We start from the raw sequence: 57,671 nt of genomic DNA, 5'->3' as shown, positions 1-57,671 counted from the left end.
GGACGTGGCGGCCAGGCCGGGCATCAGGTCGACGCTCGCGGTCCAGGCGGGCGCGAAATCCTCGGCGGTGAAGTCGAGGACGCTCGGCATCGCCGCGCCGAGGTTGCCGAGATCGGCCGGCATGGGCCGGTGCCCGTAGTAGCCGATCCCGATCCGGTCGCCGTGTTCCCGGTAGTAGAGATCCTGGTCCTGGTGGCGGAGGATGGGCCTGCTCGCCTCCAGGACCAGGTCGTTCACGCCGGCCATGGTGGGGACGGGGCCGGTCTTGGCGTACTGATGGGCCAGCGGCAGCAGCGGGATGGTCAGGCCGGCCATCTCGCCGACCCGGGGGCCCCAGAAACCGGCCGCGCAGACGACCACGTCGGCCGGGATGACACCCTGGTCGGTCTCGACGCCGGTGACCCGGCCGCCCTGCTGGGCGACGCCGGTGACGGTGTGCCCGCCGAGGAACCGGGCGCCGCGCCCGATCGCCCGCCGGGCCTGGGCCTCGACGGCGCGGACCGCCTTGGCGAGCCCGTCGGTGGGGACGTGGAAGCCGCCGAGGATCTTCTCGGCGGAGAGGAGCGGGTGCAGGGCGGCGCACTCGGCGGGGTCGAGCAGGGCGCCCTCGACACCCCACGAGGTGGCCAGGCCGTGTTTGCGCCTGAGGTCGTGCAGACGGGCCTCGGTGGTGGCCACCTCGAGGCCGCCGACCTGCCGGAAACACCACTGTCCGTCGAGCGTGAGGCCGCTGAGCTTGGCGACCGTGTACGACGCCAGCTCGGTCATGGTCTTCGACGGGTTGGTCTGGAAGACCAGGCCGGGGGCGTGCGAGCTGGAGCCGCCGGGGGTGAAGAGCGGGCCCTGGTCGACCACGGTGACATCGGTCCAGCCGCGTTCGGTCAGCTCGTCCGCGAGGGCGCTGCCGACGACGCCGGCGCCGATGACGACTACACGAGGGTTCATGGCAGTCCTTGCGTTTCACAGAGCGCAACACCGCTTGGAATACGCAACAGCTTCGACGAACCGCGGGACCGGCGTCAAGGCGCCGATTGTTAAAGGTGCGTCGCCTGCCGCAGCGGGGGCACCCAGCCCATCCGCCCGCTCACCTCGTCGGCCGCGGCGATCACCCGCTTCGCGATCGCCGGGAAGGCGTCCCGGTCCAGGCGGTACGCCGGGCCGGAGACACTGATGGCCGCGATCACCGCACCGTCGGCACCCCGGATCGGCGCGGCCACCGCGTTGAGGCCCACCTCGTACTCCTCGGACGTGCAGGCCCAGCCCTCGGCGCGGGCCCGGTCGAGCTCGGCGGAGAGCTCGTCCTCCCCGGTGACGGTCGCGTCGGTGAACCGCTGCGGAGGCTCGGCGAACACCGCGGCCCGCACCTCCGACGGCGCGTGCGCGAGCAGGATCTTGCCGCTGGAGGTGGCGTGCAGCGGGGTCTGCCGGCCGACCCAGTTGTGGCTGGCGACCGAGGCGGCACCACGGCTCTGGGTGATGTTGACGGCGCGGTTGCTGTCGAGGATCGCGATGTTGACGGTCTCGCCCAGGTCGGCGGCGAGCCGGTCGCAGGCCTCGTGGCCCTGGCGGCTGAGGTCGAGCTGGGCGGTGACCGCGCCGGCGAGGCGGACCACGCCGAGACCGAGACGGTAGCTGCCGCGGTCCTGGGCCTGCTCCACGAAACCCCGCGCCTCCAGCGCCGCGAGCAGGCGGAACGCGGTGGATTTGTGCACGCCGAGCTCTTTGCCGATCTCGGTGACACCGGCCGCACGGCGCCGTGCCAAGATTTCGAGGATGTTCAATGCCCGGTCGACGGACTGGACGAGCGCCGGACCCGACTCGCGTTCGTTGCTCATAGCGCAACAATAAGTTACCAAGAGTCGCGTTCGGTGCTCATGGCGTATGAGACTCGTCTGCGATTTCCGGGAAGTTGCAAGACGTGACGGCTCGGTGTCGCACTCTTGACTATCGATCAAGGGGCCGGGCAGTCTGTTGCGGATCTCACGAGCTGTTTCGTTTTGCACAACGACGGGCGGTCGTCTGCGTGGATAAAGTGGCGATTGTCGGGGCGTCCCTGGCCGGTCTCGCAGCCGTCCGCGCCCTGCGTCGGCAGTCCTTCGCGGGCGAGATCGTCGTCGTCGGCGCGGAGCCCCACCTGCCCTATGATCGCCCGCCGCTCTCCAAGGACTTCCTGACCGGCGCGGTCACGGTCACCGACCTGGCGCTCACCCACGACGGCGAGGACCTCGGCGCCGACTGGCGGCTGGGCGTCACCGCGACCGGGTTCGACCCGCGGACCCGCGCCGTGCACCTCGACACCGGTGAGGTGATCCGGGCCGACGGCGTCGTCATCGCCACCGGCGCCCGGGCCCGCCCGATCGAGCACCTCGGCGTCCACACGCTGCGCACCCTGGACGACGCGCTCGCCCTGCGCGAAGCGCTGAAGCAGACCGGCCGGCTCGTCGTGATCGGCGCCGGTTTCATCGGCGCCGAGGTCGCGTCCAGCGCCCGTAAACTCGGCTGGGACGTCACCGTCGTCGAGTCCCTGCCCACTCCCCTGGCCGGCCAGCTCGGCACCGAGATGGGCGAGATCGTCTCCCGGCTGCACGGCGATCACGGCGTCCGGCTGCTGACCGGCCTGCCGGTGACCGGGCTGACCGGAACCGATCGGATCGAGGCGGTCGAACTGGCCGACGGCACCCGCCTTCCGGCCGACCTGGTGGTGGCCGGTATCGGCGCGATCCCCAACGTGGAGTGGCTGGAATCGGCGGGCGGGCTGGCCGCCGCAACGAGCGTCCCGGGAGTGGTGGCCACCGGCGACTGCACCGGCTCGCAGCACTGGACCTTCGCGCTGGAGCATCCCGCGACCGCGGTGGCGGAGCTGCTGGGCACCGATCCGCCCGTCACGAAACCGCCCTACTTCTGGTCCGACCAGTACGGCGTGATGATCCAGTTCGCCGGCCACCACGCGCCCGGCGACACGGTCCGGATCGTCGAGGGCGACCCGGAGCGGCGCAGTTTCCTGGCCGTTTACGAGCGCGACGGGCAGCCGTCCGCCGTCCTCGGCCTCAACCAGCCGAAACTGTTCACCCGGTGGCGCCGTCAGCTGCGCTCCGCGCCCCAGGAGGCCTGATGCTGCAACCCGTCTGCCCGCTCAGCGAGATACCACCGGGTGAGGCGTACCGGTGGGCGACCGAACCGGCGGTGGCGATCTTCCACACCGAGGACGGCGAGGTCTTCGCGATCGACGACACCTGCACCCACCAGGACGCGTCGCTCGCCGACGGCTGGCTGGAGGGCTGCGAGGTGGAGTGCCCGCTGCACGCCTCCCGCTTCGACCTGCGCACCGGTGCGGTCGACGCGCCCCCGGCGAAGAAACCGGTACGCACCCACCGGGTCGAGGTGACCGACGGCGTCGTCCACGTCGAACTCTCGAAGGAACCACCCAATCTGCCACCCGGAGCCAAGCCATGACCAAGTACGACTTCGTGATCGTCGGCGGCGGCTCGGCCGGCTCGGCGCTGGCCGCCCGGCTCTCCGCCGACCCGCTCAACAAGGTCCTGGTGCTGGAGGCGGGCCGTCCCGACTACCCGTGGGACGTGTTCATCCACATGCCGGCGGCGCTGACGTTCCCGATCGGCAGCCGCTTCTACGACTGGAAGTACGAGTCGGAGCCCGAGCCGCACATGCTCGGCCGGCGCATCTACCACGCCCGCGGCAAGGTCCTCGGCGGCTCCAGCAGCATCAACGGAATGATCTTTCAGCGCGGCAACCCGCTCGACTACGAGCGCTGGGCGGCCGACCCGGGCATGGCGGACTGGGACTACGCGCACTGCCTGCCGTACTTCAACCGGATGGAGAACTGCCTGGCCGCCGACCCGGACGATCCGTACCGGGGGCATGACGGGCCGCTGGTCCTGGAACGCGGGCCGGGCACCAATCCGCTCTTCCGGGCGATGCTGGCGGCGAGCGAGCAGGCCGGTTATCCGCCGACCGCCGACGTCAACGGGGAACGCCAGGAGGGCTTCGCCCTCTTCGACCGCAACATCCAGCGGGGCCGGCGTCTCTCCGCGGCAGGCGCCTACCTGCACCCGGCGATGAGCAGACCCAATCTGACGGTACGGACCAGAGCACTCGTCTCGCGGGTGCTCTTCGACGGGACCCGGGCGGTCGGCGTCGAGTACACGACCCGGCGGGGCGGCGCACCGCACCGCGTGTACGCGGGCGAGGTGATCCTCTGCGGTGGGGCGATCAACACCCCGCAGATCCTCCAGTTGTCCGGCATCGGTGACGCCGCCGAACTGTCCGCCCTCGGCATCACGCCGGTCCACCACCTGCCCGGGGTCGGCGAGAACCTTCAGGACCACCTGGAGGTGTACATCCAGTACGCGTCCACGCAGCCGGTGTCGATGCAGCCGTACCTGAAATGGCGGCACCGGCCGTGGATCGGCGCGCAGTGGCTGTTCCTGCGCAGCGGCCCGGCCGCCACCAACCACTTCGAGGCGGGCGGGTTCGTCCGCAGCAACGACCAGGTCGCGTACCCGAATCTGATGTTCCACTTCCTGCCGATCGCGGTCCGCTACGACGGCTCGTCCCCGGCCGGCGGGCACGGCTACCAGGTGCACGTCGGGCCGATGTACTCCGACGCCCGCGGCAGCGTGAAGATCCGGAGCCGGGATCCGCGGGAGCACCCGGCGCTGCGCTTCAACTACCTCTCCACCGATCAGGACCGCCGGGAGTGGGTGGAGGCGGTCCGGGTCGCCCGCACCATCCTCAATCAGCCCGCACTGGATCCGTTCAACGGGGGCGAGACGTCACCGGCCAGTGCGGTCGAGACCGACGAGGAGATCCTCGACTGGGTGCGGCGTGAGGGTGAGACCGCGCTGCATCCGTCGTGCACGGCCCGGATGGGTGCCGACGACATGTCGGTGGTCGATCCGGCGAGCATGCGGGTGCACGGCGTCCAGCGGCTCCGTGTCGTCGACGCCTCGGTGATGCCGTACGTCACGAACGGCAACATCTACGCCCCGGTGATGATGATCGCCGAGAAGGCCGCCGACCTGATCCTCGGCAACACCCCGCTCGCCCCGGTCGAGGTGCCGTTCTTCCGGCAGGGCATCGACCGGTGACCGGGAAACGGGAGATCCGCTGCCCGGCCGACGGCAGCCTCGTCACCACGGTGACCGACGGGTCCCGCGAGGACACGATCGCCGCCATCGCCACCGCCCGCCGGGCGTTCGACGCCGGCCCGTGGCCGCACACCCCGGCGGTCGAGCGGGGCGCGCTGCTGTTCCGGGTCGCCGACCTGATCGACCGGGACGCGGCGCAACTGGCCCGCGCCGAGGCCCTGGACACCGGAAAGCGGCTGGTCGAGGCCGAGTACGACATGCAGGACGTGGCGAAGGCGTTCCGCTACTACGCGGGAATCGCCGCGACCGACGCGGGCCGGGTCATCGAGACCGGCCGGGCCGACGCGATCAGCCGGATCACGCACGAGCCGGTCGGCGTGTGCGGCCTGATCACCCCGTGGAACTATCCGCTGCTCCAGACGTCGTGGAAGGTCGCCCCGGCCCTGGCCGCGGGCAACACGTTCGTTCTCAAGCCGAGCGAGCTGACGCCGTCGACGGCGATCATCCTGCTCCGGCTGCTGGCCGAGGCCGGGCTGCCGGACGGGGTCGCGAACCTGGTGCTCGGCGCCGGGCCGGAAGCCGGGGCGCCGCTGGCCGAGCACCCGGACGTCGATCTGGTCTCGTTCACCGGCAGCCTGCGGACCGGCCGGGCGCTGATGGCCGCGGCCGCCGCCACCGTGAAACGGGTGGCCCTGGAACTGGGCGGCAAGAACCCCAACGTGGTCTTCGCCGACGCCGACTTCGACACCGCCGTCGACTTCGCGCTGACCGCGGTGTTCCTGCACTCCGGCCAGGTCTGCTCGGCCGGCGCGCGGCTCGTCGTCGAGGAGTCCATCCACGACGACTTCGTGGACGCGGTCGTCGAGCGCGCGCGGCGGATCCGGCTGGGCGGCCCGTTCGACCCGGACGCCGAGACGGGGCCGCTGATCTCGGCGGCGCACCTGGCCAAGGTCGAGGAGTACGTGGCCGCGGGCCTGGCCGAGGGCGCGGTGCTGCGCTGCGGCGGGCGGCGGCCGGACGACCCGGCGCTGGCCGGCGGCTTCTACTACCTGCCGACCGTCCTGGACGGGTGCCGCTCCGGCATGACCGTCGTGCGTGACGAGTCGTTCGGGCCGGTGCTGACCGTGGAGACGTTCACCGGCGAGGACGAGGCGGTACGGATCGCCAACGACACCGACTACGGGCTCGCCGGGGCGGTGTGGACCAGCGACGCCGGCCGGGCTCAGCGGGTCGCGCAGCGGCTGCGGCACGGCACCGTCTGGATCAACGACTACCACCCGTACGTGCCGCAGGCCGAGTGGGGCGGTTTCAAGCAGTCCGGCATCGGCCGTGAGCTGGGCCCCAGCGGGCTCGACGAATATCGCGAGACCAAGCACGTCTGGCAGAACATCGACCCCCGCCCCCAGCACTGGTTCCGTCCCGAGACATTGGAGTCGTCATGAGCACCGAGACCGTGATCTCGGTCCGGGACCTGTGGAAGGTGTTCGGGCACAAGGCGGACCGGGTGCCGCGTTCGGACGAACTGAAGGCGCTGACCCGGCGTGAGCTGATCGAGAGGACCGGCTGCACGGCCGCGGTCCGCGAGGTGTCGTTCGACGTCGCGCCCGGCGAGGTCTTCGTGGTGATGGGCCTGTCCGGGTCCGGCAAGTCCACCCTGGTCCGCTGCCTCACCCGGCTGGTGGAGCCGACCGCCGGGCAGGTCGTCTTCGAGGGCGAGGACATCCTGGGCGCCGGCAAGCGGCGGCTGCGGGACCTGCGCCGCCACAAGTTCTCCATGGTGTTCCAGAACTTCGGGCTGCTGCCGTACCGGCAGGTGATCGACAACGTGGCGTACGGCCTGGAGATCCGCGGCGCGTCGAAGGCCGAGCGGCTGCGCCGGGCCCGCGAGGTGATCGACCTGGTCGGCCTCGAGGGGTACGAGCACAGCTACCCCGACCAGCTGTCCGGCGGCATGCAGCAGCGCGTCGGCCTGGCCCGGGCGCTGGCCGTGGACCCGGACGTCCTCTACTTCGACGAGCCGTTCTCCGCCCTCGACCCGCTGATCCGCCGCGACATGCAGAACGAGGTCATCCGCCTGCACCGCGAGGTCGGCAAGACGATGGTCTTCATCACCCACGACCTGAACGAGGCGCTGCGGCTCGGCGACCGGATCCTGATCATGCGGGACGGCCGGCAGGTGCAGTGCGGCACCGGCGACGAGCTGGTCGGCGCGCCGGCCGACGACTACGTGCGCGACTTCGTCCGGGACGTGCCGCGGGCCTCGGTGCTGACCCTGCGCTGGGTGATGCGGCAGCCGCGCCCGGACGACGTGCTGGACGGCCCGGAACTGGGTCCCGAGGTGGTCATCCGGGACGCGGTCCGGACCGTGCTGGCCGCCGACCGGCCGGTCAAGGTGGTACGGGACGGGACGCTGCTCGGGGTCGTCACCGCCGAGGAGATCCTCACCGTCGTGACCGACGTGGAAGCCGTCGCCTGATGGCCACCACGACGGTCGGCCTCCAGCGGACGTGGCGGCGGCCGGGCAAGCCGGTCCTGGTGGCCGCCGTCCTGCTGGCCTGGGTGCTGATCTGGGTGCCGGCACGTGGGGTGCACACGCTCGGGCTCTCCCCCGCCGACCTGACCCCGCTGCACCACTGGCTCAACGACGTCAACGACACGGTCGGCGCGAACCGCGACAGCAGCCCGTTCTTCCTGTACTTCTTCAACGAGATCCGGGCCGCCGTCGACAGCCTGGTCACGTTCCTCCAAGACCTGATCGCCCAGCCGTCGTACGGCCGGCCGGTGCCGGTGCTCGGCTGGCTCGGGGTGGTGGCCGTCGTCGCGTACGTCTCCTGGGTCTTCGCCGGGTGGAAGCCGGCCCTGCTCGCCGCCGCCGGTTTCGTCTTCTTCGGGTTGCAGGGTCTGTGGGAGGAGAGCATGGACACGCTCGCCCTCACCCTGGGCGCGGTGGTGATCTCGCTGCTCATCGGCATCCCGCTGGGCATCTGGGCCGGGCTGTCCGACCGCTTCCACAAGCTGGTCACGCCGGTCCTGGACTTCATGCAGACGATGCCGACCTTCGTCTACCTGGCCCCGCTGACCCTGCTGTTCCTGATCGGCCCCGCGTCGGCGACGATCGCCACGCTGATCTACGCGATGCCGCCGGCGATCCGGCTCACCGCGCACGGCATCCGCTCGGTGCCGCGCTCGGCGGTCGAGGCGTCCGAGTCGCTCGGTGCCACCGGCCGGCAGAAACTCACCGGGGTGCTGCTGCCGCTGTCCAAGGGCACCATCGTTCTCGGCGTCAACCAGACCATCATGGCGGCGCTGTCGATGGTCACCATCGCGGCCCTCATCGACGCCCCCGGCCTGGGCAAGACCGTGATCAAGGCGCTGCAGACGCTCGACGTGGGCACCGCGTTCAACGCCGGCCTGGCGATCGTCGTGATGGCCGTCGTGCTGGACCGGGTCACCACGGCGGCCGGGAACCGGGTGCGGCAGACCGGACGGGCCGCCCGGTTCCGCCGGCCCCTGCTCGCCGTGTTCGGTGTCGTCGCGGCGGTCTGCGCCTACCTGTCGCACACCTACTACTGGGCGGCCGAGTTCCCGGACGACGTCACGATCGGCGGCACGCTCGCCAAGAGCGCCGACTCGGTGGCCCTGTGGGCGCAGCAGGACCTGTCCACCGCCACCGAGGCGATCAAGAACGCGATCACGTACGCCCTGCTCAACCCGCTGGAAGCGCTGCTCGTCGAATCGCCGTGGTGGCTGGTCGGCGCGGTCGCCGTGCTGCTCGCCGCGCTGCTCGGCACCGTGCGGTCGGTGATCACCACGGCCGCGTGCGTGGCTCTGCTGATCGGCACCGGGCTGTGGCAGGACAGCATGACGACGCTGGCCATGACGATCGTCGCGACCGCGATGGTGATGCTCCTCGGGGTGGCCGTCGGCGTGTGGATGGGCCGCAACCGGTTCGCCGACCGGATCATCCGCCCGGTCCTGGACGCCGGCCAGACGATGCCGGCGTTCGTCTATCTGGTGCCGTTCCTGGCGCTCTTCTCGGCCACCCGCTTCACCGCGATCGTGGCCGCCGTGGTGTTCGCCGCCCCGGTCGCCATCAAGATCGTCGCGGACGGGGTGCGCGCCATCCCGGCCGCCACCGCCGAGTCCGCGACCGCCGCCGGGTCCAGCGCCTGGCAGATGATCACCAAGGTTCAGCTCCCCATGGCCCGGCCGTCGCTCACCCTCGCGGCGAACCAGGGCCTCATCTATGTCCTGTCCATGGTCGTGGTCGGCGGCCTGGTCGGAGCCGGTGCGCTCGGATACGACGTGGTCGCCGGCTTCTCCCAGGGACAGCTCTACGGCAAGGGCCTCGCGGCCGGCGCCGCCATCGTGCTGCTCGGGATCATGCTCGACCGCATCGCCCGGGCCTCTTCCCCCTCGAAAGGTAGTAACTGAACATGAAGCTATTGCGCCTCACGGCGACCGCCGCCGTCACGGCACTGGCGCTGACCGCCTGCGGCGGCGAGAAGATCGGCGAGACCCCGGTGGCCGGCTCGTCGTCGGGCGCGGCCGCCTGCGGCACCTTCAACCTGGCCGTCAACCCGTGGGTCGGGTACGAGGCGAACGCCGCGGTCATCGCGTACGTCGCGGAGAAGAACCTCGGTTGCACCGTCACCAAGAAGGACCTCAAGGAGGAGATCGCCTGGCAGGGCTTCGGCACCGGCGAGGTGGACGCGATCGTGGAGAACTGGGGCCACGACGATCTCAAGAAGAAGTACATCGACGAGCAGAAGACCGCGGTCGCGGCGGGCGAGACCGGCAACAAGGGCGTCATCGGCTGGTACGTACCGCCGTGGATGGCCGCCCAGTACCCGGACATCACCGACTGGAACAACCTCAACAAGTACGCCGCCCAGTTCAAGACGTCCGAGTCCGGTGACAAGGGCCAGCTCCTGGACGGCGACCCGTCGTTCGTCACCAACGACGAGGCGCTGGTCAAGAACCTGAAGCTGAACTACAAGGTGGTGTACGCCGGCAGTGAGGCCGCGCTGATCACCGCGTTCCGTCAGGCCGAGGCCAAGAAGACGCCGCTGATCGGCTACTTCTACGAGCCGCAGTGGTTCCTGGCCGAGCTGAAGCTGGTCAAGGTCAGCCTGCCGAAGTACGAGACCGGCTGTGACGCGGACGCCGCGAAGGTCGCCTGCGACTACCCCGAGTACGTGCTCGACAAGATCGTCAGCAAGAAGTTCGCCGACGCCAACGGTCCCGCCTACAAGCTGGTCAAGGCGTTCACGTGGACCAACGACGACCAGAACGTGGTGGCCAAGTACATCGCCGAGGACAAGCTGTCCGCCGATGACGCCGCCAAGAAGTGGGTCGAGGCGAACCCGGACAAGGTGAAGGCGTGGCTGGCCCAGTAGGGTCCCGCCCCGCCCCGGGCGGCGACCTGCCGGAGCACCCCGACCGGCTGTGGCGCAACCCGGAGCCCAAGGCCGCCTACGACGTCATCGTCGTAGGCGGCGGCGGGCACGGCCTCGCCACCGCCTACTACCTGGCCAGGAATCACGGCATCACGAACGTGGCGGTGCTGGAACGCGGCTGGCTCGCGGGCGGCAACATGGCCCGGAACACCACGATCATCCGCTCCAACTACCTGTGGGACGAGAGCGCCGGCATCTACGAGCACTCCCTCAAACTGTGGGAGAGCCTGGAAGAGGAACTCGGCTACCCGATCCTGTTCAGCCAGCGGGGCGTGCTCAACCTGGCGCACAGCCCGCAGGACGTGCGCGACAGCGTGCGACGGGTGCACGCCAACCGGCTCAACGGGGTCGACGCCGAATGGCTCGACCCGGCGCGGGTGCGGGAGGTCTGCCCGATCGTCAACATCTCCCCGGACGTGCGCTACCCGGTGCTCGGCGCGACCTACCAGCCGCGCGCGGGCATCGCCAAGCACGACTACGTGGCCTGGGGTTACGCCCGCGCCGCCGACGCCCTCGGAGTGGACCTGATCCAGAACTGCGAGGTGCGGGGCCTGCAGATCACCGGCGGGCGGGTCACCGGCGTGCACACGAACCTGGGCACCATCGGGGCGGGGCGGGTCGCGCTGAGCGCGGCCGGGCACACCTCGGTGGTGGCCGCGACCGCCGGCATCGACCTGCCCCTGCAGAGTCACCCCTTGCAGGCGCTCGTCTCCGAACTGCTCGAACCGGTCCACCCGACGGTCGTCATGTCGAACGCCGTGCACGTCTACGTCAGCCAGGCGCACAAGGGTGAGCTGGTGATGGGCGCCGGCATCGACACGTGGAACGGGTACGGCCAGCGCGGCGCGTTCCACATCATCGAGCGCCAGATGTCGGCGGCCCTGGAGCTGTTCCCGGTGTTCGCGCGGGCGCACGTGCTGCGGACCTGGGGCGGCATCGTCGACGTCACCCCGGACGCCTCCCCCATCGTCGGTCTGTCGCCGGTGGAGAACCTCTACCTGAACTGCGGGTGGGGCACCGGCGGGTTCAAGGCGACACCGGGCGTGGGCTGGTGTTACGCGCACACCGTGGCGCACGGCGAACCCCATCCGCTGAACGCGCCGTTCAGTCTGGAGCGCTTCGTCACCGGCGCTCTCGTCGACGAGCACGGCGCCGCCGCGGTCGCCCACTGAGTTCTCACCTAGGAAACGCCATGATGCTCATCCCCTGCCCCTGGTGCGGGCCCCGCGACGAGTCCGAGTTCCACTACGGCGGGCAGGCCGGTGTGGCGTACCCCGCCGACCCGGCCGCCCTGTCCGACGCCGAGTGGGCGCGGTATCTGTTCTTCCGGGACAACCCGAAGGGCCCGTTCCGGGAACGGTGGAGCCACAGCGCCGGGTGCCGTCGCTGGTTCAGCCTGGTCCGCGACACGGTCACCAACGAGGTGCTGTCATGACGCAGCCGTACCGTCTCGAGCGGGGTGGGCTGGTCGACCGGGACACGCCGCTGAGCTTCCGGTTCGACGGCCGCGAGTATCAGGGGTTCCGGGGCGACACGCTCGCGTCGGCGCTGCTGGCCAACGGGGTGCTCCGGGTGGCCGACAGCCTCCGGCTGGGCCGGCCGCGGGGCGTCTTCTCGGCCGGCATCGAGGAGCCCAACGCGATCGTGCAGATCGAGGAGCCGTTCCCGGAGCCGATGCTGACGGCCACCACGGTCGAGCTGTACGGCGGTCTCGTCGCGCGATCGCTGCGCGGCCACGGGCGGCTCGCCGGCGATCCCGACCCGGCCCGTTACGACTCCACGCACGCGCACTGCGACGTCCTCGTCATCGGCGCCGGCCCGGCCGGGCTGGCGGCGGCCGCCACCGCCGCGTCGTCGGGTGCCCGGGTGATCCTGCTCGACGACCAGCCCCGCCCCGGCGGGAGCCTGCTCGGCACCGGGGAACACCTGGACTGGGTGGACACGGTGGCCGCCGAACTCGCCGCGGCACCGGAGACCCGGGTGCTGACCCGGACCACGGCGTTCGGCTACTACGACGACAACCACGTGATCGCGGTCCAGCGGCGCACCGGCCACCTCGGCGCGCTCGCCCCGGCACACCTGTCGCGCGAGGGGGTCTGGCGGATCCGGGCCCGGCAGGTGGTGCTGGCTACCGGCGCGCACGAGCGGTCGCTGGCGTTCGCCGACAACGACCGGCCGGGGGTCATGCTGGCCGGCGCGGCCCGCACCTATGTCAACCGGTACGGCGTACTCCCCGGCCGCCGTGCCGTGGTGCTCACCACCAATGACAGCGCCTACGCGGCGGCGCGCGACCTGGCCGCCGCCGGGGTGGAGATCGCCACGATCGCCGACCTGCGGCCCGGCGTGCAGAACGGCGAGGCGCTGCCCGGCTGGGCGGTGGCCCGGGTGCACGGCGAGGAGCGGGTGTCGGCGGTGACGCTGCGGTCACCGGACGGGGCCGGGCGTGAGGTGGACGCCGATCTGCTGCTGGTGTCCGGCGGGTGGAACCCGGTGGGTGCGCTCTACAGCCAGGCCGGGGGCCGGCTCGCCTACGACCCGGAACTCGGTGCATTCCGTCCCGATGGGGGCTGCCGTCAGAACCTCTTCGTGGCCGGGGCCGCGGGTGGCTCGTACCACCTCGGGGTCTGTCTCGCCGAAGGCGCCGCCATGGGTGGGCGCGCCGCGGACGCCGCCGGATTCACCGCTCGCGGGATCGTCCTGCCGGAGGCCGCGGACCCGGCCGGGACGCCGCCGGCCGCCGTGTGGACGCTGCCCGGCGGCGACCCGGCGGTGCAGTTCGCCGATCTGCAACGGGACGTGACCGTCGCCGACCTGGCCCGCGCGACCGGCACCGGGATGCGCTCGGTCGAGCACGTGAAGCGTTACACCACCGCCGGCACCGCCCACGACCAGGGGAGGACCGGTGGCACGCTGACCAGCGGTGTGGTGGCGGAACTGCTCGGTGTGGAGGTCGGTGCGCTGGGTACCACGACGTTCCGGCCGCCGTACGCGCCGGTGAGTTTCGCCGCCCTGGCCGGCCGCGACCGGGGGATGCTCTTCGACCCGGTCCGGGTGACCGCCCTGCACGGCCGGCACGAGTCGCACGGCGCGCTGTTCGAGAACGTCGGCCAGTGGAAGCGGCCCTGGTACTACCCCCGCGACGGCGAGGACATGGCCGGGGCCGTGCTGCGCGAGTGCCGGGCGGCCCGCGAGGGCGTGGCGATGATGGACGCCTCCACCCTCGGCAAGATCGACGTGCAGGGTCCGGACGCGGGTGATTTCCTGGACCGCCTGTACACCAACATGATCAGCACGCTGAAGCCCGGCGCGATCCGCTACGGCGTGATGTGCCGGCCGGACGGGATGGTCTTCGACGACGGGACCGTCATCCGGCTGACCGACGAACGGTTCCTGGTCACCACGACCACCGGCAACGCCGCCGCCGTCCTCGACTGGATGGAGGAGTGGCTGCAGACCGAGTGGCCGGAACTGCGGGTGCGCTGCACGTCGGTGACCGAGCACTGGGCGACGGTCGCGCTGGTCGGGCCGCGGTCCCGCGACGTGCTCGCCGCCGTCGCGCCCGGCCTGGACGTCAGCCGGGCCGGTTTCGGGTTCATGACCTGGCGCGACACCGAGGTCGCCGGCCTCTCCGCCCGGGTCTGCCGGATCAGCTTCTCCGGGGAGCTGGCCTACGAGATCAACGTCAGCTGGTGGGACGCGCTCACGCTGTGGGAGGCGCTGCTCGCGGCGGGCGCGGCGCACGGTATCACGCCCTACGGCACCGAGACCATGCACGTGCTCCGCGCCGAGAAGGGCTACCCGATCATCGGCCAGGACACCGACGGCACGGTCACCCCGCACGACCTGGGGCTGGGCTGGGCGGTGTCGAAGAAGAAGGCCGACTTCATCGGCAAGCGGTCCTTCACGCGTACGGACACCGCGCGGCCCGACCGCAAGCAGCTCGTCGGCCTGCTCCCGGACGACGGCGGGCTGCTGCCGGAGGGCGCGCATCTGGTCACCGCCGCGCCGCAGCGGGTGCTCGGGCACGTCACCTCGTCGTATCGCAGCGCGGCTCTGGGTCGTACCTTCGCTCTCGCCCTGCTCCGCGGTGGCCGTGACCTGATCGGACAGACGGTCTGGGCCACCCTCGACGACGGCCTGGTGCCGGTGACCGTCACTGGTTCCGTGCTCTACGACCCGGAAGGAACGCGCCGTGACGGCTGACCGGAACTTGCGGAGGTCCCCTCTGCACGGTGTTCGTGACCGTCTCGCCACCCTGAGCGGCGCGATCACCGTTGCGGAGGTCCCGTTCCTGGCCCAGATCAACCTGCGGATCACCCGTCGTTCCGAACCGCGACCGGGCGGCAGCACGAGCGACGGTGACGTGGACGTGCTCTGGCTCGGACCGGACGAATTCCTCGTCGTCGGGCCGCCGGGTTCGGAGCAGCGGCTGATCTCCGCTTACAGCGGCCCGGAGGCGTCCGTTGTGGACGTCTCCGCGCAACGGACCGCGCTCGATCTGGACGGTCCGGGCGTGCGCGAGCTTCTGGCGTTCGGCTGCTCGATCGATCTGCATCCGCGGGTGTTCGCGGTGGGCGACTGCGCGCAGACCGTTCTCGCGCACACCCCCGTGGTGTTACAGCGCCGCATGTCCGGTTTCCGGGTTCTGGTGCGCTCGTCCTTTGCCGCGCATCTGGCCGCCTGGATTCTGGATGCGAGCCCGGATCTCACCGCGGGTCACTGAGAGCGCTCCCATATCACCGGCAGTAATCGAGGTAATGCGCAAAGAGGTTGCACCATCGTAAATTTCGGTCCGCAGTGTTGACCATCAAGAAGGAAAAGAAGATTCTTGTCCGGCGATCACGGAAGATCGGATATCCGACTCGGTGACCGCCGCCTCGCGCTGCTTTGGGTCCACTTCGTGCAACAAACTTCGTCGATTCATTCTTGTGAATCGACTCGCGTGCCGGCCAGGACGGGGCCACGCCGGCAGCCGACAGAGGAGCTGATCGCTTGTCCGTCCATGTCGAGGGCGCCGAGCTGTCCGAGCCGGCCGGTGGCACCACACCGGCCCCCGGCGCCCACGCAGGTGACAAGCAGGTCCTGAGCCATCGGACCGGTGGCACGATCCGCAGGCGGGTGATCCGTACCCTGGCCCTGCCGGTCGCCACCACTCTGGTGCTGCTCACCATCGTGGCCGTCGGCGAGGTGGCCAACTACCGCGAGGCCTCCGCGACCGCCCGCGCCGTCACCATCAACGTCGCGGTGCAGGAGCTGGTCCAGGACCTGCAGACCGAACGTGGACTGACCGCCGGTTACCTCGGCGGCAACGAGGGTTTCCGCGACGAGATGCTGCCCGCCCGCGACGCGGTCGACCTGAGCCGCAGCCAGCTCGAGCTGCTGGTCTCCGACGGTGGCGACGTCGAGGACCGGGTGGTCGCCGCCGCGCGGCAGCTGGACGGGCTGACCGGTGTCCGCGCCGGCACCGACACCGGCTCCGGCAAGCGCGACGCCACCTTCGCGTTCTACACCGCACGGATCGCCGACCTCGGCAACCTGGACTTCGATCTGGACAGCACCGGCGACGAGGAGCTGCGCCGTGGCGCGGCCGCGCTGGAGTCGCTCAGCGCCGCCAAGGAGGCCATCGCCCAGGAGCGTGCCTTCCTCAACGGTGTCTTCTCGGCCGGTGGTTTCAAGCAGGGCGAGTTCCTCCAGTTCGTCACGCAGCGCTCCACCAAGGACGCGGCCCTCGCCTCCTTCGACCGCTTCGCCAGCGGCATCGAGCGGGCGGCCCGGCAGTACCTGTTCGACACCGGCCCGGCCCGCGAGGCGGCCTACTTCGAGCAGGTCGCGCTGCTCTCCGGCGACGGCCGGTACCTCCAGGTCAACCCGCAGTCCTGGTGGTCCGCGCACACCACGCTGCTCGACGACATGCTCCAGCTGGAACGCCACGTCGGATCGGTGATCTCGGCCCGCGCCACCACGCTGGAGGACGAGGCCTCGGTCCGGATGGGCGTGCTGCTCGGCGCCGTGCTGCTCTGCCTGGCCGGCTCGATCTGGCTCGCCACCGTCGCGTCGCAGTCGGTGGCCCGGCCGCTGACCGTGCTGGCCGGTGAGGCGAACCGGCTGGCCGTCCAGCAGCTGCCGGAGGCCGTCCAGCGGGCGTCGATCGGCGACAGCACCGCGCCACCGCTGCCGGTGCTCGTGCCCCGCGGCGCCAGCATCGAGGTCCGGCTCGTGGCCGACGCGTTCGACCGGATCCAGGCCACCGCGTACGAGCTGGCCACCGAGCAGGCGGTGCTGCGGCGGACCACCGCCGAGTCACTGGCCAACCTGGGCCGCCGCAACCAGAACCTGCTGCGCCGCCAGCTCGGCTTCATCACCAAACTGGAGCGGGAGGAGTCCAACCCGACCGGGCTGGCCAACCTCTTCGAACTCGACCACCTCGCCACCCGCATGCGACGCAACGCCGAGAGCCTGCTGATCCTCGTCGGCGCGTCCAGCCCGCGGCAGCTCTCCGAGCCGCTGAACGTCACCGACGTGATCCGGGCGGCGGTCTCCGAGGTCGAGGAGTACCGCCGCGTCACGCTGCGCCGGGTGGACGACACCCTGGTCACCGGCTCCACGGTCAGCGGCATCGCGCACATGCTGGCCGAGCTGATCGAGAACGGCCTGGCCTTCTCGCCGCCGGACGTGGACGTGGAGATCCACGGCCGCCGGATCGGGGACAACTACCTGATCGCCGTCAGCGACCAGGGCATCGGCATGACGGCCGCCGACATGGCGCGGGCCAACGAGCGCCTGCGTGGCGAGGGTGACTTCATCACCGCGCCGGCCCGGTTCCTCGGCCACTACGTGGTCGGCCGCCTGGCCATGCAGATGGGGATCGACGTCCAGCTCACGCCGTCGCCGGTGACCGGCGTGACGGCCCGGATCACGCTGCCCGGCGACATCCTGGCCACCGCGCAGCCGGTCGGCGCCCCACCCCGGCCCACGGCACGCCCCGCGTCCCGGCCCGCCCGCCAGATCACCGCGACCATCGAGGCGCCCACCGTGGCCATGCCGGCGCCGCTGCCGACCATGGAGGCGTCCCCGATCCGCCCGCTCCAGTCGACGGCGATCGAGTACGTCGTGGTGAACGGCGGCCAGCCGGCCACCCCGGCGCCACCGCCGCCGGCCCCGGTGGAGGCACCGGCGCCTCTGGAGACCGTCACGCTCTCCGACGACAGCGCGCCCCGGACCGCGAACGGGCTGCGCAAGCGCACCCCCCGCGCGCAGCGCAATCAGCCACGGACGGCCGAGGCCGCCGCACCGACCATCGAGAAGCCGAGCCTGATCAACGACTCACCCGAGTCGGTACGTGATCGGCTCAACGCGCTGCGTGGCGGCATCCAGCGCGGGAATGCCGAAACAGCGGGGTTGTCGTGACTGCTATCCCCCTATGGCCCCTTGGCAGCAACCTGGAAAGAAGAATGATGAGCGTAGACACGTCGGCGGATCGGCACCAATTCAATTGGCTGCTCGGCAACTTCGTGCACCAGACGGACGGCGTCCGTGACGCCGTGGCGGTGTCCTCCGACGGCCTGCTGATCGCGAGTTCGGACGGGCTGAACCGGGCCGAGGCGGACCAACTGGCCGCCATCGTCTCCAGCCTGGCCAGCCTCGCCCGCAGCGCCTCCCGGCGGTACGACTTCGACGGCCTCAAACTCATCATGATCGAGATGCACCGGGGCTTCCTGCTGGTGTCGGTCATCCGCGGCGGCAGCGTCCTCGGCGTGGTGTCCGGCAGCGAGTGCGATCTGGGCCTGGTCGGCTACGAGATCTCGCTGCTCGCCGACCGGTTCGGCGACCTGCTCACGCCGGCCCTGATCGCAGAGTCCCGGCAACACCTACCGCGATGACCAGCCCTTCGTGGGGCTCCGGGCCCGAGATGATCCCGTACGCCGGTTCCCACCGGCCGTCGTCCGGGCTGCATTCCACCGACCCTGACGAGGACCCGGTGATCCGCCCGTTCATGCTCACGAACGGGCGTACCCAGCCGCTGCACGACGGGCTGCGGATCGAGACGTTGCTGCACGCGGCTCCGGCCGCACTGTCGGCGCCGTTGCGCTTCGAGTCCCGGCGCATAGTCGAGCTCGCCCAGTCGCCGATGTCGGTCGCGGACCTGTCGGTGGCGCTGCGTGCGCCGCTCGGTGTGGTCCGGGTGATCGTGGCAGACCTGATCACGCAGGGCTATCTGACCGTGCAGGACTCGGTCGGCGAGCTCTCCACCAGTTTGATCGAAAGGATCAGGGACCGTGTCCGGGCGCTCTAGGGAGCCTTCGGCAGCGCACCCCGTCGCTGTCAAGATCGTTATCAGCGGTGGTTTCGGCGTCGGGAAGACCACATTCGTGGGCGCCATCTCCGAGATCGAGCCACTGGTCACCGAGGCCGAGATGACCGAGAGGTCGATCGGTATCGACGACACCTCCGCGGTGTCCGGCAAGACCACCACGACCGTCGCCCTCGACTTCGGCCGGATCACCCTCGACGACGCACTGCTGCTCTACCTGTTCGGCACCCCCGGGCAGGACCGGTTCGCGTTCCTCTGGGACGACCTGGTCGACGGGGCCCTCGGCGCCATCGTCCTGGTCGACACCCGGCGGATCGAGGACTCGTTCCCGGCGATCGACTACTTCGAGGAGCACGAGATCCCGTTCATCATCGGCGTCAACCGGTTCAGCGGCGGGCAGCGCTTCCACCTGGAGGAGGTCCGCGACGCCCTCGGTGTCGGTCCCGGCCTGCCGCTGGTGGAGTGCGACGCCCGGGACCGCGAGTCGGTGAAGAGCGTCCTCGTGGCGCTCACCGAGGAGGTCCTCCTCAAGCGGACCACCCGCGAACGGGCGTCGGCATGGTGAGCCGGTTCCTGCCCCGGTTGCTCGCCGCGATCGGCGTCGCGGCGCTGGCCGGCTGCGCGGGCAGCAACGCGACGATCAGCCCACCGCCCGGCGTACCGGAGACCACCCGCTGCGGGACCGTCAACATCGCGGTCAACCCCTGGTCCGGGTACGCCGCGAACGTCGCCGTGATCAGCTATCTGCTGGAGTCGGAGCTGGGCTGTAAGGTGGCCACCGCCGAGCTGAGCGAGACCGCCTCGTGGGCCGGCCTCGACGACGGCAGCATCGACGTGATCCTGGAGAACTGGGGCCACGACGACCTGAAGAAGAAGTACATCGACCGGCAGAAGGTCGCGGTCGAGCTCGGTCTCACCGGCAACAAGGGTGTCATCGGCTGGTACGTACCGCCGTGGATGGCCAAGACCTATCCCGACATCACCGACTGGAAGAACCTCAACGAGTACGCCGACCTGTTCAAGACGCCCCGGTCCGGGGAGAAGGGCCAGTTCCTCGCCGGCGACCCGTCGTTCGTCACCAACGACGCCGCGCTGATCAAGAACCTCAAGCTGGACTACACCGTGGTGTACTCGGGCAGCGAGGACAAACTGATCGCGGCGTTCCGGAAGGCGCAGGCGGACAAGACACCGCTGATCGGCTACTTCTACGAGCCGCAGTGGCTGCTGTCGGACGTGAAGCTGGTGCACATCCCGCTGCCGAACTACACGCCCGGCTGTGACTCCGAACCGGAGACGGTGGCCTGCGACTACCAGCCGTACGACCTGGACAAGATCGGGCGCAAGGCGTGGGTCGACTCCGGGAACCCCGCGGCGACCCTGATCAAGAACTGGCAGTGGACCAACGCCGACCAGAACCAGGTGGCCAAGGACATGACCCAGAACGGGATGGACGCCGAGGACGCGGCCAAGAAGTGGGCCGACGGGCACCGTACCGTCTGGGAGAAGTGGCTGCCCTGAGTCATACCGCCCGGCACCGCGGAAGCGGGGCCGGGCGGCCCAGCAGATAACCCTGACCGAGCCGGATGCCCAGCTCCAGCAGCTTCTCCCGCTCGGCGGGGGTCTCGATGCCCTCGGCGACCAGCATGGCGCCGATGTCCGAGGCGAAACCGGCCAGGCAGCGGGCCAGCGCCATCCGGACCGGGTCCATGTCGATGCCACTGGTCAGCGTGATGTCCAGCTTGATGATGTCCGGGCGCAGCTGCAGGATGTGGCTGAGGCTGGCGAAACCGGCGCCGGCGTCGTCGACCGCGATCCGGATGCCCGCCGAGCGCAGCTGCTCGGTGATCGCCACCAGCCCCGGGTAGTCGAAGACCTGGGTGTGCTCGGTCAGCTCGACCGCGATCCGGCGGTGCGCGTGGGCCAGCAGGATCTCCTGCACCCGCGGGTCGAGGATCGCCTCCACCGACAGATTCGTGCTCAGGTACGCCCCGGCCGGCACCTCGTCGAGCGAGGCCAGGGCCCGCCGCATGGCCAGCAGTTCCAGCTCCACCCCGAGACCGGCCTCGTTCGCGGCGGCGAAGGCGATGTCCGGGTTCAGGCAGGTGTCCTTGTGGAAGCGGGCCAGCGCCTCGTAGGCGATGACCGCGCCGTCGGAGAGGCGCAGCACCGGCTGGAACATCGGCTCGATCGCCTCGGTGCGCAGGACCGCCTGCAGGATCTCGATCGTGGCCGGGCTCGTGGCCGTCTGCGAAGTCATGCTCGAATCGTGCGGGTGCTTCCTCAAGCGACGTTCAACCCGGGCTCTGGATTACCCCTGGTCAACGGCTTGTAGCAAGCCTGAATCCGGCTAGAGCCGAGCTTGAGGTAACGGCCCCAGGGTTTGGGCCATGAACACGACAGCCACCCTCCAGCGCCCCGCCGCCGTCACCACCCTGGCGCCGGCCGCCACCCCGAACCTGTGGGCCCCGGCCACGGCGGGCATCGAGCTGACCGTCGTCGTCCCCTTCTACAACTGCGGCCCGGTGGTGGCCCGGACGATCCGCGACATCGCCGCCACCCTCACCGCCGCCGGCGTCGGCTACGAGATCATCGCGGTCAACGACGGCAGCACCGACGGCTCCCAGCACCACGTCCACGGCATCCCCGGCGTCCGCCTGATCGACAACCGCACCAACTCGGGCAAGGGCAACGCGCTGCACCAGGGCTTCGCCGCCGCGCGGGGCGCCTGGGTCGGGTTCATCGACGCCGACGGCGACATCGCCCCGCACCACCTCGCCACCTACCTGATGCTGGCCCGCGGGGGCGACCACGCCGCCGTCTACGCCGACAAGCGTCACTCCGCCTCGGTCAGCGGCGCCTCGAAGCTCCGCAAGCTCATCTCGATCGTCTACTCGACCCTGGTCGCCCTGCTCTTCCTGCTGAAGGTCAAGGACACCCAGACCGGCTGCAAGATCATCCGCCGGGACGCGCTCGCCCAGCTCCTGCCGCACCTGCGGGAGCAGCGGTTCGCCTTCGACCTGGAGTTCTTCGTCGCCGCCAAGGCCGCCGGCATCCGCGACATGCACGCCGCCCCGGTCGCGCTCAACACCGGCGCCAACGGCAGCACCGTCACCACCGACACGATCCTCCGCACGCTGCGCGACACCGTCACGATCCACCGTCGCCACCTGGCCGGCCACTACCGGCAGGCCGCCGTCTGAGCCACTCCCGCCGGTGCTCCAGCACCCCGGCGACGAGCAGAGCCGTCAGCGAGAACAGCGACACCGCCAGACCCAGGCGCAACCACTTCCACGGCGTGTACCGCACCGTGAAGGCCCCGGAACCGGCCCGGACCGCCACCGTCCCCGCCACGGTGGGCCGGGTGACCTGATCACCCGCCGTCCAGTTCGCCGACCATTCCTCGGGCAGCACCACCCAACCGGGCGCACCCGCGGCGACCTGCCACCGCGTCGACCCGTCGCGGCGAGCACCACCCGACGCGGCGGAGGGCACCACACCGTCGCCGGCCCCGGAGAGCACCGCCTCCGTTCCCAGGTGGCCGCCGCCCGCCCACCCCAGCGCATCGGCGAGATCCCCGTCCCGGGCGCTCACCACCCGGCCCGTCCCGTCCACCGTCACCCGGTAGAGGTCGAGTTCCGCGGTCCGCAGCACCGGCGCCAGGTCCCGCTGCCGGCCCAGCCAGGCGTACGTGTCACTCTCCCGGTCCCTGGCCAGCACCACGTACCGGACCCCCAGGGGAGCGATCAGCCGCCCGAACCCGCCGCCGCCACCCCGGGCGATCAGTTCGTCCAGGTAGGCCATCCGCCGGGACGCCGAGTTGGACCGCACCGGGCCCAGCTCCGCGGCGTCGCTGCTGAGCACCGGCCGGCGGAAGAACGCCCCGGCCGGCGTCGCCACGGTGCGCGCGGCGGTGAACGTGAACGGCTGGTACTGGTGCCACGGCAGGAACAGCACCGACTCGTCGCCGGCACCCATCAGCCGGTCGGCGGCGTACCAGGCCGGCGGATAGTGGCTCACCCGCACACTGCCGCCGAGACCCCAGACCAGGGAGGCACCGACCGTCGCGTACATCCCGATCAGTGCCGGCGCGGACGCGACCGCGACCGCCTGGCGCAGCAGCGAGCGGCTAGGGCGCAGGCGGGTCATCACCGCCTCCACCGTGGCGCCGATGCCCACGGCGTACCCGATCATCGCCAGCGCCACCCATTTCTGCTGCTCACGCATGGCCTCGAAGAGGGGGAGGGCGTCGAAGGCGATCCGGTACACGGTGCCGAGCGGGCCGTCGATCCCGGCGCCGAGCAGCAGACCGGTGACCGTGACGGCGACCATCGGCACACCGGTGACCGGCTCGCTGCGGCACAGCCGGGCCAGGCCCACGACCGCGGCCACCACCAGCACCACGCCCGGGGCCAGGCCCAGCGCGGCCTCCGGGCTGCTGTCGGCGGCACCCCGCCAGAACCCGCGCAGGGTGGCGACCGTGGCCGCGAGACCGGCCGAGCCCGGGTACGTCGCGTACACCTCCAGGTCCAGGTCGCCGACCCGGACGGTGAGGATCGCGTTCGCCACCACGACGGCGGCGTAGGCGTAGACACAGCCGGCCGACACGATCACCACCGCGGTACGCACCACGTCCGGCCACCGCGGCCGGGGCAGCAGCGCGATCGCCACCAGCACCGCGGCCCCGAGCCAGGCGGCGTGTGCGCCGACCGAGATGGCCAGGGCGTACCAGCCGGCCGGGCGGGCGGCGAACCACCGGCCCCGGCGCCGGGCGTGCAGCGCGGACGCCGCCATCGGGCCGAGCAGCGCCACCGCCAGCAGGAACGGCACGTGCCCGGCCTGGATCCGCTCGACGACGAACGGGTTCAGGCAGGCGAACAGTGCCGCCGGGTGCCGCCGCCACCGGCTGCCACCGGCGAGGGCCGAGACCCCGCCCGCGACGATCGGGAAGTACGCCAGCACCATCAGCCAGCTGGTCGCACCGGCCCCGAACAGCGTACGGATCCCGTGGGTGGCCAGCCGGTACGGCAGGGCGTCGAGCGCGGCCGGGTCGAGCCCGTAGAGACCCGGCGTGAGCGCCTGATGCGGTCCCGACACCCAGTCCAGCAGCAGCAGATGGCCGGAGCGGGTCCACGGCGCCACCACCAGCACACCGGCGACCAGACCGAGCAGCACCGACTCCGCCGTCAGCCCGCCGGCACGGGCCATGACCGGGCGCTGCCGCCGATGCCGGCCGGACCGGTTTCGGCGGTGTTCGGTCACTTAATCCACTATCGCCGCTGTTCCGAGCCTCGGGGGCGATTCCGGCAACGTTCTCAACCCCGGGCCGCCGCGGTCGATCTTCCCGGTCACCGCCGCACCCCCCGGAGGACCGATGCGCATCCTGATCCTGAACTGGCGAGACCTGAGCCACCCGGCGGCCGGCGGGGCCGAGGTCTACACCGAACAGGTGCTGCGCCGGTGGGCGGCGGCCGGCCACCAGGTCACCCTGTTCGCCGCGGCGGTGCCCGGCCGGCCGGGCGACGAGATCCGCGACGGCTACCGGATCATCCGGGCCGGCAGCCGGTTCACCGTCTACCGGGAGGCCCGCCGATGGTGGCGCCGGCACGGGCGCGGCAGCTTCGACGTGGTGATCGACGAGACCAACACGGTGCCGTTCCACGCGCACGAGTGGGTCGACGACGGCACCCGGACCATCGCCCTGGTCCACCAGACCTGTGAGGAGATCTGGCACATCAACGCACCGCCGGTCCTGGCGCACCTCGGTCGCCGGCGGCTGGAGCCGAACTGGCTGCGGCGCCTCGGTGGCAGCCCCATCCTGGCGGTGTCCGAGTCGACGCGGGGCGCGCTGGCCCGCTTCGGCGCACACGACGTGACGGTGGTGCCCGAGGGCTACGAGCCGCCCTGGCCGCTGCCCCGGCCGGTCAAGGAGGAACAGCCCACCGCGGTGTTCTGCGGCCGGATGGTGGCTTACAAGCGGCCCGGCGACGTGATCCGCGCGGTCGCGCTGGCCCGGGAGCGGGTGCCCGGCCTGCGACTGTGGATGATCGGCGGCGGTCCCCTGCTGGACCGTCTGGCCGCGGCCGCACCCGGGCACGTCACGTTCCACGGACGGGTCTCCGACGAGGTGAAACACGATCTCATGGCCCGGGCGCACGTCCACCTGGCCGCCAGTGTCCGGGAGGGCTGGGGCCTGGTCGTCACCGAGGCCGCCGCCCTGGGCACCCCGACCATCGCGTACGACGTACCCGGACTGCGCGACTCGACGACCGCGGCCGGCGGGGTGGTGGTGCCGCCCCGGCCGGAGGCGATGGCCGGCCGGCTCGCCGATCTGCTGCCCGGCTGGCAGCGTCAGCCGCCCGCCCCGCTGCCGTACGGCGGCGCGCACTCCTGGGACACGGTCGCCGAGATCCTGCTGACGGCGGTCCGGCAGCACGCCCGGGTGCCCCGCGGCCCGATGCTGGTGGCGGCGTGACCGTTCAGTGGCAGGCGGCCTCGCCCTCGTCCTCGACGGCGTCGGCCGCCTCCAGTGGATGGAACCGCCACCGGTAGGAGTCCGGTCGCAGCGTCAGTTCCAGCACCCCGTGGTGGTCGTAGTCGGTGTACTCACCGGTCACCGCGCCGGCCGCGGGTGGCAGCTCGGGGCGGTAGTGCGCCTGTCCCCCGGTGCCGACGACGAACTGCCGGACCCCCTCGTCGTCGCGCCGGCCGTCACCGTTCATCGGCGCGAACCGTTCGTAGTGCGCGTCGTGGCCGGAGAGCACCAGCTCCACCCGGTTCTCGTAGAGGGTGCGGAACAGGTCCGCGGTCCGGTCGCCGGAGCCGCCGAGGCCGCTCGACCAGCGCGGATGGTGCCAGGCGGCGATCACGCAGCGGTCACCGGCGGCGGCCAGGTCGGTGGCCAGCCAGGTGTGCTGCGGCGAGCCGGGCCCGCACCCGCCGGCCACCGCGGAACAGTTGGAGTTCAGCACCACCAGGTGCCATTGGCCGATCTCCTCGGACCAGTAGCCGCGGGGGTCGCGGATCCGCTCACCGAAGTAGGCGGTGAACGACGACGCGTCCTGCACCTTGTACTCCTGGTTGCCGAAGACCGGCACGGTGCGGTCCCGCAGGCGGCCGAACGACGGGCCGTAGACCGTGCGGAACGCCTCACCGGTCGGCACCTCGTGCTGGACGTCGCCGAGCGCCAGCAGGTAGTCCGGGTCCAGGGCGACCGCCAGGTCCGAGACGGACTGCTGACGGCACCGGTCACCCGGCGGCTCGCCGGGCGGCTTCAGGTCCGGGTCGGCCGGGTCGCAGGCCATGTCGCCGGCGGCCACCACCGTGACGACCGACGGGGCGATGATGAACCGCCGGCCGGCCGGCCACATCATCACCGCCACCAGAACGGTGACCAGGGCGCCCGCGGTGCCGAGGACCAGGTGCCGGCGGGCCCAGCGCATCCGCCGCCGGGACCGGCCGCCGAGCAGCCGCCGGACGAGCCCGGTCAGCGTCGCCATCGCCGTCGCCGTCTCCGGCGGTGCCGGACCGCCCAGGCTCCGGGACGGCCGGCGGGCAGGCGTACGGCATACATGAACGCGACCGACAGCACGACGGTGACGGGCAGCAGGTAGAACGCGTACCGGGCGATCCGGGCCGGGCCGTAGCGGATCGCGAAGTCACCGCCGGCCGGCAGCTCCCAGCCGCTCATCCAGCCCTGCAACGTCACCTTCCGCGCGCCGGGGATGCCGGTCAGCGCCCAGCCCGGGGCGGCGCTCTCGGCCATCGCCAGGACGGTGGGCCCGGCCGCGGTGACGGTGCCGGCGAAGTGCGCCGGGTTCTCCCGCTCCCAGTCGGCCACCGCGGCGGCGCCCGGCTCGTCCTGCCGGATCAGGACCACGGCCGAGGTGGACGCGACCGGGCGGATCCGCACTCCCCGGTACTCCACCTGCGACTGCCGGGTTCCCTCCAGGTCGCGCAGCCCGTACAGGTAGAGGCGGGCCTCGACGGTGTTCGGATCCGGCGGGATCAGTGCCTCGTACGGCGTCCAGCCCTGGTACACCGCGACCGTCGGCAGTTTGCGGCACAGGTCGGGCCCGCGCAGGTAGAGACAGAACTTCGGGTTGCGCAGGGCGACGCTGCGCGCCTCCATCGACAGCTCGTACAGCGAGGCGCCCCCGAAGTCCTCGGCGGCGGCGCCGATGCAGGCCAGATGGCTGACCGCCTTGAGGGTGTAGGTGGTCTCGCCGTCCGGCCCGGTCTGCGCCTCGGCGGCCAGTCCGGCCTGTTCGGCGGTCTGGTCGTCGTAGCGGTAGCAGTCCTCCAGAGGTTCGAACGGCGACAGGATCGACCCGGACAGCCCGCCGTCGACGCGCAGCTCGTGGTCGCCGGCGGCGAGGTCGACGGTGGTCTCCGGCACGGCCGGGGGCCACACCTCGGGCCGGCCCACCTCCTCCAGCGCCTGCACCTGAACGCCGCGGTACTCCACCACGGTCGGCGACGACAGCCGGCGGCCCACGTCGGCGTGCAGGATGATCTGGAGCGTCCCGCCGGCGTCCATGGTCACCACGCCCTCGAACGGCGTCCACTCCTTGGCGAGCCCGAGCCGGGTCGACAGTTCACAACCGGCGGCACCGGACTGCCACAGGCAGATCTGCGGCCGGGGCCCGGACACGTGCCGGTACTGCATCCGGATCCGGTAGATCTGGCCGGCCGGCGCGTCGTCGACGATCACCCGGGTGCAGCCGGCGTGGTCGGAGGCGGTGAGCCGGACCGCCGGGCCCTGCTTCGAGTCGGACGTCACGGCGGACAGGCCCAGCTCGCTCCAGGGCCGTGGCTCGTAGTTGTTGCAGTCGAAGACCGGGCTGAACCCGCTCACCTTCACCGGGTCCGGGTCGGCGGCCAGCAGGGTGAGGCCGGTGGCCGCGCCGACCGGCACCGGCTTCGGCTCGTCGACGTCGAGGGACACCACCCGGCGCGTGCCGGCCGGCTTGATCGCGAGGACCGGGCGGCCGTCCGGCAGCGGCACCCGCAGCGCGGGCCGCCGGGACACCGGCCGCCCGTCGACCCGTACCACCGTCGGGTCCTCCAGCAGCAGGTCGCCGCCCTCGACGCGGGGGATCAGCGCGGGCGCGGCGCGGGCCCGCTGGGCGACCGTGTACCGGCCGGCCGGCACCCGCACCGTCGTCACCGGGGAGCCCCGGTCCACCGCGGGGACCGGCCAGTGCACGACGTCCGGCGTGACGGCGGCGGTGTCGTCGACCCGCGGGCTGGTGGCCGCGGCCGGGGCGTCCGGGCGGGCCGCGATCGCGGTGCCGGACCCGACCGTGCCGAGCACCGCCGCGCCCGCGTCCGGCCGGGCCGGGGCGTCGAGCACCCGGTCGTACGTGCGGACGGTGGGACTGGAGCCGTCGCCGAGCCGCCACACCTGGAGCAGGCCGTCGACCTCCAGGGTGGCGCCGGGCACCCGGGCCATCGCCGCGGCCAGCACCCGGTCGTCGGCGAAGTACCGGTTCGGCAGGCCGCGTACCAGGTCGTGCCGGACGATCACCCGGCTCGCCCCGATCGAGTCCAGCAGTCGCGGCACCGGCTCCAGGTCACCGGCCAGCAGCGCGCTCTCGATCAGCCGCAGGCCGGCGGCGAAACCGGGCACGTCACCGAAGTAGCCGTCCGGCTTCGGCTGCACCACCGGATGCTTGATCAGCAGGTTCGCGATGCTGTCCGCACCGAAGAAACCCCAGGTCGTCGGCATCTGGTAGTAGTCGTCCAGGGGCAGCACGAACACCTTGCCGGGGCGCGGGTCGGCGTCGATGTGCCCGGCCACGTCCCACCACTCCTGCGCCACCCGCACGTGCATCGAGGGCTGGGTCGGCCGCTCGTCGGGCATCACCCCGCCGGTGTACAGCGGGTACGGGTAGGCCAGTGCCAGCAGGACCGGTGCGGCCGCCACGACCCGCCCGTACGGGCGCCGCCGCCGGGGCAGCAGGCGCAGCCGGAGCAGCAGCCCCTCGACCGTGACGGCGAGCATCACCCCGAAGAACGAGATCAGCAGCTGACCGAGTTTGCTCATCGGCTCCCGGAACAGCCAGAAGCCGGGGGCGTGCAGGTACAGGAACAGGTTGATCTTCGCCAGGGGCGGGCGCAGCCCTTTGGCCAGGAACACGAACACCAGGATGACCACGAGCAGGCCCAGCGTGACCCGTCGCAGCCGCCGGGACGCGACCAGCGGGGCCAGGAAGACCAGGGCGGGCAGCAGGTAGCGGATCCAGATCCACCACGGCCGGTCCAGGTCGGCGGCGAACGGCAGGTACTGCGGCAGGAACCAGGCCCAGTTCGCCACCATCGTGAGGATGTTCGGCGGCACGTTGTTGACCTGCGACCAGGACCAGTTGGTGGGGTCGGTGAAGGTGGCGTTGGCGGTCGCGCCACCACCGCCGGTGAAGCTCTGCGCCAGCGGCACCAGCCACCACGCGTTCAGGCAGATCGCCCACGGCACGGCGGCGGCGAACCATCTCAGCAGCCGCCAGGCCGCCGGCCGGCCGATCAGGAGCGCGGCCAGCAGCGGTGTGCCGGCCACCGCCCAGGCGTACGCGACCACCAGCATCGGCGGGTTGAAACTGAGGAACGACGTGGGCATCAGCGCGAACCCGGCGATCGGCGCCGGGACCCGCCGCCCCAGGGCGACCCGCATCGCCACACCGGTGATCAGCGCGACCGAACCCACCGAGATGACGTTGAGCGGGTTCGGCAGCCGGGTCAGGAAGAATCCGTTGAGCATGCCGAACGCGCCGGCCACCACGATGCCGGCCTGGCTGCGGACGAACGCGCCGGCCAGGTACGCCACCCCGAACCCGACCAGGCCGTAGATGCACGTGTAGTACAGCCACTGGGCGGAGTACTCGGTGAGCCCCACCAGCCGGCACAACCGGATCAGGACGAACTCGAACGCCCGCGCCATGGTGTAGGCGGCCGAGCCGGCCCCGGTGATCTGATGGTTCCACGACCAGGTCATCTCCGGTTCCCAGCCGCGGCGGATGAAGGCCCCCATGTCGCCGCCGGCGATGAACGTCCCGGTCCGGAACCAGCGGCTGACGATCAGCACGTCCAGCGCCAGCACGATCAGATACGGCCGGGCCGCCACCAGCGCGGCGCGGCGCGGCAGGTCCAGCACCGGCCGGCCCCGGCCGCGGAGCGCGAGCAGTCCGAGGGGCACGGCCGCCGTGGCGAGCGCGAGGCCGACCAGGCACAACCAGAAGACCACGGTGGTACGGCCGAACGCGTGCGCCGGTCCACTCACCGCGAAGAGGACGACCGCCACCGCCAGCGCGGGCCGCCACCATCGGCCGGCCAGGGCCCGCGGGTCACGACGGCGGCGATGCCGATGGGCCGGGCGGCGCACCGCGCGGCCGGGGTCCGGAGAGGGCACCGGCCGGTCCCGCGTTCCCGGCCGGGCAAGATCGAGCGCCACGGCATACCTCCGGACATCTGCCGTCGACATACCCTTCGGCGCGTTCGCGGCACGGCTGAGCCGGTGCCCGGCGGGGGCAGGTTCAAGTTCGCCGGAACCAGCTCAAGACCAGATCAGGAGGCGGGCAAGGTTGGCTCGCAGGCGTTCCCCCGGCCGTCGGCGGTCCCGCAGACTTCTGCACATGTCGAACACCAGCGCCACCGCCCGCCGTACCGCCACCGCCCTGATGATCTTCCTGGCGATGTGCGGCATGGCGCTGGTCCTCGACGCGAAGCCGGCCGGCGCCTCGGCGGGCTCCGACAAGCTGATGCTGACCTGGGCCGACGGCGGCGGTCGCCTGCTGGTCGCCGGCGCCGGGTACCGGGCCCGCGACCTGGTCGAGGTCCGTCTCGGCAGCAGCCCGATCCAGCAGGCCCGCGGCGACGACAACGGCCGCATCGAGATCAGCGTGCCGGAGACGATGCTGGTGGCCGGCAGCTCCGGAACCAGCATCGTGCTGGCCGGCCGCTCGGTCTCCGGCTCCTCCCGGATCCTGATCTCGGCGATCCCGCCGCGGGCGGCCGCGCGTGGCCCGGTCGACCTGCTCCCGTGGGCCCTCGGCGCCGTCGCGCTGGCCGCCCTGCCGCTGGGCCTGTGGCTGCGCCGCCGCGGCCAGGGCACGCCCGGCACCACGCCGGGCGGCTACCGCGGCCGGCACGCCGCCTGAAACCCGGCCGGCACGCCGCCTGAAGCCGGACCGCGCGCCTCCTGAAGCTCGGCCGGCACGCGAACCCGGCCGGCGGCGCGCCGTCTGAAACCGATCAGCACCCGAACCCCACCCGGCGCCGCTCCCCAGGAGGCACAGCATGAATGTCCGGGCTCCCCCGCCCGGCTCGCTCCCACGCGAAAGGTCTGGCATGGGATATGCAGCGCGCAGCCTCGTCGAGGCGATCCCCGTACCCGCGGCGATCCTGGACCTCGACGGTCGTGTGCTCGTCGCCAACGGGCGATGGACCGCGCCGGACCGCGACGGTGGGCTCTACCCGGCCGAGGGCGGGTTCCTCAGCGCGTCGCCGGGGCCATGCGGCGGGCACCGGGGGGTGCTCGAGGCGGTGTGGCGCCTGACGCCCACCACGCCGCCCGCCCGGGTGCGCTGCCGGTGCGACGAGGCCGTCGAACGGGTCCTCCAGGTCGCCGCGCTCGACGCCGGTGACGGGGAACGGCAGTGCCTGGTCACCGAGATCACCGAGGAGACCGGCACCGACACCCGGGCCGAGTTCCTGGCACTGCTCAGCCATGAGGCGCGCACCCCGGTGACCACCGTCGTGGCGGCGGTCGAGCTGCTCCGGGCGCAGTCGCTGGAGCAGGGCGTCCGGGAGATCGTGGACAACGTCTACTTCTCCACCCGGGCGCTGGAGACGCTCACCGACAACCTGCTCGACCTGGGCCGCCTGGAGACCGGGCGGCTGCGCCTGGCGCACGAGCCGGTGACGATCCGGACGCTGCTGGAGGGCGTGGTCGAGCCGCTCCAGCGGGAGTCGCGGAGCAAGGGCATCCTGCTGCTCACCGCCCCGGCGCCGGATCTCCCGCCGGCCGTCCAGGGTGACGCCGGGCGGTTGCGGCAGGTGCTCGACGCCGTGGTCGGCAACGCCGTCAAGTTCACCACCGCCGGTGAGGTCGTGGTGCTGGCCGAGGCGCCCGGCGACGGGACGTGGGTGATGACGGTGTCGGACACCGGCCCCGGCATCGACGAACCGCAGCGGGCCCGGATCTTCCAGCCGTTCACCCAGGCCGACTCGTCCAGCGCACGGCGGCACGAAGGCGCCGGCCTCGGGCTGGCGCTCGCGTCCCGCCTGATCGCCCGGATGGACGGGACCATCGAGGTCGAGTCCACACCCGGCGCCGGCACACTGTTCCGGATCCGGCTGCCGTTGCAGGTCGCGCCGGCGCCCCCCGACGACGAGCCGCGACCGCTCGCCCGCCGCCGGATCGCCGTGGTCGCCCCGACCCGCCGATCGACGCAGGCACTGGCCTGGCTGCTGGCCGGAGCCGGAGCCGAACCGGTGCCGGCCGCGTTCGCCGAGGTGATCCGGCCGATGGCGGACGTCGACACGGTGCTGTGGTGCGACGACGCGCACGACACCGAGGCGGCACAGCGGGCCGACACCGTCGGCCGGGCGGTCGGGCCGGACGGGCAGGGCCTGATGATCAGCACCACCGACCCGCGAACCGGCGTGGTCCGGCGGCCCGGTGTGCTGACCGCGCCGCTGGTGCTCAACCGCCTGGTCGCCGCCCTCAACCAGGAGCGCACCGGAGTCCGCGGCGCCCCGGTCACGGTGCCCCCGCTGTCTGGCGGCCGGGTCCTGCTCGCCGAGGACAACGAGGTCAACCGCACCGTCTTCCGCCGGATGATCGAGCTGATGGGCGTCACCTGCGACACCGTCGTCGACGGCGCCGCGGCGGCCCGGGCGGCGCTCGGTGACACCGGCTACGACGTGGTGCTGATGGACGTCCAGATGCCGCGCACCGACGGGCTGGAGGCGACCCGGCTGATCCGGGCGGCCGGCTGCCGTACCCCGATCCTGGCTCTGACCGCGACCGCACCGGCCGACCGGGACCGATGCCTGGCCGCCGGAATGAACGGGCGCCTGAGCAAGCCGATCACCCTGCCCGAGCTGCGGGCCGCGCTGGCGCCCTACCTGCATCCCGCGGCCACCGCGCCACCGGGCGATCCCGATGACCGGCTCAGCTCCCGCATCCCGACCGACGGCGATCCCTCTCCGGTGATGACCCGATGAACCCCCAGCAGGAAAGGCCCACGGTGTCCGACAGCGCCGCAACCGTCAACATCGAAATCGCCGGTCTCCGCGCCGAACTGGAGCAGGAGCGCCGCCACAACGCGCAGCTGCGGGCCACGATGGACGGGCTGCACCGGTCGGTGGACGAACTGCGGACCTTCGCGCGCGACGTCAGCCACGATCTGAAGGCGCCGCTCGCCGGCATCCTCGGCTACGCCCAGCTGCTCGAACACCTCGACTTCGGGTGGCCGCGCCCGGCCGGCTACGACGAGTTCGTCGGCGAGATCAACCGCAGCGCCGACCGGATGCGGCGGCTCATCGACGACGTGCTCGCCTATTCGGCGACCTCCGACAGCCCGCTGCGCCTGGGCCCGATCGACCTGTCCGCCCTCGTCGACGACCTGACGGCGGACGCGGTCGGCCTGATCCGGCCGCGGCCCCTGATCACCCACGACGGGCTGCCGGCCGTGCACGGCGACCACGGCATGATCCGGCGGCTGCTCGAGAACCTGCTCGGCAACGCGATCAAGTACGTGCCGATGGGCGAGGCCGCCCGGGTGCACGTCTCCGCCCGGGCACTCGACGACGACATGGTCCGGATCGAGATCACCGACCACGGGATCGGGATCCAGGACGGACAGCACGAGGCCATCTTCGAGGAACTTCACCGGGCGCATCCCGAGGCGTACCCGGGAAATGGTCTCGGCCTGCCCATCTGCCGCCGCATCGTGCAGCGGATGGGCGGCGCCATCGGTGCCGACCCGCAGTTCCGCGGCGGCGCCCGCATCTGGTTCACCCTGCCGCCGGCACGGAGGGCCGGCACACCGTACGCGCCGGTGGTCCCGGAAGTTGACCTCGACCACACCCCGGCTTGAGGCGCGCTTGAGATGGCGAGCCGATTGATCCCCCCGGAACCCCCAACGACAAGAACGAGGTCCAGATGGACTTGAGGCGACTATTAGTCGCGGTGGGCGTAGGGACGCTCGGGCTGGCGACCGTCTCGGTCGCCGTCCCGTCGAGTGCCTCCGCCGCACCCGCGGCGCCCAGGAGCCTGGCCGTCGCCAGAGCGGCGGACGACGTGTACAAGGTGCGGGTCACCTGGAAGACGGTCCCCGACGTCGACCACTACGCGATCGACATCATCGCCGGTGACGTCCAGACCGTGCTCGACCTGCCGGCCACGGCGACCGAGTACACGATCGACGCCCCCAACCCGTGCACCGCCTACAAGGTGCGGGTCGGCGCGGTCGACAAGGCCGGCGAGAGCACCAACACCGGCTACTGGTCGCTGCGGGCACTCACCCCGAGCGCCGTGATGGGCATGGCGCCCACCCGTACCGACGAGGGCACCACGGCCACCGCCGCCTGGCGGGTTCCGGCGTGGACCGGCTACACGCCGCTGACCGGCTACCGCTCGGTCTTCACCCGGCTGTCCGACGGTGTCGTCCTCGCCGATCAGACGAGTATGGACATGTCGTTCCGGTACGCCGGCATCGACGCGGACCGCGCGTACACGCTGGCGGTGACCACGGTCAACGAGTACGGCGCCTGCGTGACGGCGAAGTCACTGATCGACCGCTACCGGCCGGCCGACCCGACCAACCTGGTCGTGGAACGGCGTGCCGACGCCCCCGGCACCGTCGATCTGGTGTGGAAGGCGCCGGCCGGCGGGCCCGCGCCCACGTACTACCAGATCGGCTACGGCACGGAGAAGGTGACCAGGCTGGTGAAGGTCGACGCGTCGGCCCGCACCACCACGCTCTCCCTGGCCGCCGACAAGAGCTGGGTCGTGGAGCTCAAGGCGTACAACGAGAACGGCGGCAGCAGCGCCGTGACCGGCACCGTCCCGATCTGGGACCCGAACGCCGAACCCCCGGCGCCGGAGACCGACACCACCATCGTGCCCAGCGGTCCCGACCGGGTGCCCCCGACGATCACCACCACGCTGTCGCAGAAGCCGGTGAACGGCTGGTTCCGGACCCCGGTGACCATCCAGTTCGCCTGTGCCGACGACAGCGGCGCGATCGCCTCCTGCCCGGCGCCGGTGCTCGCCGGCTCCGACGGCCTCGCCCGGCGCTACTCGGGCACGGCCAAGGACGCGGCCGGCAACACCACCACGACCACCGTCACCCTCAAGGTCGACCAGACCGCTCCGCAGATCGCCGCCGAGGTGATCGGTACGAAGAACGCCGCCGGCTGGTACACCACCGCTCCCCGGATCCACTACACCTGCACCGACGCGACGTCGACCGTCTCCAGCTGCCCGGCCGACACCGTGGTCGCCGACGGCCTGGCCCAGAAGGTCACCGGCATCGCCCTCGACAAGGCCGGCAACACCGCGACCGCCACGGTGACGCTCGACGTCGACGTGACCGCCCCGGTCCTGACCACCACGATCGACCAGACCGCGAACAGCGCCGGCTGGTACCGCACCGCCCCCACCGTCCACTTCAACTGCACCGACGGCGCCTCCGGGCTGGCGTCCTGCCCGGCCGACACCACGGTCACCACCGACGGCGCGGGCCAGGTCGTCACCGGCACGGCCGGGGACCGGGCCGGTAACTCCGCCGGCACCTCGGTCACCGTGAACGTCGACCGGACCGCGCCGGCGATCGTCGCCACCCTGGTCGGCGCCGCGAACGACGCCGGCTGGCTGCGGACCGCCCCGACCATCCGGTTCACCTGCACCGACGGTGGTTCCGGCATCGCGTCCTGCCCGGCCGACGTCACCGTCGACACCGACGGCGCGGCCCAGGTCGTCAACGGCACCACCGTCGACAACGCCGGCAACACCACGAGCACCGCGGTCACCGTCGACGTCGACAAGACCGCCCCGGTCGTCACCACCACCGTCGACGCGACCCCCAGCAGCGCCGGCTGGTACCGCACCGCGCCGACCGTCCGGTTCCTCTGCACCGACGCGGCCTCCGGGATCGCGTCCTGCCCGGCCGACACCACGGTCACCACCGACGGTGCGAACCAGGTCGTCACCGGCACCACCGTCGACAAGGCCGGCAACACCACCGGCACCTCGGTCACCGTCAACGTCGACCGGACCGCGCCGAAGATCACCGCCGCGCTGGCCGGCACCGCCAACGGCGCCGGCTGGCACCGCACCCCGCCGACCGTGAAGTTCACCTGCACCGACACCGGCTCGGGCATCGACGTCTGCCCCGCCGACGTCACCGTCAACGCCGACGGCACGGCCCAGGTCGTCACGGGCACCGCCACCGACCGGGCCGGCAACAACACCGCCGTGTCGGTGACCGTCAACGTCGACCGGACCGTACCGGTCGTCACCACGACCGTCGACGGTTCCGCCAACGCCGAGGGCTGGTACCGCACCGCCCCCACGGTCCGGTTCGGCTGCACCGACACCGGCTCCGGCGTCGGCTCCTGCCCGGCCGCCAGGACGGTGACCGGTGACGGTGCCGGCCAGGTCGTGACCGGCACGGCGACCGACCGGGCCGGTAACACGGCCACCGCCACGGCCACGGTCAAGGTCGACCGTACGGCCCCCGCCGTCACCGTCGTCGGAGCCACCGACGGCGCCGTGCTCGGCCCCGACGCCAACCCGGTCCTCTCCTGCGCCACCACCGACCCGGTGTCGGGCGTGGCCACCGCCGCGACGATCAGCCGCGTCGAGAGCAACGGGCACCACACGGTCAGGTGCACCGGTGCGGTCGACAAGGCGGGCAACGCGGCGGCCACGGTCCAGATCACCTACAGCGTCAAGCTGACGGTCCAGTGGCTCATCGACCTGACCCGCCAGTACGGGACCGGGGCCTCCCCGGTCACCCTCCAGCACCTGGCGAACGACCTGAACGCGGGCCGGTTCACGGCGTACATCGCCAAGGTGACGGCGATGACCAACGGCGCCAAGCCGACGCTGACGCCGATCCAGGCGGTGACGCTCACCTACTGGGCGCTGCTGCTGTCCGTGACCTACTGACCGTTCTACCGCTGTAACCGGTGGGCCGGGGCTCGTGGAGCCCCGGCCCACCGTCGTCATACCGGCCTCCGGAGCGGCCGAAATGTGGCCATACTGGGTCATGACCCGACCGCCGACGCTCTCGGTCATCGTGCCGGCCTACAACAGTGCGACGCTGCTCCGCGAGTTCCTGGACTCGTTCCGGGCCTCCGACTTCGGTGACTTCGAGATCGTCGTCAACGACGACGTCCGGTCCACCGACGAGACCGCGGAGATCGTGGCGGAATTCCGGGCCGGCGGCCTGGCCGTGCGGTATCTGCGGGAGAACCGGTCGATGGCGCAGGGACGCCGGCGCGGCGCGGCCGAGGCGTCCGGTGACATCCTGCTGCACCTCGACACCGACATGACGGTGACGCCGGGCCTGCTCGGCGAGTGCGCCGACCTGCTGGCCGAGCGGTACGACGCCCTGGTCGTCCCGGAGGAGTCGTTCGGCACCACCTTCTGGGCGCGGTGCAAGTGGCTGGAGAAGAAGTGCTACGACGGCGTCGAGCAGATCGAGTCGCTGCGCTGCCTGCGCCGGGACGTCTACGAGAAGCTCGGCGGCCACGACGAGCGGATGATCTTCTCCGAGGACAAGGACCTCGACCTGCGGGTCCGGGCCGCCGGCTACCGCGTCGGCCGGACCCGGGGCTTCCTGTACCACAACGAGGGCCGGTTGCGGCTCTCCCGCACCCTCAGGAAGAAACTGGGGTACGTCGGCACGGCCGGCCTGTTCGCCCAGGAGCACCCCGAGGCGTTCCGCTGGCAGATCAACATCCTGCACCGGTTCGCCCTCTACCTGCGCAACATCCGCTACCTGCGGACCCACCCCCTGCTGTACGTGGGCATGTGGTTCATGAAGATCAGCGAGTTCGGTTTCGGGGCGGTCGGTCACCTGCTGCGCCGGTTCGGCCCGGCCGCCCGGGTGGTGCCGGCATGACCCGGGTCGCCCACGTCATCTCCGAGTTCTCCGGGCGGGAGGCGATGGGGCGTACCGTCACCGAGACCGTCCGACGGGTGCCCGGCGAGCACCACCTGATCACCACCCACGTCGTCGACGGCGGGCAGGTCTTCGCCGGCACGCACGAGCTGGGCGGCTCGCTGGAGACGTTCCCCCTGGGCCGGGCGGCCGAGCTGGCCGGTGTGCTCGCCGGGATGCGCCCCGACCTGGTCCACGTGCACGCCGGCGCGCTCGGGCCGCTGCTGGCCCTGCACCCGGCGCTGCGGCCGTACCCGAAACTGCTGACCGTCTACGCCTGGCCCACCCTGCCCGGCCCGCGCGCCTGGCGCCGCGGCACCCTGGCCGAGATGTGGGCGTCGAACGTGCTGCGGCCCCGGGTCGCGGCCACCACGGTGCTGCCGCCGCCGCTGGCCGCCGCGGCACTGCGCCGGGCCGGCGTCACCACGATCCTCACCCCCGACCCGAGGGTCGAGGACCGGCTCGGGCGCCCCGGCGGGCCGTCGATCGTGCGGTACGCCTGTGGCGCCCCCGACGACGAACGCCGTGCCCGCTTCGACCGGGAGTCGCCGGTGATCGTGTTCGCCGGCCGGGCCGAGACGGTGCGGGGGCTCGACACGCTGCTCGACGCGTTTCCCGCGGTCCGCGAGCGCGTCCCCGGCGTACGGCTGCGGCTGCTCCTGATCCCCCGCCCCGAACTGCCCGCCATCCTGGCCCGGGCCGGCTCGGCCGGTGCGGCGATCGACGTCGTCACCGAACCGGTCCCGGACCTGCTCGGTGAGTTCGCCGCGGCCCAGGTCGGGACGTGGCCGTTCAAGTTCGACTACACCACCTCGCCGCCGGCGATGGCACTGGTCGAGGCGATGGCGGTGGGCCTGCCGGTGGTGGGCACCGACGTCGCCTGCGTCCGCGCCGTCCTGGAACCCGGGGTGAACGGCCTGTCCGTCCCGCCCGCCGACCCGCCGGCCCTCGCCCGCGCCCTGATCAGCCTGCTCACCGACGAGGTGGCGTGGCGCCGCTACGCCGTCGCCGGCCGGGAGTCCGCCCGCGACCACATGGGCTGGGAGCAGGCCACCGACCGGGCCGCGGCGGCCTACCGGGCACTCACCGGCGGCCTTGCCCACCGCTTGACATCGGGATGAGCCGGAGTTGAGGTTGGGCCGCCATCCTCAGTGCATGACGAACTCGCAGCTCACCGCCACCGCCGCCCTCCCCGCGTTCACCGCCCCCGCCCCGGCCTTCTCCACCGCCCCCGCCGCCGCCCCGGCCTTCATCGCCACCGCCGCCGTCGTTCCCGGCCTCGGCCAGACCGGCGTCGATCTGACCCTGGTCCTGCCGGTGCACGGCTGCCCCGCCGCGGTCCGCAACGTCGTCGAGCGGCTGTCCGAGGCCCTGTACGCCCAGTGCATCAGCTTCGAGGTGGTCGGCGTGGCCGACGCCGCCGCCCTCGCCGCCGACGAGGTCAACGGCCTGCCCCTGACCCGGTTCGTCCGCGCCGACGACACCGACCTGAGCATGTCGCTGCGGGCCGGTTCCCCGGTCACCTCCGGCCGGTGGGTCGCCGTCCTCGACGTCGACAGCGCCGCCGAGATCGACGCGTACGGCTTCGTCGAGCTGCTGCACCAGGCCCGCGAGGGATCCGCCGTCCACGCCTGATCCCGGCCCCGCACAACCTTGGATCCGCCGCCGCGCGGCCGATGAGAGATCTGCCCGCCATTCCATCGCCATCGGAGGTGCCGTGACCATGCCACGAGCGCTCGTCGTCGAGGACTCCCCCGAGTTCATGATGATCTGCCGTCATCTGCTGGAGAAGGAGGGCTTCGAGGTGGTGCCCGCCGGTGACGGCCAGGAGGCCGTCCAGCAGGCGCAGAAGCAACGGCCCGAGCTCGCCATCCTGGACCTCGGCCTGCCCGACTTCGACGGCATCGAGGTCTGCCGGCAGATCAGGCAGTTCACCGACGCGTACATCATCATGGTGACCGGCCGCACCGACGAACTCGACAAGGTGGTCGGTCTCTCGGTCGGCGCCGACGACTACGTCACCAAGCCGTTCTCCCCCCGCGAACTCGCCGCCCGCATCCAGGCGATGCGCCGGCGCCCCCGGGCCACCGTCCAGGCCCGCCGCGAAGCCGTCCGCGAATACGGCGAGCTGCGCATCGACCTGGAGGTACGGGAGGTGTCCCGAACCGGCACGGTGATCGAGCTGACCAAGATCGAATTCGATCTGCTGGACCTGCTCTCGTCCGCGCCGCGTCGCACCTTCACCCGCCCCCAGCTGCTGGAACACGTCTGGGGCGACAACTTCTTCGGCGACGACCACATCATCGACGTGCACGTCGGCAACCTGCGCCGCAAACTCGGCGAATCCGCGTCGGCTCCCCGCCACATCCGAACCCTCCGTGGCGTCGGGTACCGCTTCGAACCCTGACCGCCGGTCGCCCTCGCCACCCGCCACCCGCCGTGAATCCCGCCGGCGATCTCCACACCGCCGGCTCCGCCGTCCCCCGCGGAACCGGCGCGCCGCGGTGGCGGCGACCTCGTGGGCCACGGGCACACCGTCGCCCGGTCGCCTTCCAGCGGCCGGAGAACCGTGCTGAACGACGACCGGCGCCGCCGGCCGAACGCCGGCCCGCCCACAACGACGCCACGACACGACGACCGAGACCGGCGCGGCCCGTTCCGGCAATTCCGCCGCACCTGCCCGTTCTGCCACGCGTGCCCGCCCCGCCGCACCGCCGATTCCGCCAGTTCCGTTTTATGCCTGCCGGTTTCGCCGTGCCTGCTGGCTCCGCCGCGCCTGCCAACTCCGGCCGTCCGCCGGTTTCGGCCGCGCCTCCGGTTCCGCACGTCAGCCAGCTCGGCCGCGTCGCCGACTCCGCTGTGCCTGCCGGCGCCGCCGCGCGGCCGGTTCCGCGGCGCCACCGGCGCCACCGGTTCAGCTGGTTCCGCCGGTTCCGCCGGTTCCGCCGGTTCCGGGCGAGATGGTCGACGCGCCGCAGATCACCGGCAACGGTGGTCAGCACCCACAATCGCTCAACGTGGGCTCGGCCATACGTCATGACACGCACCAGCGCACACGATCCGCGGATTGTGTGCGCTCAACCGGGTCATGACGACGGCAGGAGCCCGCACAAGCGCTGCGTGTGCTCCCGTCGCCGCTCGCAGACCACCGGCCTCGGCCAGATGCCGCCGGTCCTGATGCCGGCCGTTCTTGATGCTGCCGGCGCAAAGCCGCCGAATATGGGACGAAACTCCCATTGCGCAGTAACCACCACATGTCTGCAGCTCATCGCCGTCCCCGCCCCGACTCACATGCGGAAACGGGAGCCTCACGCCGAAAGCTGTCTAGCGGTGGCGGCGCCGGGGGCTGTGTGCTGCTTCGATCACCGCCGCAACCAGGTTCGTGATCTCCTCGCCGGCGGTTGAACCGGAGGTGTCGATCAGCAGCTCGGCACAACGGGCGGGCCGCTCGGCAAGCAGCCGGTGGAAGCGTTCCTGCTGCTCCTTCTGTTCGGCGAGGCTGCGCTCGGGTTTCCGGCGGTGGATGACGTCGATCGGTGCATCGGGCAGTACCAGCAGATCCGGCGCGGGCACGAGCAACTCGGCGATCCGGGCCGCCGGCGACCCCGGCCACGGCGACTCACGCAGGTCGTAGACCCATCGGTCGGCGATCACCACCCGGCCTCGAACCAGCGCCGGCAGGACGTCACGCAGGTAACGCCAGCCGTATTCACCCGCGTAGTACCAGGCGGCCACCCGACGCAGCCGGCTGTGGTCCAGACCGCTCTTACCTCCGGCCACCGGCGCGGACTCTGCTCCGGCAACCGGCACGGACTCCACTCCGACCGTTTGCGGGGGCTTCGGTTCGGCCGACGATGTGTGGCCCGTCTGGGGCGACTGGGCGTGAGCGGCGGCGGAGGGCGATCCGGGATCCGTACCGGAGGACGGCGCGGGATCCGAACCGGAGGACGGTTGAGGGTGGGCGGTGGGCGACGGGGCGGTGGAGCCGACGTTCAGGAGGCGGCGGGCCAGGGCTATGCCCGGCAGGTTGCCCCGGGCCATCCCGAAGTAGGCCGGCGAGGTCTGGAAACCCCGGGCCCGCAGACGGTCGCCGAGCATGGCCGCGACGGTGGACTTGCCGGCGCCGTCGGTGCCGACCAGGGCGACGACGACTCCCCGGGTTCGCAGGCCCAGCGGTCCGGCGGCCGGGCCGGCGGGCAGGATGCCGCGCCGCTGTGCCCACGTAGCGCCGATGGCGCCGGGTGCGAGACTGCGGGCCGCCAGCCGGAGCCGGGCACGGCGCGGGAGTCCGGGGTCGGGCCGGGCGCCTCCCGCGACCGCGATCAGGTCCGCGGCGACCGTCGCGCCGAGTTGACCGGTGAGCCGGCGCGCCAGCGAGGCCCGCTGGTCCGGTTCCGCGGCGGCCCACGCGTCGCGGGCCTCGTCCAGGCGTTCCGGGCCGGGTATCCGGCCCCGCAGCACCGGGCGTACCAGCAGGTCGGCGGTTGCGGCGGCGCCGGTCAGGCGGTGACCGGCGCGGTCGACGGTGACCTCGGCGGCGGGGACCAGCAGGACCGGGCCGACCCGCAGGTCACCGAGGGTGAAGTCGACGACGCCGAGACCGGTGGTGGTCAGCACCGCGACACCGGTGTGGCGCAGCCGGCGCGGATCGGCGGCGTCGGCGACCACCGCACACGGGTGGGCGCGGGCCAGGTCGGCCACCGGGTCGGACCCCTGCCGGTCCGTCGCGCACCAGACGTCCAGGTCGGTGGGCCCGGTGTCGGCCGCCCACCGCTCCGGCGCGCCGGAGGCTCCCTGCCAGGCCCAGTGTTCTCCGGTGCCGTCGAGGGCGGCCATCACGGAGTTCAGCACCTCGGTGCGATCCGTGACGCGGCGGCCTACCGACTCTGAAACTATTTTCCCGGACATATAACTATAAGTACGCCCGAAGCACACCAACGCGAGGAACGTTCGGGAGAATCGCGGCCGCCTCGGCGAAATCAGCAGCTTCCCCGCCGTCCGGCCGATACGGGATCTCGTGCAGTTCGACCACAGGCGTGCCGGCGGCGCGCTCCTCCGGGCCGCCGGGCCGATCGCCGTCGCGGTAGCCGTGCAGAGCGCCGGCAACCTGGCCTTCCACGCCCTCGTCGGCCGGATGCTCGACCCGGCCGATTACGGGGCCCTGGGCGCCCTCCTCGCCGCGATGGTGATGCTCGGCATCCCGCTCGGTGCGCTACAGACCGCGGCGTCGGCGCACGCGGCCGCACACGGAGCGGGACGGGCGACCACCCTCGGCACGCTGCGGGCGGTGACGCTCTGGACCCTGCCGGCCGGTGTCCTCACCCTGGTCTGCGCGCCGTTGCTCAGCGACTGGTTCCACCTCGACGGGATGGCCGGGGCGGCACAACTCGCCCCGTACCTCATCGTCGCCGCTCTTCTCGCCACCGCACGCGGGCTGCTCCTCGGCACCCGCCGGATCTCCGCGGTGGCCGGCACCTATCTGGTCGCGACGGCCGTACGCCTGATCCTCGGTGTCGCTCTCGCCCTGCCTTTCGGTGTCACCGGCGCGCTCGTCGCCACCCTGGTCAGCGAGGTCGCCGCGCTGGCCTGGTCGGTCCGTGTCCTGGTCCGCGACCGCGAAGCGGGGTCCGGCACCACGCTGCGTCCCCGCGCGGTGGGTGGCGCGGCCGTCGCGGTGACCGGCCTGTTCCTGTTCTCCACGGTCGACCTGCTGCTCGCCCGGCACCATCTGGCCGGCGCCGAATCCGGTGCCTACGTCGCCGCGGCGACCGTGGCGAAGACCGTCCTGGCCCTGCCCGCGGCGATCATGGCGGCGGTCTTCCCCCGCCTGGTCGCCGCCCACGGCCTCCCCGGCCGGGCCCGCACGCTGCTCAGCGCGTCGGCGGCGGTCGCCGGGCCGGCCCTGTTCGGTGCGGCGGTCGTGGCGGCCGTGCCGGCGCTCGTGCTGAGCGTCCTCTACGGCGACGGGTACGCCGGCGCGACCACGCTCGTCCAGGTGCTCAGCGGGGTCGCCGGATTCACCTCCCTGGTGACCGTCCTGACGAACGCCGCCCTCGCCCGCCGCTCCTGGACGACACTGGTCCCCTGGGCCGGAGCCGTCCTGGAGATCGGCCTGATCCAGCTGTGGCACGGTTCGGCCGCCCAGATCGCCGCCTGTTCGGCCGCCGCGCTGCTGCCCACGCTGCTGCTGATCGCGGTGGTCGAGGGACGGGCCTGGACACGCCGTACGCCGGTTCTTCAAGGGGTCTGAGCATGAGTTTCGCAGCACGGAGCCTGGCCGACGCGCTGCCGTACCCGGCCGCGATCGCCGACGACAGCGGTCGCGTCCTGGTCGCCAACGAACGGTGGCGGCGATCCGCCACCGCCGAGGGCGAGACGTTGTCCGGCGGGCGTCCGGACTGCCCGGGGCACGACCGACTTCCCTCATCGGTACGCGACGCGCGTACCGGCTCGGACGTCGCCCTACCGTGCCGGTGCGATCCCGGTGTCACCGCCACGCTGCGGGTCACCGGACTGGAGAGCACCTGTGGGGCACGACGCCGGCTGATCACCGTCGAGACCGGCCCGGCCGAGAGTGGCCGCGACCAGTTGCTCGGGCTCCTCGGGCCGCAGATCCGGACCCCGGCCGCCGCCGTGGCCTCGGCCGTCGAACTGCTGCGCGCCCAGGCACTGCCCGCCGCCGCGCAGGAGACGATCGACGACATCCAGCGGACGGTACGCGGACTGGAGGCACTGGCCGACGACCTCGCCGAACTCGCCCGCCTGGAGACCGGGACGCCACCGCCGCACAACGGGCCGGTGGTGCTTCGCCGGCTTCTGGAGGACGTCGCCGAGTCGATGCGCACGGAGTGCCGCGAACGGGGGATCCTGCTGCTCGCGGCACCGGCCCCCGGGCTGCCCGCCGTGGTCGACGGTGACGACGGTGTGCTGCGCCGGATCCTCACCACGGTGGTGGGACACGCCGTTCGGGAGTCCTCGGGCGGCGAGGTCGTGGTCACCGCACAGACCGACGGGGCCGACGCCTACCGCATCGAGATCTCCGGCGACGGGGAGCCTTCATCGGGGTACGCCTCGGACGAGCGGGCCGGTCTCGCCCTGGCCGGTCGGCTGGCCGCCGCCATGGGCGGCACCACAACCATGACCGGCGTCCCGGCTCTGACCGCCGTCCCAGCCATCACCGGCGACGCCGCCATCAGGGCTGACGCCTTCTCCGCGACCGGCGCGACTATGACCAGCGGCCCAGACATGGCCGGCGCATCCGTGGTTGGCGGCGCGGCCTCAAGCGGCGCGGGCAGCAGCGGGGCGGTTGCCGGGGAGTTCGGCGGGTTTCGGTGGGCCGTACGCCTGCCGTTGCGTCCTCTGCCGGATCGCGGCGACCCCGGCACACCTTCCGCACCGCCGGTCCGGGGCCGGGTCGCCGTCGCCGCGCCGAGCGCGCGTTCGATGCTGGCGCTGTCCTGGCTGGTCGCCGCGACCGGTGCGGAACCGGTCCAGGTGGGGCCAGACGGCAGCGCCGGGACCGGCGACGACCACGGGACCGCTCCGGTGCTCAGGTGCGATGCCCGACCGGATCCGGTCACCGGCGGAACCGTCATGATCGGCTCTACCGGCCCGCAGCGGGCCGCAGGCCGGGCCGGCACACTGAGCGTCCCGGTGACACTCGACCGGCTCACCGCCGCGTTCCACCAGCAGCATGCGGAACCGCGGCCCACGCCCGCGACGCTGGAGCCGCTTCCGCCCGGCCGGGTGCTGCTCGCCGAAGACGACGAGGTCAACCGCACCGTCCTGCAACGGATGATCAGCGTGCTGGGCGTGGAGTGCGACACCGTGCCCGACGGCGCGGCCGCGGTGACGGCGCTGCTCGGCGGAACCCGGTACGACCTGGCGCTGCTCGACATGCAGATGCCGGTGATGGACGGACCGGCGGCCACCCGTACGGTCCGTGCCGCCGGCAGCCGGGTGCCGATCATCGCCCTGACCGCGACGTCCCTGCCCGAGGACCAGGACCGCTGCCTGGACGCCGGAATGAACAGTCACCTGACCAAGCCCATCACCCTGCCGGAGCTGCGCCGGGCGCTGGAGCCGTACCTGACCGCCCCGGCGCAGCCAACCCAACCGACCCAACCGGCGGATCCGGTGGAACCGGCGGTTCCCGTGCCGGCCGACGTCCTGTCCCGGGCGCAGCTGCACGAACTGGAGGAGCAGCTGGAGGGACGGGAGTTGGTGGCGATGACCGTCAACATGTTCCTGGGCGAGCTCGACGGGCGCCGGCAGGCGATGGCCACCGCCCTCGCCACCGGCGGCAACGACCGGCTGGCCGCGGTGGCGCACACCTTGAAGTCGTCCAGCGCACTGCTCGGCGCCCAGCCGCTGGCCGACGCCTGCGCCCGGGTGGAGCGGCTCGCCGCCACCCCGGTCGACGCGGGTGTACTGGCCGCCGCCGTGTCCGAGGTTGATCAGGCCGCCGCCGCCGCGGCGATCGCGATGACCGAATACCTCAAGGAATCCTGACCCGCCGGCCACGACGCCGGCGTGCCCGGCGACGGTCCGGTGGCGGTAGCAGCGCACGCCGCCCGCGAACGCGCGAAGCCGTGACCCGTGGCCCGCCCGAGATCAGGGCCGGTGGCGGTAGCGGCGCAACACCGCCCGTGGCGGGCGGAACCGTGACCGGCGGCGTGCCTGAGGTCAGGCCCGGTGGCGGGCCGGATGGCGGTAGCGGCGCACGTTGCCGGTGAAGGCCGAGCCGTACCGGCGGCGTGCCTGAGGTCAGGCCCGGTGGCGGGCCGGATGGCGGTAGCGGCGCACGTTGCCGGTGAAGGCCGAGCCGTACCGGCGGCGCAGCCACAGCCCGGCCAGCAGCGAGCCGGCGAGGGCGGCCACCCACGGGACGATCTCCACGGCGCCCCGGCCGGACATCTCCGGTGGGACCGCACCGATCAGCGTGCGCAGTTCCCCGGCCGGGGTGTGGCCGGTGACCAGCACGCTCGCACCGGTGGCCGCGGCGACCGCCGTCCCTCCCGTGAGCGTCGGGCCGCCGGCCACCGCGGAGGTGCCGGCGACGGCCGAGGTGAGCAGCAGGTCGACGGCACCGTACGGGTCGGCGGTGACCGTCCGCTCGGCGTCCGAACCGACCCGGACCCGCACCGGTGAGCCGCTCCGGAACCCGACGGCGTACACGGCCAGGCCGCGCCGCTGGGCGTTGATCTCCCAGAGGACGGTGAGGGCGTCGGCGTTGCCGCCGTAGCCGGGCCCGTCGGCGTCCGCGGGCGACGGCGCGAGCCCGGCGCCGAGCACCACGGCGGCCACCGCCAGGCCGACTTTCGCCAGGCGGGATGCAGGGGTACGGGCACCGGTCACGCTGCGACGATGGCATCCCCCGGTTGCGGAACGGTTGCCCGGCGGGTCGCGGACGGTTGCCGCACCGGGGGCCGGTACTCCGTGACCGCGTCCGAAGCTATCCCCAGGTGCCGTCGTCGCGTACCCGATGGGTCCGCCGGCCCTGGATCAGGGTCTCCAGTGCCTCGACGTAGCTGTCGGCGACGAACCACTCGCCGGCCTGGTCGAGGTGGAAGACCCGGCCGTGCTCGTCGATGGCGAGCACCGACTCGAAGTTGACCCGGCCGAGCGGGAACAGTCGCGCCCCGATCACCTGCCCGAACTCGTGCAGCACGTCGGCGGTGTGCCGGACCGGTGTCGACCAGATCTCGAAGAGCTGGACCCGTTGCTCCACGCCGGGCGCCCGGCGCTTGACGAGCAGCTTGCCGGTCAGCCCGAACGCTTCGTACACCGCGGGGAACGGCTCGTGGCGGTGCTCCTGCCCCCGGGTCTTGACGACGTCCTCGGCCATCACCTCGGCCATGCCGTAGCGCACCTGGTACGGGGTCTCCGGTTTCCACCGGCCGTTGAGCAGTTCCGAGGCGGTCACGTCGGAGAACCGGGCGGGGTCGGGGTTGGGCTGCTCCGGCGCGATGTCGTGGTGGAGCGCGCCGGTCGACCCCCACGGCAGCAGCGCCAGCTGGGTCAACACGTACGAGCAGGTCGCGCACGGGGTGTTCGGCTCGCCGGCGGTCTCCGCGCCCGGGGGGAGGATCTGGAACGTCTCGAAGAGTGACCCGCCGAGCACCTGCCGCGCCTCGTCCAGGGTGAGCGGCGGCAGACCGTCGAGCCCGCGGCGCCGGTCCACGTCGTGCAGCGCGTCCGAGCAGACGATCATCTCGGCGTGCCGCTCGCAGCCGCGCACCGTCTCCTGCGGCGACTGTTCGGCCAGCCGTTCCCGCACGAGCCGGTGGTGGCCGAGTTTCTGGTCGCCCTTGGCGCCCCGGGCGATGTACACCCGGCCCTGCACCGTGGCGTGCGCCGCCACGCTCGGGGCGGGCTGCCGGTGGATCTCCCGGCGCAGCTGCAACTCGGGGTCGGCCGTCTTCGGCGGGTCGACGATGTCGCCCCGCTGCTCCCGGTAGACCTCCCGCAACGTCGCGAGCGGCCAGTTCGGCCAGTTCGACACCCGGCCGGTATCCCGGTCGACGACCCGCACCCCGGTGCCGACCCCGGACGGGGAGAACAACCGTCGTACCGCCGAGGTCTTCACCGCGAAACCGAGATCGAACTCCTCCACGGTGGCCCGGTGTTCACGCCCCTTGGCCAGGGACTCGGACCGCGCCCACGCCGCCGCGACCGCATCGGCATCCGCACGAGTGATCATGATTCCTCCCGCCAGGTGCCGTCATCGCGGATCCGGGCGGCGGGCAGGCCCGTGGTCAGCGCGACGATCGCCTGGTCGAGGGTGGCGGCGATGAACCACTCACCGCCCTGATCCAGGGAGAACACCCGCCCGTGCTCGTCGATGGCGAGGACCGCCTCGTCGAACCCCTCCCGGCCGATCGGGAACATCCGGGCACCGACGACCGTGCCCAGTTCGTGCAGCGGGTCGGCCAGGTGCAACAGGTTGCCGCTGCCGAGGTGGAACCAGCGGACCCACTGGGCGGCACCGGGCCCGTTGCGGCCGGGCGCGACGTCGGAGAACTCGCGCAAGGCGGCCTCCGCCGCCGGGAACCGGGACAGCGCGTGCTCCCGCCCGCGGGACGCCTCGATCCGTTCGATCAGCCCGGCGCCGCGGCTCTCCCGGTACTCCGGCTCGCTGCCCCAGTCTCCGGCGGCCAGCTCCCAGGCCACCTCCGCGGGGAAACGGCCGGGCTGCGGATCGGTCCCCGAGGTCAGCCGCCGCACCTGCGGATGGGCCCGGTCGGCGTCGGTGATCACGGTCAGGTCGAGAAGCACGCCGGCGCACGTGACGCAGAACGTGGCGGGTTGGCCGCCGAGACGGTCGCCGCTCTCCCGGATGTGGAACGTCTCGAGACGGCCCTGCCCGAGCAGGGTGCGGGCCTCGTCGAGGGTGAGCGGGGCGATACCGGCGGCGGCCCTGGTCCGGTCGGCCTCGTAGAGCACGTCCGACACCACCAGCAGCTCGGCGTGGCGGTCGGCGCCGCGGACCGTGCCCGCCGGCCCGATCGCGGCCAGCAGACCGGCGACGACCGGGTGGTGGCGCAGCTCCTGGTCGCCCTTGGCGCCGCGGGCCCGGAACAGCCGGCCGCCGAGCGTCAGGTGTGCGGCCACCGAGGGGCTGACCCGGCGGTACGCCTCACGCCGCAGCTCGGCGATCGGATCGGCGGTCTGATGTGCACCGACGGCGGCGTCACGGCGCTCGGTGTAGCGCTGGTCGAGGTCGGCGGTGGGCGCGGGTGGCCAGTGCGACAGCCGGCCGGTCGTCCGGTCGATGACCGTGGTCACGTCGGCACCCGGCTCGGTACGCACGTCCGGTGGCAGCACCATCGACACCGCCCAGCCGAGGGCCAGTTCCTCGACGTACGGCGTACACGGATAGCCGCGCCGGATCGACTGCCGGCGGGCCCAGCCGACGGCGATCCGCTCCGCCTCGGTCCGCGTGATCATCCTGGCCCCGCCCCCTTCGGTCCCCGGAACTGGAGCTTAGAGCTATCGGGAACCGTCACTCGGCGGCGGCCCCGGGACGGAGCCCGGCTGGTAGGTTCTTGCAGTCAATTCGCGAGTCCTCGGGGAGACAGCCGTGAGCAGACAGGCCGATCGGGACGTGAACCACGCTCTACGGGCCCGGTTCGACGACGTCGTGTCGCAGTACCAGCGCCTGCGCACCGGGCTGGACGACATCCAGGAGCGTCTGTCCAAGCTGGCCGTCACCGAGGAGTCGGCCGACGGCACGGTGCGGGCCACCGTCGGCGCCCGTGGCCAGCTGATCGACCTGCGGCTCAGCCGGGAGATCTACCGTCGCGGCGACCCGGACGAGCTGGCCCGCACGATTCTGCGTACCGTCGAGCGGGCCGTCGCCAGGACCGGTGACCAGGTGCAGGAGATGGTCGGCGAGTATCTTCCGCCCGACTCGGCCGCGGCCGGGTTCATGCGTGACGGCAACTTCGGCAACCTGCTGGCCCGCCAGGACCGGATCATGCGCGAGGCGGGTGACGACGATGCCCGGTGAGCTCCACCTCGACGCGCCCCGGGCCACCGCGGCCGGGCGTGATCTGTCCGCGGCCGGATCACAGCTGGTCAGCCTCGGCACCAGCGCGGTCGCCGAGGTGGCGGCGGCCGGCGCGGACCAGCCGTGGGGACGCGACGAGATCGGCGCCGCCTTCCAGAAGGACTACGGGCCGATGGTGGCGAAATTCGTCGAGGCGTTCGGCAAGGTCGCCGGCTATGTCGAGGGCATCGGCCAGGCCGCTGTGCTGACCGTCGAGGACAACACCGCCGCCGACGCGCGTGCCTCCTCGACCGTCGCCAAGTCGTACCAGGCCTGACCGCATGTCGATCCTGCCGAGCCCGATTCCGCATCCGCTCGACTACTCGCCCTGGGACCTGCCCGGCTGGGCGTACGACGCCCTGGAATGGGTGGTCGGCTTCGACTGGCCGGAAGGCAACGAGAAACTCACCTGGGACCTCGCCGACCAGTGGTACGAGCTGTACCAGGCGATGGCCGCACCCACCGAGGACGCGGCGACCGCGGCCGGGCAGTTCATCACGGCGTACGGCGGTAGCGGCACCACGATCGACTCCTTCATCGCCGCGTGGAAGGCGGTCGCCGAGGGTGACGAGGCCCCGCTCAACGCCCTCGCGAACTTCGCCGCCGAAATGGGCAAGGTCGTCGCCGAGTGCGGGCAGGACATCGAGGCGGCGAAGCTCGAGGCCTGGATCGAGCTGGGGATCTTCGTCGGCGAGCTGATCGCCCTGGGGATCACCGTGGTGCTCACGCTGGGTGCCGCCTCTCCCGCGGCCGGTGGCATCATCGCGGCGACCCGGATGGCGATCCAGCAGATCTTCAGACGGCTGATCGCGCAGCTCTCCCGCAAGGCGATCAAGCAGACCCTCACCGAGACCGCGCAGCGCGCCGGCAAGGACCTGCTCACGAAGAAGGGCCTCCAGAACCTCGGCAGGAAGGCGTTCAAGGAGGGTAAGGAGGAGGCCCGCGAGGAGTTCCTCACCAACCTCGGCATCCAGGCGTACCAGGCGGGAGTGGGGCACTCCGACGGCATCGACCTCGGCGACCTGGGCACGTCCACCGTCGCGGGCGCGGCGGGTGGCGCGTCGGCGCACGGCGCCATGATCGGCGCCGGCAACCGGAGCGGTCTGTTCCGCGGCGCGGCCGGTGAGGTCTTCGGCGAGCTGGGCGGCGCCGCCGCGGGCGGCAAACTGCCCTCGTTCGAGGATCTCGCCAAGGCCGGCACCTCCGGCGCCGCCGGTTCGGCGGTCGGCAACACCCGGCAGGCGTTCGACGATTTCGGTTCGAGCCTCGACGGCGCGGGCGGGCTCACCATCGACGGTTCGGCGGCGGGTTCGTCGCCGGTCCCGGTTTCCTCCCCCTCCGGTACGGGTGGAAGCTCCGCGCTCTCCGGCCTGTCCGGTGGCGGTTCCCCCGACGGCGGTTCGGGCAACGGCCATGCGCCGTCGTCCTCGTCCGGCTCGTCTTCGTCGTCCTCTTCCTCCTCGTCCGGTTCATCGGGCTCGTCCGTCTCAACCGGTTCATCCGGCTCGTCGGTCTCGACCGGTTCATCCGGCTCGTCGGTCTCGACCGGGTCATCCGGCTCGTCGGCGCCGTCCTACTCTTCGGGGTCGTCGTCCCCCTCCACGTCCGAGGTGTCTTTCTCGTCGTCCGGGGCCTCCACGTCCGAGGCCTCTATCTCGTCGTCCGAGGCCTCCGTGTCGGCCGGGATCTCCTCGCCGTCCCACTCCTCCGGAAGCGCCGACGCCACGGTGGCGGCCTCGTCTTCGACCGCTCACTCCGTGACGGCCGCCCACTCCGTCACGTCGTCAGCGACCGAGACCGTGCAGGCTCCGGCCCCCAGCTCTGCGGCCGGCCATGTCGCGTCGTCGTCGAGCAACGTGACGCTGTCCTCGGTCGCGCCGCCGATCGATGCACCGGCCGGTGCCGCCACCAGCGCCGGGATGCCGTCGTCGTCGGCACCCACCTCGGTCGGGGCGCCGCCGGCCGCAGCCGCGCAGGGCAACGCGCCGGTCGCCTTCGCACCGTCCACGGGCAACACCGGGCCGGGCGGTTCGCCGACGATCGCGGCCGCGGGCCCGGCCGTGTCCACGGGCCCGACGGTCTCCCCCAGCCCGACCGTGTCTACCGGACCGGCCGTATCCCCCACGACGTCGCCCGGACCGGGGACGAGCTCGAACCCGAACGGGTCGCTGTCCGGCGGCCCCACGACGACGAACCCGTCGACTCCGACCGTCGGCACGCCGGGCGGCAACCTCAACCCGACCAGCCCTTCCTCACCTTCCGGGACCACGCCTCCTACCGGGACCACGCCTCCTACCGGGACCACGCCTCCTACCGGGACCACCTCTCCTACCGGGACCACCTCTCCTACCGGGACCACGTCTCCTACCGGGGGCGCGGCCACTCCGGGGACGCAGAGCGGGCCGTCGACGTCGACTCCCCCGCAGCCGGGCACGCCTGCACAGCACAGCACGGCCCGGCCTGATCCCGGGCGTACCGATCCTGCTCTCGCCGGCACCGCGCCCATCTCGCTCCCGTTCCCGATGCAGCCGCGGACCGCCCAGGACAACGTGCGCGAGCAGGAGTATTTCGCGCAGTTCGATGCGAACAGGCGGAACGTCCTCCGCGACATCCACCAGTGGCGACGCCAGACCCTGACCGCGGAGATCGCCCAGGAACGCGCCGACGCGGAGGACTCCCGGCGCAATGCCCTGAAGGCCGCGCGCTCCCTCGACTTCAAGGGGGTCCGGGACTCCCTGAAGGAGGAGGCCGCACACCGCAAGGCGGCACGGGACGCGAGCACCAGACTCGACGCGCTGCTCAAGGACCCGCGCACGGCCCTGGCCGGTCAGTGGAACATCAGGAACTCGTCGAGCTTCCTCCCGGCGAACGCCGACCGGGGTGATCTCTCCGACGCCCCGATCTGGAGCAACGACCAGTCGGCGATTCCGGGCCCGGCCAACCGGCCCAGCGCGCGGCTGTCCCGGCCGTACCAGACGGAGGGCGGTCTCCGCGTACCGCTGAAGATCCATCAGGCGGACCTGGAGCGGGCCGTCCCCCGCGACACGAACCTCCAGCCGGTCCGCAATCCGGACCCCCGGGGCCCCTGGCTGCGGCTGCTCAACGACGGCGGCCCGGCCGCGGACCCCACCCGTGGCGTCAACTGTCTCGACTGCGCCTTGTCGTTCCTCGAGACGTACCTGCACGGCCGTCCCACCGTCTCGGCCCCGCGGACCATCGACTCCTACGGGATCGGGGAGATCGACAACCACGTCGGGGAGTTCGAGGGCCACCTCCGGGCCGAACGGGTGACCGGCAGCGGATTCACCCAGCTCGCACCCTTCTACGGTGACGTCGCCACCGACCCGCGGCCACCGGCCGTGGTGAAGGCCGCGGTCGACGACGGCTTCCAGCAGATCATCGACACCCTCGCGATGGGCGGCCACGGTTCCACCGCCGTCATCATCAACGTGTGGGGTGACGGCAGTGCCCACGCCTGGAACGCCGTCAACCACAACGGCACGGTTCTCTTCATCGACCCGCAGAGCGGCCGGTGCGCCGACTCCTCCCAGTTCGCCCTCGCCCAGCACCGCACCCTCTACGGCCACGACGGCACCCCGGGCACCGGGAACGTCGTCGCCCTGAACGCCCTGATGGTCGACGGTCACGGCAATCCGATGGCGGTGCCGAACACACCGCCGGCGCCGTTCTACAGCAACCGGCCCACGCCGCCCCCGCCGCCGTTGGCCTACCAGGCCCAGCAGCAGGCGCTCCAGCAACCGCCGCCCGCGCCGCCGGTCAGCATCCAGCCGTCACCGCCGCCGTCGCCGGCCCCGGCACCCGGCCCGGCTCCCACTCCGGCTCCCGCCCCGGCTCCGGCTCCAGGCCCGGCTCCGGCTCCGGTGCAGCCGGACTTCAACAACGTTCGGCCCGACGCGCTGACGACCCTAACCGACGCTGCGCCTCCCATGGTGCAGCCCGAAATCGACTCGACCGATGCCCGGCCCGACGAGCTGACGACCCGCACCGACACGGCACCCGACGTCAATGACGTCCGGCCCGAGGAGCTGGCCCTGCGGACGGATACGGCGCTGCCGATGCCCGCTCCGGCTGTGGACGAGTTCGGGCGTACCGAAGCGGAATCGTCTCCGTCGACGAACGCCGCGCCGGATCGCCCGGCCGTTGATCCGCTTGCGGTGTTGGATCCGGTTTCCATGAACGGGCCGGCCAACAGGGACCCGTTGTCCGTTCTTGATCCGGACTATGGCGCCCAGTTGGCCGAGACGTCACCGGCTCCGACGCCGGCACCGACGGTCACCGAGGACCGGGACGCGGCCGATGCGCGGGCCCGGGAGAACTATCTGCACGAGGGCCGGCAGCGGCGGCAGTCGTTCGCCGACACCCATCGCCAGGAGACGGCCCAGGACCTGCGGAGACAGGCACGCGACAAAGCCGACGAGGCGGATTTCCGGCGGCGGGCCGGCGATCGCGGCGACCTGGTGCAGACGGCCACCGCCGAGATCGACGCCGACCGCCTGCAGATCGAGGCCGACGCGCTCCTGGACCAGGCGCGGAGCATCGACCGCGACGGCCCGATGGGCGACGTCCACCTCACCGGCAACGACTGGGAACTCGTCAACGAGAGCGCCAGCGACCTCGCCCCCGGCCCGGTGGACACCGGCGACAGATCCGCACTGACCGGAAACGACCATCCCCCGTCGGCCGACCGGACCCGCCCCTACAACCGGCGCGGCGGACTCCGGCCCCCGCTGAAGGTGCACCAGACCGACCTGGAACGCGCCATGCCCCGCGACGGGAACGGCGACGTGATCCGGCACGCCGACCCGCGCGACGGCGAATGGTTCGGCCTCCAGAACGACGGCGGCCCGGAAGCCGACCCGACCCGCTCGAACAACTGCGGCGACACCGTGCTGTCGCTGTACGAGACATACATGCACGCCCGCCCGCGGGTATCCGCCCCGAGAACGTTCGACGGTTACCACGACGGCGACCCGTCCCGCCCGATCGGCGCCGAACAGGGCGTCACGGCCCGCATCGAAGACACCGTCGGCGGCAGTTTCCAGGGCCTGACCGACGTGAGCAGCCTGACCCCCGACGACGCCCGCGTCGAGGTCAAGATGGCCGAGATCAACCTCCGCACCCACCTGACATCCCTGGGCCACGGCGCGTTCGCGTTCATCGAAACCCAGGACCAGGCCGGCCGTACGCACGCCTTCGCCGCCGTCAACCAGAACGGCACGGTCCTCTACCTGGACCCGCAGTCCCGCCAGGTGAGCACGTTCCCCCTCCAGACCCACTCGGGCCTCGACGTCCCTTGCGACGTGGTCCGCATGGACGCCCTGGTCGTGAACGGCAACGCCGAGGCCAGCCCGATGACCGACGGCGGTCGGCCCACCATCGCCCAAGACCCCTCCGGCTCCGGAGACGCCGGGACAGGCAGCGGCCAGCCCCTCTCGCAGGAAGCCGAGCTCGCCGACGTAATGCGGCGATACAACCTGCTGGGCGATGTCCCGCCGAAGTTCGACATTGCGGAGAATGACGCGCGTTATCTTGCCGAAGGCGCTCACACCCTGGACCGCCACGGGCCGGACATTCCGATGGAACGTGACCCGGCACTGAGCCATGATCCGACCGCCAAGTCGATCGAGGGCCGCATCTACGGCGACGCACCGTGGCGGAATGCGGAGAACAGATCGTTCCAGTGGATCGACGCATCAACCCTGAAGCACGAGGTTAATGCGTATGTGCAGCAGAACTGGGAGATGATCCGCAGCGACCTGGCCATGCAAAAGCTACACTTGGCCTTCTTCGATGCCGGCCACCGCGTCGGTCGCGGTTATTACAACAAGGGCTGGTACGGGGCAGGACCTCGGGAGGCGGTGTATGCCGAGACCAGTCTGGTGCGAATCAGAATTCGAATCGATGAGAATACGGATCCGCCGCAGGCCTTCATTCTCACGACTTTTCCGTCCGGGTTAGGGTGATGGCATGAACTTCTCCGAGCTTCCCGAGCCGCTCCGCAGCCGGGCGACGGAACTCACCGCCCGGTCGCCGATCGAGCAGGCTCGTGCGCTGATTCACGGCCACGTCGAGGACGCCTGCGACTTCGACGAGATCAGGCAGAGTGTCCGGGCGGTGGCCGGGCGGAGCAACTTCATCCTCCGTCAGGAACTCGTCGCATTGGAGTCGGTTCTGGCTGAGCCACAGCCGTCCGGCACCCTGTTGCGACTGGCCGCCTGGGATGCCAACTGGAACATGGACGACGATCCGACAGACGAGGGGGCAGCTCGTTTCCTGCACGAGGTCGCCCGTACTGTCCGGGAAGCGATCGAGGAAGCAGAGCAGAGATCTTCCTGAGCCGAGCCAGGACACACCCATCGGCCCTTCCCGGGCGACTCGGACAGACGATCACGACCGTTCACATGCATTGCCGCGACCGAGCACCGAGGAGGTGGCCGAAGTGTCCAGGCATCGGAACTGGGACTTCGCAGAGCAGCTCCTCAAAGTCATGTTTCCTGGATCGACGGGTCTGACGATCGGCGGTCTCGCACCGACTCCCCACGACATCTGGCGTCCTTTCGACATTGAAGAACGCGAGGACGACGAGGTTCTCGCCGACCTCATGGCAGAGTGCTCCCATCTGACCGGCCCCGTCGTCGTCGTCAACGATGCGAGCTACACGCTTGAATACGGTCCGCATTTTGTGGATGCCGGCAGGCTGCAAGAATTCGCTGAGTCCTTCGCGGCCGACTTCGGGTCGGCATTCATCAGCGGCAGCATGCTTTTCGTCGCGCCGGCAACCGGCGATATCGTCGCCGCCGATGACGAGAATCTGATCGCCCACATCAAGGGCCGACCCGCGTTCACCCTGTCCCCCCACTACGTCGAGGTCCTCGACAGCGGGCCCGGCGGGCCGCATTCATAGGACCCACCGAGCGGTCGGCCATGAGCTATCTCTTTCTCGTTCACCACGATGTGGCGCGGGCTGAGCTTGCCGCGGCTCTGGCTGAGTTGCTGTCGCTGCCGGTGACCGCGGTTGACGTGGGCGATCTCGGTCGGCCCGACCGGCACTGG

Annotated in this window: 43 protein-coding genes (1 of these 43 running past the window's edge); 33 read left to right on the top strand and 10 right to left on the bottom strand. The window is 72.0% G+C overall.

Annotated elements, in window-relative coordinates:
• Together BC793_RS32175 and BC793_RS32170 are read right to left on the bottom strand one after the other, a co-directional pair.
• Positions 1–945, bottom strand: partial view of a GcvT family protein gene (locus BC793_RS32175; protein ID WP_109599382.1) — the beginning only. The gene continues 1,461 nt to the left of window position 1, outside the view; the window shows 945 of its 2,406 coding nt (coding positions 1–945); its start codon is at positions 943–945; the stop codon falls past the left edge of the window.
• A gap of 89 nt (positions 946–1,034) precedes the next feature.
• Positions 1,035–1,835 (bottom strand): IclR family transcriptional regulator, encoded by an 801-nt coding sequence (locus BC793_RS32170; protein ID WP_109599380.1) that lies wholly within the window; start codon positions 1,833–1,835, stop codon positions 1,035–1,037.
• Between the two features lie 197 nt (positions 1,836–2,032).
• Here BC793_RS32170 and BC793_RS32165 point away from each other — a divergent pair, with 197 nt between their 5' ends.
• The 16 genes from BC793_RS32165 (at position 2,033) to BC793_RS32090 (ending at position 20,396) form a co-directional block, all read left to right on the top strand.
• Complete coding sequence (locus tag BC793_RS32165; RefSeq protein ID WP_239170416.1) at positions 2,033–3,112, top strand: NAD(P)/FAD-dependent oxidoreductase; 1,080 nt, start codon at positions 2,033–2,035, stop codon at positions 3,110–3,112.
• Complete coding sequence (locus tag BC793_RS32160) at positions 3,112–3,453, top strand: bifunctional 3-phenylpropionate/cinnamic acid dioxygenase ferredoxin subunit (protein WP_109599376.1); 342 nt, start codon at positions 3,112–3,114, stop codon at positions 3,451–3,453. Before BC793_RS32165 ends, BC793_RS32160 begins: the two co-directional genes overlap by 1 nt.
• Positions 3,450–5,108, top strand: a complete 1,659-nt coding sequence (gene betA / locus BC793_RS32155) for a choline dehydrogenase (RefSeq protein ID WP_109599374.1) — start codon at positions 3,450–3,452, stop codon at positions 5,106–5,108. Before BC793_RS32160 ends, betA begins: the two co-directional genes overlap by 4 nt.
• Positions 5,105–6,550 carry an aldehyde dehydrogenase family protein gene (locus tag BC793_RS32150; RefSeq protein WP_109599372.1) on the top strand — a complete coding sequence of 482 codons (1,446 nt, stop codon included), beginning with the start codon at positions 5,105–5,107 and terminating at the stop codon, positions 6,548–6,550. The genes betA and BC793_RS32150 overlap by 4 nt, the downstream gene beginning before the upstream one ends.
• Positions 6,547–7,584, top strand: a complete 1,038-nt coding sequence (locus BC793_RS32145) for a quaternary amine ABC transporter ATP-binding protein (RefSeq protein ID WP_109599370.1) — start codon at positions 6,547–6,549, stop codon at positions 7,582–7,584. Before BC793_RS32150 ends, BC793_RS32145 begins: the two co-directional genes overlap by 4 nt.
• Positions 7,584–9,542: an ABC transporter permease subunit gene (locus tag BC793_RS32140; protein ID WP_109599368.1), complete on the top strand. Its 1,959-nt coding sequence runs from the start codon at positions 7,584–7,586 to the stop codon at positions 9,540–9,542. Before BC793_RS32145 ends, BC793_RS32140 begins: the two co-directional genes overlap by 1 nt.
• A 2-nt stretch (positions 9,543–9,544) precedes the next feature.
• On the top strand, positions 9,545–10,507 hold the full coding sequence (locus tag BC793_RS32135; RefSeq protein WP_109599367.1) for an ABC transporter substrate-binding protein: 963 nt from the start codon (positions 9,545–9,547) through the stop codon (positions 10,505–10,507).
• Positions 10,492–11,739, top strand: a complete 1,248-nt coding sequence (locus BC793_RS32130) for a sarcosine oxidase subunit beta family protein (RefSeq protein ID WP_109599365.1) — start codon at positions 10,492–10,494, stop codon at positions 11,737–11,739. The genes BC793_RS32135 and BC793_RS32130 overlap by 16 nt, the downstream gene beginning before the upstream one ends.
• 20 nt (positions 11,740–11,759) lie before the next feature.
• The gene (locus BC793_RS32125; RefSeq protein ID WP_109599363.1) at positions 11,760–12,002 is read left to right on the top strand and encodes a sarcosine oxidase subunit delta; all 243 of its coding nucleotides are present in this window, start codon (positions 11,760–11,762) and stop codon (positions 12,000–12,002) included.
• Positions 11,999–14,770 carry a 2Fe-2S iron-sulfur cluster-binding protein gene (locus BC793_RS51715; RefSeq protein ID WP_109599361.1) on the top strand — a complete coding sequence of 924 codons (2,772 nt, stop codon included), beginning with the start codon at positions 11,999–12,001 and terminating at the stop codon, positions 14,768–14,770. Before BC793_RS32125 ends, BC793_RS51715 begins: the two co-directional genes overlap by 4 nt.
• Positions 14,771–14,930: 160 nt before the next feature.
• Positions 14,931–15,290 (top strand): sarcosine oxidase subunit gamma, encoded by a 360-nt coding sequence (locus BC793_RS32115; protein ID WP_239170415.1) that lies wholly within the window; start codon positions 14,931–14,933, stop codon positions 15,288–15,290.
• A 269-nt stretch (positions 15,291–15,559) separates the two neighbouring features.
• Positions 15,560–17,974 (top strand): sensor histidine kinase, encoded by a 2,415-nt coding sequence (locus BC793_RS32110; protein ID WP_239170414.1) that lies wholly within the window; start codon positions 15,560–15,562, stop codon positions 17,972–17,974.
• 47 nt (positions 17,975–18,021) lie between these two features.
• On the top strand, positions 18,022–18,447 hold the full coding sequence (locus tag BC793_RS32105) for a roadblock/LC7 domain-containing protein (RefSeq protein ID WP_109599425.1): 426 nt from the start codon (positions 18,022–18,024) through the stop codon (positions 18,445–18,447).
• Entirely contained in the window at positions 18,444–18,860 is a 417-nt protein-coding gene (locus BC793_RS32100) for a DUF742 domain-containing protein (protein ID WP_109599357.1), read from the top strand. Before BC793_RS32105 ends, BC793_RS32100 begins: the two co-directional genes overlap by 4 nt.
• Entirely contained in the window at positions 18,844–19,443 is a 600-nt protein-coding gene (locus tag BC793_RS32095) for a GTP-binding protein (protein ID WP_109599355.1), read from the top strand. Before BC793_RS32100 ends, BC793_RS32095 begins: the two co-directional genes overlap by 17 nt.
• A complete protein-coding gene (locus BC793_RS32090) occupies positions 19,437–20,396 on the top strand; it encodes an ABC transporter substrate-binding protein (protein ID WP_109599353.1) in 960 nt (319 codons plus the stop codon). Before BC793_RS32095 ends, BC793_RS32090 begins: the two co-directional genes overlap by 7 nt.
• 1 nt (position 20,397) lies before the next feature.
• Here BC793_RS32090 and BC793_RS32085 read toward each other — a convergent pair whose 3' ends face one another.
• A complete protein-coding gene (locus BC793_RS32085; RefSeq protein WP_109599351.1) occupies positions 20,398–21,135 on the bottom strand; it encodes an EAL domain-containing protein in 738 nt (245 codons plus the stop codon).
• Positions 21,136–21,265: 130 nt separating this feature from the next.
• Between BC793_RS32085 and BC793_RS32080 the strand changes: the two genes are divergently transcribed.
• Complete coding sequence (locus BC793_RS32080) at positions 21,266–22,078, top strand: glycosyltransferase family 2 protein (RefSeq protein WP_109599349.1); 813 nt, start codon at positions 21,266–21,268, stop codon at positions 22,076–22,078.
• Here the strand turns inward: BC793_RS32080 and BC793_RS32075 are convergent.
• A complete protein-coding gene (locus BC793_RS32075) occupies positions 22,026–24,137 on the bottom strand; it encodes a hypothetical protein (protein WP_203896424.1) in 2,112 nt (703 codons plus the stop codon). The two genes, BC793_RS32080 and BC793_RS32075, sit on opposite strands and share 53 nt — an antisense overlap.
• A 112-nt stretch (positions 24,138–24,249) precedes the next feature.
• Here BC793_RS32075 and BC793_RS32070 point away from each other — a divergent pair, with 112 nt between their 5' ends.
• Positions 24,250–25,350, top strand: a complete 1,101-nt coding sequence (locus BC793_RS32070; protein WP_109599347.1) for a glycosyltransferase family 4 protein — start codon at positions 24,250–24,252, stop codon at positions 25,348–25,350.
• Between the two features lie 4 nt (positions 25,351–25,354).
• On the opposite strand, the gene BC793_RS32065 is transcribed toward BC793_RS32070, so the two are convergent.
• Both BC793_RS32065 and BC793_RS32060 read right to left on the bottom strand, forming a co-directional pair.
• A complete protein-coding gene (locus BC793_RS32065; RefSeq protein WP_239170413.1) occupies positions 25,355–26,374 on the bottom strand; it encodes a metallophosphoesterase family protein in 1,020 nt (339 codons plus the stop codon).
• On the bottom strand, positions 26,362–30,321 hold the full coding sequence (locus tag BC793_RS32060) for a hypothetical protein (protein ID WP_239170412.1): 3,960 nt from the start codon (positions 30,319–30,321) through the stop codon (positions 26,362–26,364). Before BC793_RS32060 ends, BC793_RS32065 begins: the two co-directional genes overlap by 13 nt.
• Positions 30,322–30,502: 181 nt before the next feature.
• Between BC793_RS32060 and BC793_RS32050 the strand changes: the two genes are divergently transcribed.
• The 8 genes from BC793_RS32050 to BC793_RS32015 all read left to right on the top strand — a co-directional run bounded on the left by BC793_RS32050 (position 30,503) and on the right by BC793_RS32015 (position 40,454).
• On the top strand, positions 30,503–31,027 hold the full coding sequence (locus tag BC793_RS32050; RefSeq protein ID WP_109599345.1) for a hypothetical protein: 525 nt from the start codon (positions 30,503–30,505) through the stop codon (positions 31,025–31,027).
• 190 nt (positions 31,028–31,217) lie between these two features.
• Positions 31,218–33,098, top strand: a complete 1,881-nt coding sequence (locus tag BC793_RS32045) for an ATP-binding protein (RefSeq protein ID WP_109599343.1) — start codon at positions 31,218–31,220, stop codon at positions 33,096–33,098.
• On the top strand, positions 33,095–33,973 hold the full coding sequence (locus BC793_RS32040; protein WP_109599341.1) for a sensor histidine kinase: 879 nt from the start codon (positions 33,095–33,097) through the stop codon (positions 33,971–33,973). Before BC793_RS32045 ends, BC793_RS32040 begins: the two co-directional genes overlap by 4 nt.
• A 92-nt stretch (positions 33,974–34,065) precedes the next feature.
• A complete protein-coding gene (locus BC793_RS32035) occupies positions 34,066–37,050 on the top strand; it encodes a Neogenin (RefSeq protein WP_239170411.1) in 2,985 nt (994 codons plus the stop codon).
• A gap of 100 nt (positions 37,051–37,150) precedes the next feature.
• Positions 37,151–38,008, top strand: a complete 858-nt coding sequence (locus BC793_RS32030) for a glycosyltransferase family 2 protein (protein ID WP_158319421.1) — start codon at positions 37,151–37,153, stop codon at positions 38,006–38,008.
• Positions 38,005–39,168, top strand: a complete 1,164-nt coding sequence (locus tag BC793_RS32025; protein WP_109599336.1) for a glycosyltransferase family 4 protein — start codon at positions 38,005–38,007, stop codon at positions 39,166–39,168. Before BC793_RS32030 ends, BC793_RS32025 begins: the two co-directional genes overlap by 4 nt.
• A 34-nt stretch (positions 39,169–39,202) precedes the next feature.
• Complete coding sequence (locus tag BC793_RS50355; protein ID WP_109599335.1) at positions 39,203–39,682, top strand: hypothetical protein; 480 nt, start codon at positions 39,203–39,205, stop codon at positions 39,680–39,682.
• Positions 39,683–39,770: 88 nt separating this feature from the next.
• A complete protein-coding gene (locus BC793_RS32015; RefSeq protein ID WP_239170418.1) occupies positions 39,771–40,454 on the top strand; it encodes a response regulator transcription factor in 684 nt (227 codons plus the stop codon).
• A 917-nt stretch (positions 40,455–41,371) separates the two neighbouring features.
• Here the strand turns inward: BC793_RS32015 and BC793_RS32010 are convergent.
• A complete protein-coding gene (locus BC793_RS32010; RefSeq protein WP_239170410.1) occupies positions 41,372–42,898 on the bottom strand; it encodes a nucleoside/nucleotide kinase family protein in 1,527 nt (508 codons plus the stop codon).
• 166 nt (positions 42,899–43,064) lie between these two features.
• Here BC793_RS32010 and BC793_RS32005 point away from each other — a divergent pair, with 166 nt between their 5' ends.
• Together BC793_RS32005 and BC793_RS32000 are read left to right on the top strand one after the other, a co-directional pair.
• A complete protein-coding gene (locus BC793_RS32005; protein ID WP_109599329.1) occupies positions 43,065–44,297 on the top strand; it encodes a lipopolysaccharide biosynthesis protein in 1,233 nt (410 codons plus the stop codon).
• A 2-nt stretch (positions 44,298–44,299) separates the two neighbouring features.
• Positions 44,300–46,558, top strand: a complete 2,259-nt coding sequence (locus tag BC793_RS32000) for an ATP-binding response regulator (RefSeq protein WP_239170409.1) — start codon at positions 44,300–44,302, stop codon at positions 46,556–46,558.
• Between the two features lie 255 nt (positions 46,559–46,813).
• Here BC793_RS32000 and BC793_RS31995 read toward each other — a convergent pair whose 3' ends face one another.
• From BC793_RS31995 to BC793_RS31985, 3 genes are all read right to left on the bottom strand, one after another.
• The gene (locus BC793_RS31995) at positions 46,814–47,404 is read right to left on the bottom strand and encodes a hypothetical protein (RefSeq protein WP_109599327.1); all 591 of its coding nucleotides are present in this window, start codon (positions 47,402–47,404) and stop codon (positions 46,814–46,816) included.
• Between the two features lie 97 nt (positions 47,405–47,501).
• A complete protein-coding gene (locus BC793_RS31990; protein ID WP_109599325.1) occupies positions 47,502–48,749 on the bottom strand; it encodes an SUKH-3 domain-containing protein in 1,248 nt (415 codons plus the stop codon).
• Positions 48,746–49,996 carry an SUKH-3 domain-containing protein gene (locus tag BC793_RS31985; RefSeq protein ID WP_109599323.1) on the bottom strand — a complete coding sequence of 417 codons (1,251 nt, stop codon included), beginning with the start codon at positions 49,994–49,996 and terminating at the stop codon, positions 48,746–48,748. Before BC793_RS31985 ends, BC793_RS31990 begins: the two co-directional genes overlap by 4 nt.
• A 133-nt stretch (positions 49,997–50,129) precedes the next feature.
• Between BC793_RS31985 and BC793_RS31980 the strand changes: the two genes are divergently transcribed.
• From BC793_RS31980 to BC793_RS31960, 5 genes are all read left to right on the top strand, one after another.
• Positions 50,130–50,558 carry a YbaB/EbfC family nucleoid-associated protein gene (locus tag BC793_RS31980; RefSeq protein ID WP_109599321.1) on the top strand — a complete coding sequence of 143 codons (429 nt, stop codon included), beginning with the start codon at positions 50,130–50,132 and terminating at the stop codon, positions 50,556–50,558.
• Positions 50,548–50,874, top strand: coding sequence for a hypothetical protein (locus tag BC793_RS31975; RefSeq protein ID WP_109599320.1), 327 nt, complete (start codon positions 50,548–50,550; stop codon positions 50,872–50,874). Before BC793_RS31980 ends, BC793_RS31975 begins: the two co-directional genes overlap by 11 nt.
• Positions 50,875–50,878: 4 nt before the next feature.
• Positions 50,879–56,581, top strand: a complete 5,703-nt coding sequence (locus tag BC793_RS31970; protein WP_109599318.1) for a toxin glutamine deamidase domain-containing protein — start codon at positions 50,879–50,881, stop codon at positions 56,579–56,581.
• 4 nt (positions 56,582–56,585) lie between these two features.
• Complete coding sequence (locus tag BC793_RS31965; RefSeq protein ID WP_109599316.1) at positions 56,586–56,954, top strand: hypothetical protein; 369 nt, start codon at positions 56,586–56,588, stop codon at positions 56,952–56,954.
• A 103-nt stretch (positions 56,955–57,057) separates the two neighbouring features.
• The gene (locus BC793_RS31960; RefSeq protein ID WP_146246518.1) at positions 57,058–57,522 is read left to right on the top strand and encodes a hypothetical protein; all 465 of its coding nucleotides are present in this window, start codon (positions 57,058–57,060) and stop codon (positions 57,520–57,522) included.
• Positions 57,523–57,671: the final 149 nt, after the last annotated feature.

Origin of the sequence: Actinoplanes xinjiangensis, from assembly GCF_003148685.1 — a bacterium.
GTDB classification, from domain to species: domain Bacteria; phylum Actinomycetota; class Actinomycetes; order Mycobacteriales; family Micromonosporaceae; genus Actinoplanes; species Actinoplanes xinjiangensis.
The sequence above is the reverse complement of the archived record's forward strand: the minus strand, read 5'-3'. Positions and strand labels throughout refer to the sequence as shown.

Excerpts from the sequence above, each read along its gene's own strand:
- BC793_RS32090 (WP_109599353.1), top strand. The coding sequence starts at position 19,437 with ATGGTGAGCCGGTTCCTGCCCCGGTTGCTCGCCGCGATCGGCGTCGCG.
- BC793_RS31975 (WP_109599320.1), top strand. The coding sequence starts at position 50,548 with ATGCCCGGTGAGCTCCACCTCGACGCGCCCCGGGCCACCGCGGCCGGG.
- BC793_RS50355 (WP_109599335.1), top strand. The coding sequence starts at position 39,203 with ATGACGAACTCGCAGCTCACCGCCACCGCCGCCCTCCCCGCGTTCACC.
- BC793_RS32025 (WP_109599336.1), top strand. The coding sequence starts at position 38,005 with ATGACCCGGGTCGCCCACGTCATCTCCGAGTTCTCCGGGCGGGAGGCG.
- BC793_RS32135 (WP_109599367.1), top strand. The coding sequence starts at position 9,545 with ATGAAGCTATTGCGCCTCACGGCGACCGCCGCCGTCACGGCACTGGCG.
- BC793_RS31985 (WP_109599323.1), bottom strand. The coding sequence starts at position 49,996 with ATGATCACGCGGACCGAGGCGGAGCGGATCGCCGTCGGCTGGGCCCGC.
- BC793_RS32045 (WP_109599343.1), top strand. The coding sequence starts at position 31,218 with ATGGGATATGCAGCGCGCAGCCTCGTCGAGGCGATCCCCGTACCCGCG.
- BC793_RS32040 (WP_109599341.1), top strand. The coding sequence starts at position 33,095 with ATGAACCCCCAGCAGGAAAGGCCCACGGTGTCCGACAGCGCCGCAACC.
- BC793_RS32140 (WP_109599368.1), top strand. The coding sequence starts at position 7,584 with ATGGCCACCACGACGGTCGGCCTCCAGCGGACGTGGCGGCGGCCGGGC.
- BC793_RS32080 (WP_109599349.1), top strand. The coding sequence starts at position 21,266 with ATGAACACGACAGCCACCCTCCAGCGCCCCGCCGCCGTCACCACCCTG.
- BC793_RS32030 (WP_158319421.1), top strand. The coding sequence starts at position 37,151 with ATGACCCGACCGCCGACGCTCTCGGTCATCGTGCCGGCCTACAACAGT.
- BC793_RS32000 (WP_239170409.1), top strand. The coding sequence starts at position 44,300 with ATGAGTTTCGCAGCACGGAGCCTGGCCGACGCGCTGCCGTACCCGGCC.
- betA (WP_109599374.1), top strand. The coding sequence starts at position 3,450 with ATGACCAAGTACGACTTCGTGATCGTCGGCGGCGGCTCGGCCGGCTCG.
- BC793_RS32125 (WP_109599363.1), top strand. The coding sequence starts at position 11,760 with ATGATGCTCATCCCCTGCCCCTGGTGCGGGCCCCGCGACGAGTCCGAG.
- BC793_RS51715 (WP_109599361.1), top strand. The coding sequence starts at position 11,999 with ATGACGCAGCCGTACCGTCTCGAGCGGGGTGGGCTGGTCGACCGGGAC.
- BC793_RS32170 (WP_109599380.1), bottom strand. The coding sequence starts at position 1,835 with ATGAGCAACGAACGCGAGTCGGGTCCGGCGCTCGTCCAGTCCGTCGAC.
- BC793_RS32065 (WP_239170413.1), bottom strand. The coding sequence starts at position 26,374 with ATGGCGACGCTGACCGGGCTCGTCCGGCGGCTGCTCGGCGGCCGGTCC.
- BC793_RS32145 (WP_109599370.1), top strand. The coding sequence starts at position 6,547 with ATGAGCACCGAGACCGTGATCTCGGTCCGGGACCTGTGGAAGGTGTTC.
- BC793_RS31990 (WP_109599325.1), bottom strand. The coding sequence starts at position 48,749 with ATGATCACTCGTGCGGATGCCGATGCGGTCGCGGCGGCGTGGGCGCGG.
- BC793_RS32085 (WP_109599351.1), bottom strand. The coding sequence starts at position 21,135 with ATGACTTCGCAGACGGCCACGAGCCCGGCCACGATCGAGATCCTGCAG.
- BC793_RS32050 (WP_109599345.1), top strand. The coding sequence starts at position 30,503 with ATGTCGAACACCAGCGCCACCGCCCGCCGTACCGCCACCGCCCTGATG.
- BC793_RS31965 (WP_109599316.1), top strand. The coding sequence starts at position 56,586 with ATGAACTTCTCCGAGCTTCCCGAGCCGCTCCGCAGCCGGGCGACGGAA.
- BC793_RS32160 (WP_109599376.1), top strand. The coding sequence starts at position 3,112 with ATGCTGCAACCCGTCTGCCCGCTCAGCGAGATACCACCGGGTGAGGCG.
- BC793_RS32105 (WP_109599425.1), top strand. The coding sequence starts at position 18,022 with ATGAGCGTAGACACGTCGGCGGATCGGCACCAATTCAATTGGCTGCTC.
- BC793_RS32100 (WP_109599357.1), top strand. The coding sequence starts at position 18,444 with ATGACCAGCCCTTCGTGGGGCTCCGGGCCCGAGATGATCCCGTACGCC.
- BC793_RS31970 (WP_109599318.1), top strand. The coding sequence starts at position 50,879 with ATGTCGATCCTGCCGAGCCCGATTCCGCATCCGCTCGACTACTCGCCC.
- BC793_RS32015 (WP_239170418.1), top strand. The coding sequence starts at position 39,771 with ATGCCACGAGCGCTCGTCGTCGAGGACTCCCCCGAGTTCATGATGATC.
- BC793_RS32070 (WP_109599347.1), top strand. The coding sequence starts at position 24,250 with ATGCGCATCCTGATCCTGAACTGGCGAGACCTGAGCCACCCGGCGGCC.